The organism is Halopenitus salinus (assembly GCF_042662125.1).
Classification (GTDB): Archaea; Halobacteriota; Halobacteria; order Halobacteriales; family Haloferacaceae; genus Halopenitus; species Halopenitus salinus.
Window position 1 is genome coordinate 279,570 of sequence record NZ_JBHSXL010000002.1, and the last position, 48,287, is coordinate 327,856.

General features: G+C 55.0%; 38 protein-coding genes and 7 pseudogenes. 9 read left to right on the forward strand and 36 right to left on the reverse strand.

What is annotated here, in order from left to right:
• The first annotated feature begins 71 nt into the window (after window positions 1–71).
• Window positions 72–857, forward strand: a complete 786-nt coding sequence (locus ACFQE9_RS02575; RefSeq protein ID WP_379739833.1) for a TrmB family transcriptional regulator — start codon at window positions 72–74, stop codon at window positions 855–857.
• 308 nt (window positions 858–1,165) lie between these two features.
• Here ACFQE9_RS02575 and ACFQE9_RS02580 read toward each other — a convergent pair whose 3' ends face one another.
• From ACFQE9_RS02580 to ACFQE9_RS02590, 3 genes and pseudogenes are all read right to left on the reverse strand, one after another.
• Window positions 1,166–2,437 (reverse strand): RNA-guided endonuclease InsQ/TnpB family protein, encoded by a 1,272-nt coding sequence (locus ACFQE9_RS02580; RefSeq protein WP_379739836.1) that lies wholly within the window; start codon window positions 2,435–2,437, stop codon window positions 1,166–1,168.
• Between the two features lie 155 nt (window positions 2,438–2,592).
• On the reverse strand, window positions 2,593–2,781 hold the full coding sequence (locus ACFQE9_RS02585; protein ID WP_379739839.1) for a hypothetical protein: 189 nt from the start codon (window positions 2,779–2,781) through the stop codon (window positions 2,593–2,595).
• A gap of 111 nt (window positions 2,782–2,892) precedes the next feature.
• Window positions 2,893–3,777: pseudogene (locus tag ACFQE9_RS02590) on the reverse strand (biosurfactant protein 1); the annotation flags it as partial.
• 148 nt (window positions 3,778–3,925) lie between these two features.
• On the opposite strand from ACFQE9_RS02590, the gene ACFQE9_RS02595 reads away from it, so the two are divergent.
• Window positions 3,926–4,477 carry a DUF7342 family protein gene (locus ACFQE9_RS02595; protein ID WP_379739959.1) on the forward strand — a complete coding sequence of 184 codons (552 nt, stop codon included), beginning with the start codon at window positions 3,926–3,928 and terminating at the stop codon, window positions 4,475–4,477.
• A gap of 42 nt (window positions 4,478–4,519) precedes the next feature.
• Here the strand turns inward: ACFQE9_RS02595 and ACFQE9_RS02600 are convergent, their stop codons facing one another.
• From ACFQE9_RS02600 to ACFQE9_RS02615, 4 genes and pseudogenes are all read right to left on the reverse strand, one after another.
• The gene (locus ACFQE9_RS02600) at window positions 4,520–5,341 is read right to left on the reverse strand and encodes an SWIM zinc finger family protein (protein WP_379739842.1); all 822 of its coding nucleotides are present in this window, start codon (window positions 5,339–5,341) and stop codon (window positions 4,520–4,522) included.
• A 2-nt stretch (window positions 5,342–5,343) separates the two neighbouring features.
• On the reverse strand, window positions 5,344–5,796 hold the full coding sequence (locus ACFQE9_RS02605; protein WP_379739845.1) for a toxin-antitoxin system TumE family protein: 453 nt from the start codon (window positions 5,794–5,796) through the stop codon (window positions 5,344–5,346).
• On the reverse strand, window positions 5,793–6,305 hold the full coding sequence (locus ACFQE9_RS02610; RefSeq protein ID WP_379739848.1) for a winged helix-turn-helix domain-containing protein: 513 nt from the start codon (window positions 6,303–6,305) through the stop codon (window positions 5,793–5,795). The genes ACFQE9_RS02605 and ACFQE9_RS02610 overlap by 4 nt, the downstream gene beginning before the upstream one ends.
• 77 nt (window positions 6,306–6,382) lie before the next feature.
• Window positions 6,383–6,760: pseudogene (locus tag ACFQE9_RS02615) on the reverse strand (transcription initiation factor IIB family protein); the annotation flags it as partial.
• A 129-nt stretch (window positions 6,761–6,889) separates the two neighbouring features.
• On the opposite strand from ACFQE9_RS02615, the gene ACFQE9_RS02620 reads away from it, so the two are divergent.
• Complete coding sequence (locus tag ACFQE9_RS02620) at window positions 6,890–7,936, forward strand: RNA-guided endonuclease InsQ/TnpB family protein (protein ID WP_379739851.1); 1,047 nt, start codon at window positions 6,890–6,892, stop codon at window positions 7,934–7,936.
• A 251-nt stretch (window positions 7,937–8,187) separates the two neighbouring features.
• Here the strand turns inward: ACFQE9_RS02620 and ACFQE9_RS02625 are convergent.
• The 15 genes and pseudogenes from ACFQE9_RS02625 to ACFQE9_RS02685 all read right to left on the reverse strand — a co-directional run.
• Window positions 8,188–8,741: pseudogene (locus tag ACFQE9_RS02625) on the reverse strand (transcription initiation factor IIB); the annotation flags it as partial.
• 437 nt (window positions 8,742–9,178) lie between these two features.
• The gene (locus tag ACFQE9_RS02630; protein ID WP_379739854.1) at window positions 9,179–10,012 is read right to left on the reverse strand and encodes a hypothetical protein; all 834 of its coding nucleotides are present in this window, start codon (window positions 10,010–10,012) and stop codon (window positions 9,179–9,181) included.
• Window positions 9,997–11,076 (reverse strand): hypothetical protein, encoded by a 1,080-nt coding sequence (locus ACFQE9_RS02635; RefSeq protein ID WP_379739857.1) that lies wholly within the window; start codon window positions 11,074–11,076, stop codon window positions 9,997–9,999. Before ACFQE9_RS02635 ends, ACFQE9_RS02630 begins: the two co-directional genes overlap by 16 nt.
• Complete coding sequence (locus ACFQE9_RS02640) at window positions 11,073–13,325, reverse strand: sensor histidine kinase (protein ID WP_379739860.1); 2,253 nt, start codon at window positions 13,323–13,325, stop codon at window positions 11,073–11,075. Before ACFQE9_RS02640 ends, ACFQE9_RS02635 begins: the two co-directional genes overlap by 4 nt.
• 82 nt (window positions 13,326–13,407) lie before the next feature.
• Entirely contained in the window at window positions 13,408–15,516 is a 2,109-nt protein-coding gene (locus tag ACFQE9_RS02645) for an N-6 DNA methylase (protein ID WP_379739864.1), read from the reverse strand.
• Entirely contained in the window at window positions 15,513–15,809 is a 297-nt protein-coding gene (locus ACFQE9_RS02650) for a hypothetical protein (RefSeq protein ID WP_379739867.1), read from the reverse strand. The genes ACFQE9_RS02645 and ACFQE9_RS02650 overlap by 4 nt, the downstream gene beginning before the upstream one ends.
• A gap of 735 nt (window positions 15,810–16,544) precedes the next feature.
• Window positions 16,545–17,405, reverse strand: coding sequence for a DNA-binding protein (locus ACFQE9_RS02655; protein ID WP_379739870.1), 861 nt, complete (start codon window positions 17,403–17,405; stop codon window positions 16,545–16,547).
• Between the two features lie 602 nt (window positions 17,406–18,007).
• Entirely contained in the window at window positions 18,008–18,577 is a 570-nt protein-coding gene (locus ACFQE9_RS02660) for a hypothetical protein (RefSeq protein WP_379739873.1), read from the reverse strand.
• The gene (locus ACFQE9_RS02665; protein ID WP_379739876.1) at window positions 18,574–18,942 is read right to left on the reverse strand and encodes a hypothetical protein; all 369 of its coding nucleotides are present in this window, start codon (window positions 18,940–18,942) and stop codon (window positions 18,574–18,576) included. The genes ACFQE9_RS02660 and ACFQE9_RS02665 overlap by 4 nt, the downstream gene beginning before the upstream one ends.
• Before the next feature lie 451 nt (window positions 18,943–19,393).
• Window positions 19,394–20,563 (reverse strand): FRG domain-containing protein, encoded by a 1,170-nt coding sequence (locus tag ACFQE9_RS02670; RefSeq protein WP_379739879.1) that lies wholly within the window; start codon window positions 20,561–20,563, stop codon window positions 19,394–19,396.
• 332 nt (window positions 20,564–20,895) lie between these two features.
• A pseudogene (locus ACFQE9_RS15220) lies at window positions 20,896–21,021 on the reverse strand (DUF7558 family protein); the annotation flags it as partial.
• Window positions 21,021–21,116: pseudogene (locus ACFQE9_RS15225) on the reverse strand (DUF8069 family protein); the annotation flags it as partial. The pseudogenes ACFQE9_RS15220 and ACFQE9_RS15225, both read right to left, overlap by 1 nt.
• Window positions 21,117–21,219: 103 nt before the next feature.
• Window positions 21,220–22,164, reverse strand: a complete 945-nt coding sequence (locus ACFQE9_RS02675; protein WP_379739962.1) for an ImmA/IrrE family metallo-endopeptidase — start codon at window positions 22,162–22,164, stop codon at window positions 21,220–21,222.
• A gap of 464 nt (window positions 22,165–22,628) precedes the next feature.
• Complete coding sequence (locus tag ACFQE9_RS02680; RefSeq protein WP_464384444.1) at window positions 22,629–23,510, reverse strand: biosurfactant protein 1; 882 nt, start codon at window positions 23,508–23,510, stop codon at window positions 22,629–22,631.
• Between the two features lie 82 nt (window positions 23,511–23,592).
• On the reverse strand, window positions 23,593–24,024 hold the full coding sequence (locus tag ACFQE9_RS02685; protein WP_379739885.1) for an SWIM zinc finger family protein: 432 nt from the start codon (window positions 24,022–24,024) through the stop codon (window positions 23,593–23,595).
• A gap of 180 nt (window positions 24,025–24,204) precedes the next feature.
• Here ACFQE9_RS02685 and ACFQE9_RS02690 point away from each other — a divergent pair, with 180 nt between their 5' ends.
• Window positions 24,205–25,716 carry a lamin tail domain-containing protein gene (locus tag ACFQE9_RS02690; protein WP_379739888.1) on the forward strand — a complete coding sequence of 504 codons (1,512 nt, stop codon included), beginning with the start codon at window positions 24,205–24,207 and terminating at the stop codon, window positions 25,714–25,716.
• A complete protein-coding gene (locus ACFQE9_RS02695) occupies window positions 25,713–26,003 on the forward strand; it encodes a DUF3006 domain-containing protein (RefSeq protein ID WP_379739891.1) in 291 nt (96 codons plus the stop codon). Before ACFQE9_RS02690 ends, ACFQE9_RS02695 begins: the two co-directional genes overlap by 4 nt.
• A 252-nt stretch (window positions 26,004–26,255) precedes the next feature.
• Here ACFQE9_RS02695 and ACFQE9_RS02700 read toward each other — a convergent pair whose 3' ends face one another.
• From ACFQE9_RS02700 to ACFQE9_RS02750, 11 genes and pseudogenes are all read right to left on the reverse strand, one after another.
• Window positions 26,256–26,870 (reverse strand): IS6 family transposase, encoded by a 615-nt coding sequence (locus ACFQE9_RS02700; protein ID WP_379739894.1) that lies wholly within the window; start codon window positions 26,868–26,870, stop codon window positions 26,256–26,258.
• A 73-nt stretch (window positions 26,871–26,943) separates the two neighbouring features.
• Complete coding sequence (locus ACFQE9_RS02705) at window positions 26,944–28,035, reverse strand: M24 family metallopeptidase (RefSeq protein ID WP_379739897.1); 1,092 nt, start codon at window positions 28,033–28,035, stop codon at window positions 26,944–26,946.
• Between the two features lie 96 nt (window positions 28,036–28,131).
• Window positions 28,132–29,004 (reverse strand): carbohydrate ABC transporter permease, encoded by an 873-nt coding sequence (locus tag ACFQE9_RS02710; protein WP_379739900.1) that lies wholly within the window; start codon window positions 29,002–29,004, stop codon window positions 28,132–28,134.
• Window positions 29,004–29,921: a carbohydrate ABC transporter permease gene (locus ACFQE9_RS02715; protein WP_379739903.1), complete on the reverse strand. Its 918-nt coding sequence runs from the start codon at window positions 29,919–29,921 to the stop codon at window positions 29,004–29,006. Before ACFQE9_RS02715 ends, ACFQE9_RS02710 begins: the two co-directional genes overlap by 1 nt.
• Before the next feature lie 25 nt (window positions 29,922–29,946).
• Window positions 29,947–31,311: an ABC transporter substrate-binding protein gene (locus ACFQE9_RS02720; protein WP_379739906.1), complete on the reverse strand. Its 1,365-nt coding sequence runs from the start codon at window positions 31,309–31,311 to the stop codon at window positions 29,947–29,949.
• Between the two features lie 149 nt (window positions 31,312–31,460).
• Window positions 31,461–32,588, reverse strand: coding sequence for an ABC transporter ATP-binding protein (locus ACFQE9_RS02725; RefSeq protein ID WP_379739909.1), 1,128 nt, complete (start codon window positions 32,586–32,588; stop codon window positions 31,461–31,463).
• 295 nt (window positions 32,589–32,883) lie between these two features.
• Window positions 32,884–33,696: an IclR family transcriptional regulator gene (locus tag ACFQE9_RS02730; RefSeq protein ID WP_379739912.1), complete on the reverse strand. Its 813-nt coding sequence runs from the start codon at window positions 33,694–33,696 to the stop codon at window positions 32,884–32,886.
• Window positions 33,697–34,074: 378 nt separating this feature from the next.
• Window positions 34,075–35,424, reverse strand: a complete 1,350-nt coding sequence (gene melA, locus ACFQE9_RS02735; protein ID WP_379739915.1) for an alpha-glucosidase/alpha-galactosidase — start codon at window positions 35,422–35,424, stop codon at window positions 34,075–34,077.
• A 609-nt stretch (window positions 35,425–36,033) separates the two neighbouring features.
• Window positions 36,034–36,613: pseudogene (locus ACFQE9_RS02740) on the reverse strand (IS6 family transposase).
• Window positions 36,614–37,344: 731 nt separating this feature from the next.
• Window positions 37,345–38,274 carry a transcription initiation factor IIB gene (locus tag ACFQE9_RS02745; RefSeq protein WP_379739917.1) on the reverse strand — a complete coding sequence of 310 codons (930 nt, stop codon included), beginning with the start codon at window positions 38,272–38,274 and terminating at the stop codon, window positions 37,345–37,347.
• A gap of 305 nt (window positions 38,275–38,579) precedes the next feature.
• A complete protein-coding gene (locus tag ACFQE9_RS02750) occupies window positions 38,580–38,816 on the reverse strand; it encodes a DUF8066 domain-containing protein (RefSeq protein WP_379739919.1) in 237 nt (78 codons plus the stop codon).
• Between the two features lie 1,018 nt (window positions 38,817–39,834).
• Between ACFQE9_RS02750 and ACFQE9_RS02755 the strand changes: the two genes are divergently transcribed.
• The 4 genes from ACFQE9_RS02755 (at window position 39,835) to ACFQE9_RS02770 (ending at window position 44,803) form a co-directional block, all read left to right on the forward strand.
• Window positions 39,835–41,181 (forward strand): sugar ABC transporter substrate-binding protein, encoded by a 1,347-nt coding sequence (locus ACFQE9_RS02755; RefSeq protein WP_379739922.1) that lies wholly within the window; start codon window positions 39,835–39,837, stop codon window positions 41,179–41,181.
• A gap of 51 nt (window positions 41,182–41,232) precedes the next feature.
• A complete protein-coding gene (locus ACFQE9_RS02760) occupies window positions 41,233–42,819 on the forward strand; it encodes a sugar ABC transporter ATP-binding protein (RefSeq protein ID WP_379739925.1) in 1,587 nt (528 codons plus the stop codon).
• A gap of 104 nt (window positions 42,820–42,923) precedes the next feature.
• Window positions 42,924–43,829, forward strand: coding sequence for an ABC transporter permease (locus tag ACFQE9_RS02765; protein ID WP_379739965.1), 906 nt, complete (start codon window positions 42,924–42,926; stop codon window positions 43,827–43,829).
• A gap of 260 nt (window positions 43,830–44,089) precedes the next feature.
• Complete coding sequence (locus ACFQE9_RS02770) at window positions 44,090–44,803, forward strand: cyclase family protein (protein WP_379739928.1); 714 nt, start codon at window positions 44,090–44,092, stop codon at window positions 44,801–44,803.
• A gap of 42 nt (window positions 44,804–44,845) precedes the next feature.
• Here the strand turns inward: ACFQE9_RS02770 and ACFQE9_RS02775 are convergent.
• The 3 genes and pseudogenes from ACFQE9_RS02775 to ACFQE9_RS02785 form a co-directional block, all read right to left on the reverse strand.
• Window positions 44,846–45,675, reverse strand: a pseudogene (locus ACFQE9_RS02775) (IS5 family transposase).
• Between the two features lie 205 nt (window positions 45,676–45,880).
• Window positions 45,881–46,843, reverse strand: a complete 963-nt coding sequence (locus ACFQE9_RS02780; RefSeq protein WP_379739931.1) for a homing endonuclease associated repeat-containing protein — start codon at window positions 46,841–46,843, stop codon at window positions 45,881–45,883.
• Between the two features lie 199 nt (window positions 46,844–47,042).
• Window positions 47,043–47,939, reverse strand: coding sequence for an SOSS complex subunit B family protein (locus ACFQE9_RS02785; RefSeq protein ID WP_379739934.1), 897 nt, complete (start codon window positions 47,937–47,939; stop codon window positions 47,043–47,045).
• Window positions 47,940–48,287: the final 348 nt, after the last annotated feature.

A 48,287-nucleotide genomic window follows, 5' to 3' on the forward strand; every position in this document is an offset into this window, starting at 1 on the left:
TCCGCCGACATCGTATGACAACAGGAAACAGAACAGCACATACAATTCGTTTGGGCATCTAACGGAGTACTATGTCAGAGCTGGCAGAATTGGGACTCTCAAGTTATGAAGAGAAGGTATATCGGTCACTCTTAGTGACAGGTGCGGTCACTGCGACTGAACTCTCCGATATTAGCGGCGTTCCGAAAGGCCGTATTTACGATGTGCTCAACAACCTCAAAGCTCGCAAGCTGATTGAGATCCAGTCAAATGATCCAAAACAGTACGTTGCAGTACAACCCGAGACTGCCGTTGATATCCTTCTAGCTGAGAAGACGCATGAGATGGCTCAAGAGTGGAACCACCATTTGGAGGCTGCTAAAACGGTCCGTTCGAACCTTTTGCCGACACCACCTACAAAGAGTAGTTTCTGGTGCGGGTCGCTTGGGAGCGATGAAATGAGTACGGCTCTCCAGCAACATATGCGGTCTGCGGAGAATTCCGTTCATGCAGTCATGGGAACGCCCTATGAGAATTCCACGTGGGAGACATTCCAAACTGAAATTGAGGCCTTTTTTGAAGGGGCTAATTCAGGCCTCACAGTCGATTTACTGTTGAGTGAGAAGGTCGTTACCGTACTTCCGGATAGGTTTCCGAGTTTAATCGACGAACGTTCCGTCGATGTGACTGTAAGAACTATTTCTGATGTCGCTCTCTCTTTCGATGTAATCGATCAGGTAGAGACGACAATTGACCTCCCACATCCAGTAACTGGTGGCGATCGGATTGGAGTAGTCGGGATTAAAGATTCGAAGGTGGTCGAAGAGTTTGAGAAATGCTTCCAACAACTGTGGACCAATGCAGACCCTCTCATTTAGTAAACTCTAGATCCCTCTGAACCGATGATTTGCTTGAAGTGGGGGCAGACCAAGATGTAATGTCGCCTAATCGATTTGTTCCCCTCAGCGGTGAGTATATCCTCTGTACTGCCCGGCTGTTTTAGCTCGCTCTGAATATAAACCCGTATCGGCGACCACTGCTACTCGTCGATCGGGTCGGGGGAACTGAGGTCCGCGTGGAGGACTTGGCCGTCGCGAACGACGTACTTGGTTTGGCAGTATGGGAAAGCGGCACTTCGTCAACCGTCTCCGGGTCAAGCCCAAAGACTTGTCAGTGGACTCCCGCTCTATCCGCGCAAGGCGGAAGGCGTGTATTCACCATTCACGTTCAGCATCCCTGACTTCAGGGCCAGTTGACTGGTGGCCCATCCACCGCGAGACTTCTGCCCGCGATGGATATACTCGCAGTATCGGTTTGCAATGTTCTTCGCCGCGTTGTAATCAGCGTTCACCTCATACCCACATGACTGGCACTCGAACTGCTTGTCGTCGCGATTATCTTCGTGGGTACACCCACAATATGAGCACCGCTGGCTCGTGTACGCTGGGTTCACGGAATCGACGAACAACTCTGTGGATTCGACCCTGTACTCAACGAGTTCCACGAACTTCGCGTAGGCCCACTGCTGGAACTTGCTGCCGTTCGCAATGTTCCCGCGGATGTGAGTGAGGTCCTCGAAAATAATCCCGTCTACATCCGCATCATCGGCTTCCTCGATGAGGTCGTTGGCTCGGTTGTGGAGCCAGTCTAATGACCACTCGCTGAACTGACTACCAATAGATTGAATCGTGAGGTGGGCCGACCGAGTACCCGTCTGGTGTAGGCACCCCCGGCGTTGCTCGTATTGCTCGCGTTTGTGGGTGAGGAAGTCTGCACTGCCAATAAACTCGCCTGTGGAGGTGACGGCGAACGCGCCAGTCACGTTCAAGTCCACGCCGAGAACCACTCCGTTCTCGGGGAGATCATCACATGACTCGCTTTCTTGGCGTTCCGGTCCGTCACTCTCATAATCGGGATTTTTCAGCGTAACGTGCAGGTAGAACGTGTCCTCGTTCTCGTCATATTGGAGCGTGGCACTTGACGTATTCCAGTTGTCACTCTCGTAGTACCGTCCGAACGGCGTGTTCTCTCGCTGATTTTCAGGTGGGAGGACGTATTCGGCGGTGACTCTTCCGTTCGGTGTCGAGAGGGTGGCGTGGTCGTCGTTGAACGTCGCGGAGCGTTTGTCGTACACGATGCTCCACGAGTCGAACTTTGGTTGGCTGGTCTTCTCACCCTGCGTCAATTTCTCGACGCCGGCCCTGACGGCTGCGATAGCGCGACGAATACCTTTCTGAACGAGATTAGCGGTGAGCTCGGTTTCCTCCCGTAACCCGTCATACAGGGCCTCTTCGGCCCTGCTCTTGCTGGTGATACAGTCGTCGTCGTACCGCCAGGCCCACTCGCTCGTTCGGTTAGCACAGTGGAGGAATTGAGTCTTGGTCTGATGTAGATCGCCACGACGTTCTCTGGGTACGTCGAGTTTGATTCGCACCGTGCGTCGTAGCGTGTCGTCCATCTGTGATTCACCTTTGTTGTCTCTCTTCGGGAATGGGGAATTGTTCAGCCAGGTGGGTCATTGGTCGCTCCCGGGGATCGCTCCCCCGCACCCCTTCTGGGGGGCAATAAACAGCTTCTGGAACGAGACACCCGAATTCCGGCCTGCGACGTCGATCAGGACTTGATCTGTGTATCGGCGTCTCCGCTGTGTTGCGGTTGGGTGAGCAGACTCACGTCCTGCAGGAGAGCTCTCGCTGCCTCTATCCGCTCCTGATCTGCGTCGTCGAGCCCGGCCGTCTCGATGCGCTTGAGATTGGTGAGTGAGCAATGCAGTCGATATCCCGGTGTGTTGCGTGGGTCCATTTGAAGCGCCTCGCCGATTCACGGCGCAGAGAAACCTCTCCGGCTGCGGGTAGCTGTGGAACTGAGTGCGTCTATTAACCAACATTGAGAATCATATAGCCATTTTGTTGGTTAAGACGAACGGTGCGTCGATGGACTCGGCCCGTAGCGAGCCGAGCCACACACCCGGCACTCCCAGATCGGTTGGCCCGTCCACGCCGCATCCGGGACCGACTCGTGGGTCTTGAACCGATGGTCGGTCGCCTGTTCACAGGTTTGACAGTCGAGTTCCTGCGTCGTCGGTACCGACGACGCCTGGCGATCAGCCGCAGCTTCGCCAGTAGATTCGGTCAGTGCCATCGCTGGGACTATCCACACCGCGTCATCGGCGTCGTCGAGGACCGTTCCAAGACGCGACTCGTCGCGGATGCCGTCCCCACGCTGGTCGTAGAGCCGCGTCGGGGCCTGCTCCTGCCGCTCCGACGCTTCCTGCCCGTGCCACCCAGTCCGGTCACGGGCGACGCTGAGAAGGCGCTCTCCCTCCGCTGACGACACCTGTACCGCGTCGGGGAGTGAGGGCCATTGCTCGGCCAGCTGGCGCGCCGGCGCCTCGTCGAGATCGTAGATGAGCGTGTAGCCGTCGACGGCCGACTCCTCGTCGTTGGCGGAGAGGAGGTTCGCCGCGGCGCCGCCCTTCGCCACGGCGCCGTAGAACGTGGTTGACTCGACGACCAGGTGGACGATGCCGAGGCACGTCGTTGACGCTGTCTCGTCCGTGCTGGTCGCGTCACTCCCGAGATGGTTGGTGAGACAGAACCGGCATTTCGTCTGGCCGTCTGGGACTGACACCCCACAGGACCGGCACTCGCCATCGGTTATCGTCGGCGCATCAGGGTAGCCACCAGAGCTCGTCGCGACGCGTTGCCGCCGGGGGGCACCCTTACACCCGTCGTCCAGCCTCGTGTCCGGAGTGTGGGACGCTTCGCCGGTCGGCCGCAGTTCTGCAAAGTCAGTATATCAGTTGTGCATCGGTTGGCTCATAGTTTCCGTCGGTTTCGTATTTCAACGTCCGGACCATCTCGTTCGCAATATCCTCTTGATTATGCGAGACAGTACAAACATATATGGGAGTTCAGCGCCAACACTGTCGCAAGAGGTGCCACACATGTCCGAATCCTCGCGAGATGGGGTCCAGTCGTGGAGTGAGTCGATGAGCGCCCGTGACCGTATTCGAGCAGTCGCCGAGACGCTTCGCGAACCGCGGTCGGTCAACTGGATCAGCGAGCAGGCCGACGCCGCCTGGAGCACGACCAACGAGGAACTCCAGGATCTCGTCGACCAGGGACAGCTGCGTCGCGTCGAGGCTGGCGAGACCACGCGTTATCAGCCGAACTACACGCGCTTGCTCTTCGAGGAAATCCGGACGCTCATCGAGGAGAACACTCGCGAGGAGCTACGCAACGAACTGGCCGCGATTACCGAGGAGATTGAGGAGTGGCAGGCGACCTACGACGTCGAGACGTGGGAGGACCTCGAACAGTCGCTCGCCGACGGCGATCTCGCAAGTGCGGAGCTCCGGGACCGCCGCGACGTCATCGCGTTCTGGCGCGAGAACGAGGAGGATCGCCGCCTCATCAAGCACGCACTGGAACTCTACTCCGACGTCGAAGCCGCCCGCGAGCAGATGACCGACGTGGCTGACCGCGCCACAAACTAATTCTCGTGATCTTCGAACTTGCGGGCGTCATCGAGGGCGACACTATTCGTCGGACTGCTCGCCCAGCTTCTCTCGAAGCTCGACTGCTGCCTTCTCGAAGTGTTCCGAGAGGAAGGGCGTTCCCGACGTCACCCGCCCCTCAAGGAACGCAACGGCGTCAGTGACCGCATCAGCGTCGCGTTCCGCGGTCGCAACACAGTCGACATACCCGTCGAGTGCCCGATTGAACGCACGCAAGAAGTGGTCGTAGGCGCCGTCGACGCGCTCCATATTGTCGTCGAGCGACTCGACGAGTGCCCGGTAGACGGTCGCCGCCGACGCGTACCGCTCCTGCTCGCGGTACTCATTTGCGAGATCGAACCACTGCGTGAAGTCGATAGGCTCGAAGACGACGTGGTACTCGGGGTTTGTCTCTTCGAACCGCCGGTCGATCGAGGCGCGAAGCTCGTCAACCGACTGCCTCGTCGGCTCGCCGACTCGGGCGAGAAACTGGGCGCGGAGATCCGCATCGGTCGCGAGTGCGTCACGCAGGAACGCGCGGAGTTCGTCGGCGTCGGCGCCGTCAAGTGCGGCGTCGAGTTGCTCACCTACGTCTGGCGGTGGGTCGTCAACACACCGAAGCAACACGGCGACGACGTGCTTGCACGCTCCCAGCCCGTTGTACGGACAATCGCACCACGGGGCAAACCCGTCAGTGGCGAGGTCAACACGAACATCGTACTGACGGCTGCCACTCACGACGGCGGTTACGGTGGTATCGACGCGGTGTATTTCGTGGATACGGCTCTCAGTAAGATATCGTTCGCCGCGTTCGAAGACTGCGTCCGTGCAGATGTCTCGAACCGCGTCCTCGGTTACGTCCATCCTTACGGTGGGTTTGACGCACTATTCAGCCGATCCAGTGCATCATTCTCGTACGCTGCCCGCCACATCGTATGGACGGCACGCGTCACGAGTGACACCTCGGTCACGTCGATACAGGACGGTTCGGCGTCCGTCGTCGCGGCCTCAGGCGGCCGGTGGAAATGAATCTCGGGGGAGTGTGTGTTCGGGTGGCGATCGAAGCGCCAGTTGACGTCGTCGCTATCGACGTAGTGGAATGAATACATCCCCAGTTCGCTCCACTGGATATCGAGCCGAGCGCTCTCGGCGTCTCCCAACCCATCGCTGAGACTGATCTGCAGTTCCGTGGGGGCGACGACGTCATCGTACCCCGCTGCATCGACGAGCGGCTCGAGGTCGAGCCAGAGATCACGAATCCGCTGGAGGGCCGTCAGATAGATCGGTCCGAACTCGCCGGCCCGGTCGTCGTCGCTCATACGGCGAGTTGGTGGCTGGCCTCGTCGTAGGCGAGTGCGGCTTGCGCGACGGCAAGATTCTGCCGCGTCGTGCGCCACGCCGTGAGGTCGTCCCAGCCCTCCGTCTCGCCGGCGTCGAGTTGCTGGGCGAGTTCTTCCGGCGATACCACGTCGTAGCGGTCCTCGTAGCGGCGGATTTCGGTCTTCATCTCCTTGATGCTGTCGAGCAACTCCGGCCGATCGACTTCCTCACGCAGCTCACGGATCCGGGACATCAACACCCGGTCGCTGTTGCGCTTGTACAGCGTTGCTTGCCCGTCCTGTTCCGTCTCGGCGAACCCGGTGTTCACGAGCGTTTTGCAGTGGCGGCGCGCCGTCGGCTCGCTCACGAGGGCGCGATCGGCGATCTCGGCGGCCGACTGCCCGTCGTGGGTCTGTTCGACGATTTCGTACACTCGCTCGAACGGCGTCGTCTCCTCTTTCCAGTCCGCTTTGACCCGCTCGTTGACGTCGTCCCACGTCTCGGTCATACTGGGTGCTACGCAGTCGAGAGACAAATAATTTCCTGAGAAAATTATCTGATAGTAGTAGTCGTGCAGGTGCGGTGTCAGGCTACCTGCTCCGCTACCGTCTCGTAATGTGCCCGGACAGTCGTTGGCGTGACGTTCCCGGCTTCGGCGACAGCACGCTGCGTCACCCACTGCCCCTGTTCCTGCCCCGCTTTGTAGAGACAGGCGGCGGGATGGACGCCGCTCGTCACGTCGACGTCCCCAGCCGCCTCGGCAAGTGCTCGCGCTCGACGTCGAATCCGCTCCGGACAGTCGAGGTCGGATGCCAGCCGCGGAATATACATCGTCGGCGTCGAGGGTTTGGCCGGAAGTCCCAGTTCCTCGTTGAGTGTCTTGTAGGCGTTCGTGACACGCGATTCCCCGACCTTTGCGACCCCCACGATGTCGTCGAGGAGCTGCGACCGGCCGTTACAGCGGTAGCGAGTCGAAAGCCCACCTCTTCAGGGGTGGGATGGAGTCGACAACTGACGAGCAAACCCCGGGTGTCGGCCGACCCGATATTCTTACGTTTTAACACTTTCCAGACTTATATTACAATTGTAACCGTGGTCGCGACGGCCGTCACCACGACGTTCCACAACCCATCTCGCGAGCGCCGTAGGGAGTGGCAACGCGCCACCCACCAGTACCGCGATACCAAGCAGTTCTGCATCGACGGGTGGGAGAACGGCGAGTTTGGGATGGCCGTGACCACGGCCAACATCGACAACCCGCTCTACTCGGCCATCCAGAATCAGGCCATCCGCGAAGCCAAGTCCGACTACAAGAAGGACGGCATCGTGGAATACCACGCCAGCCAGCCGTTCGCGGTCAACAACCAAAACTGGGAGATTGACCGCACCGAGAACGGATCCGTCGTCGTCGGCTTCCCCTGTATTTCCGGCTGGTGGTACACCCCCATCGACGTGTACGACGGCATAGCCGACGACGTACACCGGCTCATAGCCGGTGACGCCGACAAGTCCCGGTTGCAGGTGTACCGCCGGGGAGATGACTGGTTCTGTACGTTCACCGTCGAGTACGACGCCGAGACGGGGGAGGAGACGGCAATCGGCGTGGACATCGGCCACAACCACCTGCTGGCGGCAGACGCCGAGACGGGCGAGTCGATGCTGGTGTCCGGTCGTGAGGCAAAATACGTCCGGCGCAAATATCGTTCCCTGCGCGAGTCGCTTCAGCAGGCGGGTGCGCTTCGCGCACGCAACCGCGTGGGTAACAAAGAGCAGTGCCGGATTCGTGACCTCAACCACAACGCCTCCCGTCGCCTCATCGACTGGTCACAACAGTTCGAGAGTCCCGTACTGAAAATCGAGGACTTGGACGGTATCAGAGAAGGTAGTGACTGGCGCGGCGTCCACTCGTGGCACTTCCGCCAGTTGCAGGAGTTCATCGTCTACAAGGCAGAGCAGGCCGGGATTCGCGTCGAGAAAGTTGACCCGTTCGAGACGAGTCAACGCTGTTCGGCCTGCGGTGCCGAAGGCTCGCGTGACGTTGACCACTTCGTGTGCTCTGAGTGTGATCGTGGCCGCCACGCCGACCTGAACGCCGCTGAGAACATCCGTCAACGGGAGGGTGAACCATGCACGGCCTAACAGTTCGGCTGAGGCGAACCGTGCGGCCTCGTGGACTGAATACTCCACCGGCTGCTTCGCAGCCGCCCGGCGTGACCGGGGAGGAAGGCCGCTTTGACCCGGCTGTACGCGCTGGAAAGCACGTCCGAGGTGGTAACCGGACGGCGACCGCTGACGCGGGACGCGAAAGCGTACCTCGCCGCCGAGGAAACGCGCAACCTGAATATCCCCTTCGGGGAATCCTAGCCCTTTAGAGGTGGGAGGAGGTCAAATCGGCAGGTTCCGTAGATGCTCGCTGCACCGATAGACTCGATGGATCTGCCACGGAGCAGATCCTCGTTCTGAGCACTCCGGTAGAGCTGGCAGGCCTGGTCGCGAAGCGTGTCGGAGAGGTCGAGTGCGCTCGCGAGACGTCGCACCTCGCCGAGTCCGTGGGCGAGGTTCTGTTCGGCCTTCGACCGCCACCGGCCACGGGTCTGTTCACGTCGCATCCGGGCCAGCCGCCGGCGCTTCTGTGCGGAGAGCTCGTTCCCGTTTGCGTCGGTTCCACGCCCGATCTCGGTCGAGAGCCCTCGGTCGAGAGCCCTCGGTCGTGACGGGCTGCTGTCAGCGGAGCGCCCGTCCGTTCCCGCTCGTCCTCATCGTACGCCCGCCACTCCGGCCCGTGATCGAGCCGTTGCTCTTCGATGACGAGGCCACAGTCCTCGCAGACGGTTTCTTTGACGTTCGTGGTGACGTGACCGTCGCACTCGGGGCACTGGTTCCCGCTTGACTCCGTTTGGATGTCTTCGTCGAAGCCAGTCTCGTAGATGTCTCTCGTTGCCATTGTTCTCACCGATTTCAGGAACTCACCAGTACGGCGAACCCCTCACCCATTGGGGGGAAAATAGACGCTACGGGTACGAACCGCGGTTCAACTTGATTGATACTCAGGCGATAGTGCTTGACTCACTCTTGTGTCCCCGTCTCCAACGTAGTGCAATCTACCTGAACCCGTTCCAAGCGCTCACGGGCCAGTTCATTTCAGGACACCGACGGCAGCCGCTGTTCGTCGTTAGAGTGAACGGCCGCCGGCTGACCCACCGAGAGCATAAGGCGCTGCTCGCCGGCGTTGAGGCCGTAGCCGGGTCGTTTGCCGATCACGAAACCCTACCGGCCACCATATCGAAGTACTACCATGGTGACATCCGCGAAATCCGTGTCGACATCGCGACTGCGACGCCGCTGCCCCGAGGATGTAGGCCGGTTTAACGAGAAATAGCCTTATATTCCCCTACCTTCAACAATCTCTTCGGGAAATTGTGTTTGATTTCGGGCAGCAAAGTACCACCATTCAGGTACAAGCGCGCCATCACACATCGGGTTGGGTCTAAAACACCAAGGTGGAAATGTAGGAAGCCGTTTTACCGCGTTGAGTGTGCCGTTCGGCCATGCAGAATCAAACTCCTCAACGTGTTCGTGAATCAGCATACAGAGGACACCAGTAAAATCGAGTGGCGCCGTTGGAATTCGGGGATGATTTGGAACCGAATTGGTCACCTGAGACTGATTAGTGATATCGTAGTCTTCGGCCAATATACCGAGTTCGATTGAGGATGGTTCGTATTGTGTGTGGAAAATTGGATGCCGCTCCTTTGTATCCATCTCGAAATCGTAGTGGAATGCACTCAGCACCTTCGCTGGTTGTCTGTTACTCTCAGATTGATACTCAATATCTGCGCGACCTCGTTCATCCACCTTTAGATACGTTACAGCAGTCGCGGATGATTCAATCACCGGGAACCGACGGCCATCGAACTCAACACCTGTTATCGTCAAATCCGGCTTGAAACAGATATCAATCGGACCCGCCGATTGTCCAGCTTCGAAGCCGACACCCTTGATTTTGAACACAGAATCGCTTTTGACAGTCACGGTGTCATCAGGTGGGTGTGAAATATCGAGATCGTCATCACTTCCCTTGATTTCTAAACCACCAATTCCTACTAATAGGTTCCAGAGAAAAATATACGATTCTCGGATGTTGCCATATGCCTCACTATCTAAACCATATATTTCGGCGGCATCCGGGATGGACATCGTCACATCATGACCCATGGCTTGAGCTGGTCGTAGTCCTCTTCACTCACTCGCGATCGCGTCGCTCCTTTCGGGATCCACCCGTCGGGGGAGACAGAGTGTTCCTCACAAACCGGTCTTTCCTTGATTATACAGTAGTACCGAGCTGGACCACAACTGTTCGCAAGTTCGCTGTGACACTCTGCCTCGCCGATCGGAGGTACCTCAAACCGTTCAAACAGCTCAGGCCCAATCGGCCCCTTCGATTCGTCTTCACGCTTCTCTTGGATAGAGATATTGTCGATACTTGGTGTCCACCACCAGTTCTCTAATCCAGCGAAAGGACCGGTATAGGCTGCATCAGTGAATGGTTGTTTATATTCGTCGTTTCCACAGAATTGTTCGTGGTCGACATTGAGATAGGCAGCCAGCGCTACCTCGTTCAGCAATGCCCCCGGAAACTCTAGCAGTTCGTTGAGAATCCAATAGCCTTGGTTAGTAGTGGCTCGCTTGATGATATCGTCTTGGGAGAGGTCTGCTTGTCCGCTTTTGATTACTCCCGGATTCCCCCAGGAGTACTGATCGAGTTTTCCACGAACGCTGAATGGTGCATCCAACAACTCTGGAATTGCTCGTGTGTCACTGTCTTCGAAGACCGTATGTAGCGTCTCCCTAATCTCGTTGAATCCGTCAGCAATATACGCAGACTGAGCACCGATTTCTTCCCAAGTCAGATCTGGTTCAAGCTTGATTTTGTTTTCGTCGTAGTCCTCCACCTTCTCAATATCAGACTCTCCTGTATTCGTTGCATGATATAGACATATTGGAAGGTGGTTGTTCTCACAGTAGGTGATAACATTATCACGCGACACCGCACCTGTTCCTTGTGTGAGGTCCCAATCTAGAACGGTCAATATCGGTGTCCCGTACCCCTCCATTATTTCTTCGACTGCTTGTCTTGGATTAGAGCCGAGTTCTTGATTGATGTCTGCCCGGTGTACCTCCAAGTCGCTCGACAATGTCTCCCGCAACGCTGAAACGACGATTTCGAAATTATCTGTTTGATCCTCGAATATCACTATGTTATCAGTAAATGCGGTCATCGTGGGAAGCGTACCTCAAAGGCGGTTTCGTATCCATCTGGCGCGTCGACGAGCGACACGCCCCCATCAATTTCATTGACAACCTTCCGAACAATGTACAGCCCTAGACCATGCCCGACGCCCATCGGTCCCTCAACTTCTGATGTCGAGTACCACGGTTCAAACATTCGCGTTTGTTCTTCCTCTGAGATTCCGGGACCATTGTCAATTACCCGTACCTTATGCCACTCTTCAGTGTTCTCTGCCTCGAACCGAATCTTACGGCCACCATCACTGACAGGAGTCTCCACAACCGCTTTCATCGCATTACTGTAGAGGTTGGCGAGTACCCCCGTGTACATTCCCACGTTTAACTCCGGTGTCTTGATGTCTCTTGAGATGTCGTTAATTGGTTCGATATGGCGACTCTCGGTATAGTTCTTGAATGTATCAATGAGTTGTGCTACTTGGGCATACGATTTGAATGAACTCAGCTCCTGACTCTCAAGCTGGTTCATCACCATCTGTGCATAACTTTGGTAGGCACGGAAATCTTCCAAAGCTTGTTCAGTAGTCTGGATCGCTTCTTGGAACGATTGGCTACGTTGCTCCTCTGGGACATCTTCCCACCGATCAATCATTTGCTCGGCTGAGTCGACAATAAGCGATGTTTCGTGACTCATAAATGCCGAGAAGACGCCCAAAACGTTCATCGATTCGACAGCCTCACGCGCTTCTTGCTCTGCCTCTTGCTTTTCTTCGATATTCTTTTCGGCCTCGTCGAGCTGATCTAAGAGGTTTGTCTCCGTTTCTCCCGAGATGTCGTCAGAGTCCTTTACGTAGCTTTTAGCACTCGATACTGAGGCTTTCGCATCTTCGGTTGTTTCCTCAACTTTCTCTTCTTTCTCTTCTTGCTCTTGCTTGCGCTGTTCAAGCACGTCGATGATGCCGAGTATTTCGAGACTTCCACGAACAATATCCACCAACTGATCATACGCCTCGTTTTCTACGAACCCTTGGCGGTTCATGCCGGGGACGAGGCGGTCATCTGGAACTGCCCCTACTCGCTCCCCGGGGCGATATGTAGTGACATGAACCGCTCCCAAAACCTGGATTTTTCTCGGGAGCATTAGCATAGCATCGTTCTCAGTGACCTCACGCTCCCCCTCTGGAAAGAGCGACTCTGTAATTGAGGATGCCCAATTCCGCGATCGTCGGGCTTGAGACTCAGATAGACCCAACCAATCGTTTCCTTTGTCACCATATGGGGGCATTCTGAAGTTGCCGTCAATCACTCTGACACCCCCGTTTTCAGTCAGCCAACTTCTAGCATCTCGACCATCGAAAGTCTCCATTCCAGCCAATACGCCTTTCCTGTTAGGAATAAACCGGATCTCCCCGTTCAGTTCACCAACTAAATTTTCCCCGTACTTACCCTCCTCTGCAAGATCGTACTGATATTCACGTTCATCAGCGTCTTCATACTCGTATCGATAAATCAGCGTGTTTCCTTCTGTTGCAATATCTACTTTTGCGACGTAACGCTCGTAGATTTCTCTAGCGATGCTCTTTGCCGGCGACCCCTCACCGGGCGGTGCAAAGTAGACACTGAAGCCGGGGTCTTCGTCGTCTGTACCCTCAATCGCTGCTGGATCGGGTTCATACGGGGCAGAAACAATATCAAGAACCTCGCTTGAGACATCCTCAAGACTCTCCGCTGACCACTCGTCTCGTAACTCGGAGATTCGCAGTCTCGTCCCCTCTTCCTCTGGCCTTGCATCCCGAGAAATCTGATACTCCACTTCCATCTCGCGGAGTCCGGCGCCGCTTTCAAATTCCTTCCAATCGAAATCAGCAGTCAACCGTAGATATTCTCCACTTTCGGGATCTTTAGCTACTGTGTCGAGTTCGAGATACAACCCAAGATTACGGACTGCGAAACGTCCTACACCTTTCGACCCCTGAACCTCACGATTATATCGCTTTGAGGTTGGGTTCTCCCCTCGGTTTGAGGTGGCAATCGTCATCCAGAAATCGTCGAACTCGCGTTCAGTCATTCCGTGGCCATCATCGTCGACGATGAGCGTGTTACCATCGTCCTCAAGCCAGATATTACACCGCGTTGCGTCGGCGTCGTAGGCGTTCTTGATCAATTCAGCAAGTGCGACTTGCTCTGTCGCAATAAGCCGCTCCCCGAGCTCTGAGAGAATTTGGCTGTCACTAGTGAACGTAGTCGACCCCTCATCTACAATGAGCTCTTCCTGCGACACAATTTATAATATATAGCCCACTAAGACATAAAAATCCCAGTGGGTGAAGAATTAACAAGCAATAGCGGCTCGATTGATTCTGCTACTCTGGTTCGGTTCCAAGATCAAGTACGTCTCGAACAGTCTCGTTTAGCATGTCTGTTGTCGAGTCAATGTCTTCACCCCCTGCTCTAATCGCGTCCCGCAGTGCCCGATATACCGTTGCCAGCCGTTCAATATCAGTATTCGGCAAATCTCTTGTGTCGATGACCGGTACATCTTTCAATTCGTTGGGCTCAATTTTGTGGAGTCCGCGAGAGTATTTGCGACCACTTCGTTTTGTAATCTCATCGGCGACACTACTGTTTAGATACGCGAGCAGTGCATCTATTTCATCATCCTCAAATCCGGGCAGCAAGATGTTGTGGAGGTTGTTTAGCGTCCGAATAGAGGCTCGATTGCGGATGAACCGGAATCCATCTTTGCTCATGTAGGTCGCAATAATGTCAGGTGGATCTCGCTCGTCAACGGCGTACCAAGGGTTGCGATTAGACGCCAGGTAGCTCTCGTCGGCACCCACCTCGCGGCCGTATTGATGGTATGCCTCCAGCGCATCGTCATCCACTGTTTCGATGGCCTCTCCATCTTCGTAACAGTAGAGGAGCCATACTTCGTCACCGCGGTCCCGCCAGGCCTCCCAATTAGCTGTCGTAATTTCGAGCTCATTGAAGCCGGCAGTCCGCCGCAAAATCTTTGCGAGGTGCTCTTCGTTTAGTCCCCATTCTTCGACTTCGGCTTGAGTAAGACAAAAGTAATCGTTCTTTCCGGTTGCGATTCCACGTTTGATTGTGGCGAGTTCACTAAACTGGGTTAGTCCTGAGACAGCGTCAATTTCTGCGTGATCTACGTACCTCCGCCAATTTTGATCCGGGTCCAGTCCTCCTTGACGAATTTGGTTGACGAATCCAAAGTTGGTCTCGCCAAGCTTCCCATTTTCAATAGCCTCAATCAGCTCCGCAGAATTGTCGGGCCACTCATCGACGCGGACAAACGCTGTATTTTGATCGGTATTCGTTGAGCCTTTCTCCAATAGTGTTATACAGGGGGTGACATCGGTTCCTTCGAATACCGCCTCCTCGAGCTCTAAGAAGAGGAAGGCTCGAATCGCGAATCGGTCTAAGAGGAAGTTCCGAAGATCTTCGCCATAGACCGTGTCAAAAAAGCGTGAGGAAGTAATGAACGCTAATCGTCCGCCATCAGATAAGAACTGCGCCGAGTGGACAAAGAAGTATGCGAATAGTGGAGCCTGCCCCCACATCGACACTCCAGCCTCAGCATCGACGATATTATTATATTGGTTCCGCTTCTCTTCGAGTGCAGCGCTTCGAGAGTAAGGCGGGTTAGAAACAATCGCATCAACTGTTGGCACTACTATCGTATTCTGGCCGTCGATTCGAACGTTGCTCCCCTCAACGAGCGTATTCATAAAGTCGTGATGGCGGAAGTTGGGGGAGCCACCCCCGTTCTCCAACTTCAGCCCCGTTGATGCCATGACAATTGCGAGTTCGCTAATATCAACACCCCACATTTCCTCGACACGACTCTTTTCAGATGCAGCTGTTTTGACATCGTACATCTGCGCGGTTAGAACACCCGCTCCGATACCAGGGTCGAGGACAACATCGTCGCCGGAGGTGATCGCCCACTCAGCCATAAATCGTCCAACAAATGGTGGTGTACGGAACTGCCCGCATTTTCGACGAACTGGTTGTTCAACGATGGCCTCAAATATTTCACCGATACCATCAGTAGGCGTCTGATGTTCCTCTATAACAGATCTGGCTTCTAGGAGCGGCTCAAAGAGGTCTTGATTGGATTCGTCGACGAGCGTATCAAGAGGATTTTCACGAAACGCCTCGTCGCCAGTTTCTTTCCAGGCTTCAGTGAATTTAGCCCCAATATTGGCGTCTTTGGAGAGCACTTGCAGTGTGGCTCCCTCTTTACGGTAAGCCCGATACAGCGTTGCTTTCAGGAGAAAATTGAATGCTGCCAAATTGCAGACCGTTTTCTCTGGGTTAGACGCGGCATCCAGCCCGAAATCCACCATCCAAGTTCTGAGATTCTTGGATATCGCCGTTTCTGATTCGATTCGTTCAGCAACCGCATTACCAACATCCTCAATTAGGGTAACGAGAGTGCGCTGATGGCTCATAGTTTATTATCCTCCAGACGGTCACGGCCAGCCTCAGTGATGGAGTAGTAGGCTCGGCGCGCATCATCCCCAACTATTTCTTCGATCTGTCCGTCCTCGCGGAGCCGGTTTGTGTTGACTCGCTTTACCAAACCCTGATCCAATAGATCCGACAGGGCGTTCTGGACCGTTCGATACCCGAATGTAATGTCCTCGTGGCGTTTGAGTCCGGCATAAATCGCGGTCGGAGGGAGCGCCATATCGTGCGTGGCGAGAAAGGCCAGTACCTTGTCGCGACGCTCCGAGGAAGGCATACTTTCGCCAATTAGCGCAGATTTCATATAATTAACGGAATGATCGGGCATCCGCACCCTTATTCTCAATCCGTACGTCAGAGCGAAAGGCGTAAACGAAGTTACTACAGGAACACTAGTAACCTGCATATGAAGCGTGTGGGTAGTTTAAATATCCACAAGCTCGCGCAGCCGCCACAGCGTGGACAGCGTGTTTGTAGAGAAACTTGAAATCCGTTGAAGTGACAACACCTGAGGCGCCTGTTTATCGCTAACTGACCGAAACCAAACTGGCGAATTGGCAGAAACGAAAGTACTCTATGTTTTCGACCCACATCAGTATCTCTGAATCCGCTCTTGGAGTCTGACTTTCCCACAGACGGGTCACTCCCACAGGGGTGTCGGCGGCAGGTCGTCCTAACCCTCCAGCGCGGCGTCTAACTGTGATTCCACGATCGGGGAGTCGGTTCCTGCGGCGGGCTTCGCGGAGGTGAATGCGAAGCCGCTCTCGGGCCGTGAGAGTACGTCCTTCGGACATTGGTGCTCGGGGACACGGTCTGGTGTGCCCTCCGCCCCTTCAGGGGACAAATAAACGGACTCCGTCGCGACAGCGGCCTTGCCTCTCGGTGTACCACTCCTGAAAGCTGTGACCCCGGTTGTGGCTGCCGGCCGACCGCAGGGAGGCCGGGAGCGGAGGGTGGGGCGGTGGGGCTTGGGCTGGTCCGGCACTCATCAAAAAAGAAGGGGGCGTTGCCCCTACTCTTCCCACCAGCGGTCGTCGCGATCTGGGAAGACGATCATACTGTCGTAGGTGACTGCGAGAGAGCACCGGCCTTGGTACCAGTTCTTTTTGAGATGCCGCATCCGCACCCGTTCACCTTCCTGGACGAAGGCGGGCTCGCTGGCCTTCCACGACGTCCACTTGATTTTGTCCGTGTCATCGGCTATCAAGCCGACCTGGGCTATGGCTGGGTCGGAGGGATCCCAGAGGGTTTCGATGGTTCCCTCAATGCTCACCTCGTCGGTCGGCACGTCCGGGACGTCCTCGATCGGGCAGATGGCGCCGGGGGCGGCCTTGAGTGCGTCCATCGTGTCGAACACTGCTTTGGTGATGTCCTGCCCCTTGGCGACCCGCTTTGCGAGCGCCCGCGAGACGGCCGCCCGACTGTGACCGGTGCGAAGCCGCTGTGCCATCCGGTCTGCTTCCTGATTCACTTTCGCCAGCTCCATCCGGGAGAGGCGTTCGCGCGGATCCGTCCGCTCGGGGGTGCGTTCCTCCCGCTTGCGCTGCCGCCGTTCGGTGACGACCTCGCGAGTCCGCTTCGCCCGGCCCTCCTGGGTGCCCAGTTCCGCCTGGGCGCTGATGTGGGCCAGTTCGGCTTCCCGGGCGCGAATCTTCTCTTCCTGGGCGAGGGGCAGGTGCGAGAAGTCCTGGACGATGCCGTCGGGGTGGTTGGAATCCACCTTCGCCTGCGTTTCCTGCTGGACCGTCGCCCGGAACTCCGGCTGGTCGTCGACGACCTCGAAGCCGTCCTCGTCGACGCCGGCGTCTTCGGTTCGTTCGAATGCCTGTTCATCGACCGTAACGACCTTGCGACTCGAGTTGTTACTAGACATTGGATCTCACTGATCCGAAGGCGCTCGCGCGCCGCCACCGCGATGCCCCTAACATCGCGGTTTTCCGACGACGTCGACGTCCGATAGCACCGACTGCGCGCTCTCGCTCGCGCCTTCGCGAGCGCCCTACCGGGCGCGAGCGAGAGCGCGCCCGAGTGCGGCGACCCCAACCAGCACCGCGCGCCGACCCGCCCGGAGCAAGCGGCCAGCGGAGAAAGCGTGGGGGGTGAGCAGCCACGCCGCGCAACCCCCCGCGCTTTCCCGCTGGCGTCGAGGGCACATTCATTTTAGCCCGGAACGGCGACCGAGCGCACGCGAGGGAGCCGCACGCCCGGAATGGTCGGTCGCGAGCGACGCGGAGGGCGGCAGCGGCGAGCGGGGCGGGCCGTGACGTACACACCTGTCCAGCCGGCTGCGACACTCGGCGATCCAGCTACCGTCCTGGCGGACTTAGAAAGGGCGAGGCCGCCTCGGTCGTCCCCCGACCCCGCAAGCACCGCAGGCACGAGGAGCGCAGCGGTGGTCGCGGGACGTCGAGCGGCCGAGGGCTTTCGGGTGTCGTCGCCGGCGCTGGGTATTCGGCGTCGCCACTCGGTGGCCGGTTACTCGTCGAGACGGTGGAGCAATTGCGTGACGTAGGGACTATTCTCCCAGCTCCGATGCGGGCTAATCGTCGTGATCAGCGTCCGCGCCTCTTCGGGGCTCAGATGTCCGTTCCGGGCGTATTCGACGATGAGCCGCGGCGTCGGGACGATCCGCGGCCCCTGCAGCACGGCGTGGATGAGTGGGAAGTTCGTCCCGCCGAACTCGTCGGTGAGAAACCCATCGACCCCGAGCGCGTTCGCAAGGACGATCCCGTCGGTTTCGCCGTCGTCGAGCCCGAACGTCGGTCGGGAGTCCGGTGTATCCTCACGCTTGTAGGGGTCGTCAACCGTGTAGTGGCTACGGGCCGCGAGGACGTTGTTCGCAGCCGCGGCGTGGATGTCTTGATACTGCGTGATGTCACCGAGTTCCGCGACCACTTCTGGTGGTACGAATACGTCACACGACGTGAGCAGATACTGGAAAGGGTCCGGAGTGTTAGTGTCGACGGCCGCGTCAGCGCGGGGAACCGCGAGACTGACGAGCGCACTAGTGTCGGCGACGACCGTACGCAGTCGCCGGCCGCTCATCGCTCGTCGTCGGCTGCGGTCTCGACCGCCGTCGCGTCGCCATCGTAGACGTCCACGTCGTCGGGAGCAGCGAGATCGAGTGGCTCGTCCTCGAGATCCGTTTTGAGAAGCCGGAGGCGCTGGGCAGTCTCAGCGCCGACCAACTGCTTGACCGTCTCGAACTCAAGCTGGCCGTCGTAGTACTTCGTCGCGACGAGTTCCTGAAACGTCTCGCTGTCGGCCGTCTCTTCGATGTACTCGCGAATCGCCTCGACGAGCAGATCCGTTCGATCCGTGTCGAAGAGCTCCGCGATCGCATCCAGCCGGTCGACTAGATACTCCGGCGACTGAAAATGGACCCGTCGTGGATCGTCGCTTGCGCTCATTCTATGTGCAAGTTCCACACATACATTGATAACCGTTTCGACTCATGTGCAAAGATTGCACAGATAGATCAGACTGGAAAGGGCAAGCAGTGGCACTTGAGAATTTCTTCAGTGCTCGTTGTCTAGCTCGCCGGCCAGCACGCCGCCCTCTTCAACTTCGGAGAGACAGAAAAACACGGGTTTGTGTTTCTGTGAACCGAATTCCTCGGTCAGCGCCGGGATACTAAATCTTCGGCCGTCAGCGGGGGACACCTTGGCCGAATTCGCGAGCAATCACGTAAGTTAGCGCCGTCTCGAAGCCGTCGTCGTCGTGCCAGTCGAGGTAGGTATCGATGAGGATGATTGCTTTGCACCTGTCGATCAGATGGGTTCACATCAACGTAATCGGTGGACGAATCGAGGCGACTGGTTCTTCGAGAAGGGCTTGTACAACGGTATCGGTCTCCGGTATCTATCTCTTCTCGAATGTTTCGATCAGAGCGGTAAAATCGACGTGATCACCGAGTTTATTTTCATAACCCTCTCTCAGAGCTGACTCGACAGAGTCCTCTTGTCCTGGGTCAAATGCCCCGACAGCATCTTGGAGCCTATTAATGCTAGTCGCCAACGTAGCCCGCTCTTCCGGGAATTCTCGCTGGAGAAATCCATGAAAGCGCCCAATGTAGTGGAGCCCATCTTTTGCTGCCTCATCCAGTTCGGAAGGATCACGCCTCGTATCAGCATAAATTTGCTCGACGAGACGCTCGTATGTAGACGCTGGATCCAGAAAGAGGTCAAACGGAGGTACTACATCCGACATGGGTGGTTCGTCTACCGCTTCGAACTCCAGATCCTTGATATCTGAAATGCGAATTGAAGGCCCTAATCGCTCTGTCTCGAGGCTTTGTCGAATCCGATCCTGTTCAGGGAACACCCGGCTTGCCGTTATCCCCAAATACGGATCCTCGAACACGAGGCAAGGGTGCTGTTTAAACCGAATTCGATCCCCAACAAATTGATTCAGGAACTCAGGATGCATCTCTAGGAAAGTGCCTTCTTGGCGGACGGTACGTGGAATTCCAGCTGGGACGACCGGTCGAAACCCAGCGTCACTCGAAAGCTCCTGGTCAAGCCAGTCGAGATTGAAGTGGTAGACGACTCCTGTCTCCCCGCACGACTTTTTCTCAGAATATGTCCCGAACAGGAGGGCTGTAAACGGATTTGACGTCACATCGAGGAGCCAGGTCCTGACGTCCGGGGCGTCATCAGAGAGCTCCCACCGGTAATGCTGGGCGATTGCGACCAAGTCTGCATCCGTATAAGTCTCGGATGGGAGGTCATGATTCTCTTTGAGGCGATCGATAAATCGTCGAAGAGTGTGGAGTCGTTCCTCGATCAGTTCTCTATCCGATGGTTCGGGATCAAGATAATCGACTCCGTGGTAGAGAGACGGACGCAGTGCTCGGCCATCCAGCCGTTCGCCCCGATAGTAGTCGTTGATATCTTCGGACTTGTGATGTGAAGTTGCGATGGATAGCCCCGCGTGATAGGCATCCTCGAAGACATTCGGCCTATCGTACCGGATACCCTCCGAAATCAACTCGTTAATCTCGACGGCCCGCTGAACGTCCTTGTCACTCACATTATCTAATGCACCCGATTCAGTAAGGCCAATTCGCTTTTTCCCGGGCTTCGGCTTCGTAATGATCTCGTGGAGCGCCCATCGCTCAGTATGATCGTATATTCGATCCCAGCGACGCTCGTGAACCCGATAGATGTAATATCGCCACTCCCATTTGGTGTGACATTCCCTTTGTGAGATTGATGGGGAGAGCAATGAATTCTTGTCCATATTCACGTCTGTTCGAAGAGTAGTCTCAATTAAGTAACGGATACCGGCCTAGAATGAGAGATGACCCTGTCCGGTAGTGTTAGAAGTCAGAGTGAGTCCGGGTGGTCGTGATAGATCCACTACTGAATGGTATGGCCGATACAGATCGAATGGGTGACCCATTCGTCCTGTCCCCCGGTGTGCGCCTCGCCAGTCACGGTACCGGGCGGGGCGTCGCAGAAGGCACAGCCAGTGAGCGTTTGCTGCATCACTCGTTCTCCTCGCCGGCGTCGCGTGCGGCCGTCCAGCCACGGTGGAAGATGGCCAGCTGCGTCGTCGAATCGAACGCGACGCCGCTGGACTCCCACCAGTAGGAGGCACTTCACTAGGCTTGACTCCGCCCGACGTGAGCCATTCCTCGTCTATCATCTCCACAAAGCAAGATGATTCGGATGGGCCGGCTCCCGCTACGACTCAATAAGTTGCTTCTGGGGAAGGTACTCTATGATCTCTTCTGCCGTCCGGCTGATCCGTCCAAGCCGTTCACGAACGATCTCGGGATCGTCCGACTCCCACGCAGCCAGGTAGAACGCCGACCCACTGGTGTCGAGTCCACAGTACCGCCCGACGACGTACGCGACGGCTTCGGCCTCGATCTCTCGTTTCGATCGCTCGGTGTCGTCGTCGACGTCGAAGTGGAGTAGGGCGTGGGCGTACTCGTGAATCAACGTCCCTGCAACACCCGTCTGATTCGGTCGATCGAGAACCTCGACGAGCGGCTGCGCGTCGTAGAGAGACATTTTCTCACAGACGCCTTTCGCATCACCGTGAGACCACTCCGTTTCAGGAACAATTCGTACGGTGACGCCCAGTTCTGTAGCGGCGTCGAGTAGCGCTGGAACGAGGTCGTCGGCGTCGCCTGTCGCGGCCGTTTCCAACGTTGGAAGTGGCTCGCCCTCCGTCTGAGAGACGTCAAATACGGACGCAGGCCGGAACCCGACGAGACCTTTCGACCATTCGTCGGCTGGCGTCTCATCGTAGTCACACTCGATGTTTGCGTGGTAACTTGGTGCGTTCCCACATTCGGGACATTGTTTCGCGATGATCGGTGCCCAGATCCAGATCGCCTGTTCGCCTTCCTGGACGTGCCGATCGAACTCTTCTTGCCACGATCGATATCCCGCTACTCGAGTTGCCTCGGGACACTGCTGTTTGATGAGGAGCGTGTTCCGGTAGGAGTAGTCGTGAAACCGACTCTGGACGTCGAGCCACTCTTGGAACTCCTCGCTAGCCTGCGCGTCGTCGATGCCGGCGACGAGGTCGTCGATCCATGATTCGATCGTGCTGTGCATCTCGCTCTTTCGGGTGTCAGTCTCGTCGAACGAAACTGACGAATCACTAGTTGTAGCCATTGGAACACCACGACGCTTCTCGTCATCTCGAGGAGCGCCGCGCCCATCAGGCGCACAAAAAATTCTCCGTCGCCGCGCTCCCGGATTATCTCTTCGAGGAGTCAGAGACGTGAGCACATGCTGTATGCTTGAGCACATCGTCCGATTTCGATATGCACACCGATACTTCATGATCCCTCGTCTGAGGAGCCTATACCGTAACGTGGGCTGACTCGAACTCGGACACTTGTTCGCGGACCGTTTCATTCTCCACCGCGATCTTCTGTGGGTCGTCGACGTCGTTCGTGCGCAGACGGTCGGCCGGATCGACGATATCGACCGTCGTGTTGGTCAGCAGTGGCGATTCCGTGGGTGCATCCGTAGAGCCGTCACTGCTGCGATACCGTCCGTAGAGAGGGCAAACAACGCGACGACCGCCCGTCAGGGTGTTCAATAGTAGAATCTAGATTAAGATAAAGACTGATTCACGCTTGCGGTCCGTAACGGACCGATCTACAGACTTGGCACGTCCAGATCGGAGGACCATCCCACTCCGTTACAACTGACGTTTCATTCATGTCTACCCTATGCTCGGTTGTCTTCTCACAGCCTCGACACTCGAGAAATTCGCGTGTTGGGATATCGATGTACGAATTGGCTGAGTCCGTGGATTCGCGATCCCTCTCGAGAGCCAGGACTGGGACGAGCCACACATCGTCGTCGACGTCACGCAGTAGATCGATTACAGACTGCTCTGTACGCATACCGCTGCCGGTTTCGTCGTAGAGATGCGTCTCGAGTGCCCGACCGTCGATCGCCTCTGACTGTTCGAACGAGCGACTCCGGAATTGCGCCATCTCGAGGAGTTCTTGTCCGCCGGATGTCGAAACGGGAGCCGCCGGCGGCAGGCTGGGCCAGCGTCTGGTGAGTTGGGGTGAGAGGTCTTCGCGGAGATCGTAGATGAGCGTGCAGTCGTCGACGGTTGGTTCAGCGTGGTTCGAGGCGAGCAGACTGGCCGCTGCCCCGCCCTTCGCGATGGCGCCGAGAAACGATCTGGACTCTACGAGCATGTGGACAACGCCGACGAGGCTCCACGTCGTCGACGGCGTCTCCGTGTCCGCTGCATCCTCCTCGAGGTGTTCTGTGAGACAGAGACGACACTTCTTCTGTCTCGGTGGAATCGGTATTCCACAGGATCGGCATTTACTTCGAGTATCGCTCGCAGGGTCGGGATACCCGTATGGATCGTCCATCTCGTCTCCATACCGTCGATCGGCATCGGTGAGTCGATCGAGTTGATGGTCGGGTACCTGGCTGGCCTCCCCGAGGGGACGGAGATCCTCGTAGTCTGAGTGTCGGTGAGTCATTGGTTCGAACAGGGATCCCTTCGTTTCCGTATATAAACGTTCGTCAGCGAGTACAAGCCGGTGACTCGTGTGATGGAGGGTCCTACTCCGGGAGTTCCTTCTGACAGGTTCGGAAGCACTCCCAACAAGGAAAGTCGTTGTCGACGTCCTCACAGTCACACTGATGGGCTTTTGTCTCGTCGATGCGATCGGAACGGAAATAGCTCCGATGGGTTACGACTCCACCGTCGGCGACAAGTCCCATCTGCATCGCGACGTCGAGGATGCACGGGCGAATCGCAATGGCGACCCGATGCTTGCAGGGTCCGTCGTACATGGTGTCCGCGGGACACTCACAATGAGTCGGGATGCCGTCGACGACCGTGACTCGGTACTCGTGCTCGGACGGGTTTGCGTGGCTCTCGTTGCGAACTAGGACATCGCCGTCGAGGAGCGAGAACACGAACGCCTCATACTGGGCACGTTTCAGGATACGGTTCGATGGGTCGAGTTCCTCGAGAGGTGTACGAGTCATGTGGTGAATGCGACGTGATTCAGCGCGCCGCACCCTTCAGGCGCGAAAAAATTCTGTGGCGGCGATCGATTTGGGGATTATCGTTCCGGCTTCCATCAGTAGACAAACGCACGTTGTGGATAGTACGACAATCCGGTCGCCGGTACATCTATCCGGGTGTACTGCTTCACGTGCCGTAAGATGGATCGCCGCCGCTTCAGCATCTTTGCGATCGTCGTCCTCGTCTTCCTGGCTGGCTGTGGAGGCATCGTCAGTGATGCAACACCAACGCCTGACCAACCTACCGAGGGCACTCAAACCACCACTGAGCCCACTCCACCGCCATCGTCGCCAGATGAGCCGAATGAGTCGAACGGAACGACACCAGCAAGCCCGAACGGAACGCTAGCTGTCCACTTCATCAATGTCGGGCAGGGGTCAAGCACACTGATCGTCGGTCCAACCGGAGAGACGATCCTCATCGATTCCGGGGATTGGTCGGATGACGGCGAGGACGTTCTCGCGTATCTTGAACGGCATGACGTCGATCGAATCGACCATCTCGTGACGACCCATGCCGATGCCGACCACATTGGTGGTCACGCAGCGATCATCGAATACTACGAGACACAAGCAGATGGAATCGGTGCGGTATACGATCCGGGAATCACGTCCAGTTCACAGACGTACGATCGGTATTTGGACGCCATCGAGGAACACGACGTCACGCTGTATGAAATCCGTGCCGGCGATCAGATCCTGATCGACAACGTCGATGCACAGGTGCTCGCACCGCCGGAGGGATACATTGCGAATGACGATCGAAACGAGAACAGCATCGTCATCAAGTTGGACTTCGGGCAATCGAGTTTCCTGCTTCCGGGAGATGGAGAGTCCGAAAGCGAGGAGTACCTCGTTAACGAGTATGGATCGTCGCTGAATGCGACCGTGTTGAGCGCCGGCCATCACGGGAGTCAGTCGAGCTCGAGTGCGGAGTTTCTCGACACGACGTCTCCACGTGTCACCGTTATCTCTAGCGCATACGACTCCCAATATGGCCACCCACACGAGGAAGTCCTCCAGCGGCTCGACCAACGGTCCATCCGTACCTACTGGACTGGAACCCATGGGAACGTCCGGCTGGTGAGTAACGGATCGGCGATCACGGTCTCGACCCAGCAGGAGGGACCAACAACTGCGAGTGACCTTCGCGACGGGGCTGCGATCGACCCTGGAGCCGACGCCGAACTGGAAACTCGAACCGTTATTACTGCAACCGGGACGGCGACAGCACTCCCAGATAGTGGATCGTCGACTCCTGAAACTCGAACACCGACGTCGACGGACGAATCTACCACAACTCCAAGTGCGGATCCAGACCATGGCTTGTCGATCGTCGAGATACACGAGGATGCCGAGGGCAACGACCACGAAAATCTGAATGACGAGTACATCGTGTTCGAGAACACTGGCGACCAGACGATCGATCTGGGTGGTTGGACAGTGAGCGACGATGCAGGCTACACCTACACGTTCGCGGATGGATACTCACTCGAGGCGGATGCCGACGTGACCCTACACACTGGGAGTGGGACGGATTCGGACGATCAGTTGTACTGGGGACGTGACAGGGCCGTATGGAACAACGGTGGAGATACAGTAATTGTGCGGGACGAGGAGGGCGACGTCGTCCTCGAGGAGGTATACGAATGATTGAAGACGGAACGTACATCGCGGTCGTCGATCGGTTTGAGGACGATACAGCGGTTCTGCTACTCGAACAGGACGGGGACACCGTGGACGAGCTGCTCCTTCCGAAAACGCAGCTGCCAGAGGGCGGAACGCACGTCGACGCCGTAGTGACTGTCACGATCGCCGATGGAACGGTAAACGACATCACGTACGAACCCGACGAAACGGCGGCGCGATCGACGCGTGCACAACGCCGGTTCGACGATCTCTCTGAGCGACCTCCATCGAGGGAGGACGAGTCGGACTAAAGGGCAATTTCGGGTTTAACCAACACCCGCGGGGTTCGGGACTGTGTGTTGGTTAAAGCACAGATAGGAGGCTTTGTTGAAAGCCTCATCAGTTGATATGGTTCTACACTCCAATCACTCAGTCTAGGTGAATCGCGGATCGCACTATCCGTCGAATCACCCACGATCTGTCAAGAGTACCGTGCGAGATGCAGAACGTGAAGTCTCCGTTCTCTGTGGAAGGTCATATGACTCATGAGCCACCGGTTGTGTTCAGATAAGTTGATTCCATTCGAAGACGAACGGTTGGAGCCAATTTTCGGCGATGCTTGCTTCGGTGTGGCTGAAACAGTTTGAGAACTGGTTGGTTCGCTGTTTTAGTTCTCTGAAGATACGTTCGACACTGTTCTGATCACCGTGTATTTCGTATCTGTAATCAAGATCGTGTCGGTGAAGTGCTGCTTGCAGCCATGGTGCAGAATCGACGAGATGTTCCTCGCGGAATTCGGCGAGAAACATCTCAGTAATCGCATAATTTCTCGTCGTAAAGAGCTGGACGTGCAGCAAGCGGTTTGTGTCGGGAACGACCGCTGCATCCAGCCAGAACCGTTCGTTATTCAGCTGGGTCACGGTTTCGTCAACCGCGACGTGATCCGGATCGGCACCATCAATCGGCTGTAAATCGACCTTCTGTACCCAGTTGTGAACAGTCGAGCGACAGCGATCGACACCCAACCTATCGAGAATAGTAATGGTATCCGAAAGTGATATTTCTGCCAAATGGAGTCGGATACCGAGCTTCGTCGCGGGCTCGGGTGTCCCCTCTCGCTCCACAAAATCTAACTCGATGCAATCGATACCTCCGTTGAGGCGTGCGATTTCGAACATAGAGCACTCAAAGATCGCACCGCCTCACTCTTCATCCTTATCTGAACACTGCCACTGTGTTGGGTTGTGTAGCTTACATCTTGAGTATATCCGGTAGCGTTAGTTCGGTGTCGATCCCGATCGCTTCGGCTGTGAATGTTGGGAATTCGCCGGTAGTGGAGAGCACCTCGATACCGTCTTTGGTTGCGAGGATGGTGTCCTCGGTCTTGACACCCTTGACGGTCGGATTCCAACCATATGTCATCGGTAGTTCGACGGGCGCATCGTGGCCCGGAGTTGCTATCCACTCTCGTGACGCGTAACCGAGCGCGCCCCCTTGGTGGTGGTTCTGCCACTCGTTTCTGTAGCCGAGTTTATCGTACGCGACCTGGATCGTTTCGAACACGTCGCCGGCGCTGCCTCCATGGATACCTTCTCGCCATGTCGCAGCAGCCATGGTTGCTGCTACTCTACTGAGATCTTCGTATCGATCTTCGAGCCAGTAAGGTGCATCGTCAAACTCGACCGTCCGTGTGACTGCAGCGTTGAGCCCGTAGCGAGTACCGACGACAGTCAAGACGGCGTACCCGCCGACTTTGGTGTCCGTTGGGGTGAAGTGGCGGTACTGCTGGACGCGCTTTTCTCCGCCAACGAGAACAACGGGCGACTCGATCTTCCGTTGATGGAGGGCGTGTGAGAGCTGGGCCGCTAGGTCCACTTCCGTATCAGTCGGCGTGGCATCTAAAGCCACTTCTTCAACTGCTTCGGCCGTCTCTCGACAAACCGTTCGATATCGCTTGACGTCACTGTCGGTTAGCGGTTGAGTCAAGACTGATCGATCGACCCGGGACAAGTTTCCACACTCGAAATCAGCAGCTGCAGGTGTGGCCGTGTTCTCCGTAACCGCCTCTTCTAAGCTCCGCTCATGCCAGGGGTATTCAACGAGACGAACATTGTGGTCGATCTCCTCTTTGAGAAGCCGTTGTCCCTCTATATTTGTGGTGATGACTGTGATGTGCTCTCCGTCGTAGCCGGCGGCGGCGATACCTGTTGCGCCTTCACGTACGATTAGATTACTACCGCCGGTAAGCCAGGCGAACATAGGCGGCGTCGCGAACCATACTGTTTCAAGGTCATTCGTCGCGAGATACGAGTCTAACCGGTCCAGTTTAGTCTGTTCGATCATATATTTATTTTCTTATCGATATCCTCCTGTCTCTTCAAAGCTGATTGGGAATGATGTGATCATATGACGGCAATAGAGCACAAAAGGCTAGTGTGCTTAGTATCCTTTCATGCCGCCGCTGGTGAGACCTTCAACAAGATAGCTCTGGATAATCGCGAACAGTATAACGACGGGGAGCATTGTGATCGTTGCTGCCGTAAGGACTGCACCCCAGTCTACGGTATTCTGTGACTGAAAAAGCTGTAGAGCGAACGGAAGCGTACGTGTTCCTTGAGAACGTGAGATGATGGAGACAAACAGATAGTCGTTCCAAGAGACGATAAACGTATAAAATGCGGAAACGGCGATTCCCGGCAATGCGAGTGGAAGGATGATGTGGAACAACGTCTGAATATCTGAACAGCCATCCATTTTAGCTGCATCATCAAGTGCCGTTGGAATGTCGTCGAAATAGCCCTTCAATAGCCACGTGACGAAGGGAAGTGCGATAACGGTGTGTGCAATAATGATTCCAACGTATGTGTCAATAATATCTAAATTATACATAATAACGAAAAACGGTATCAGGATGAGGACTCGTGGAAGCATTTCCGTTCCCAGATAGCCGAGAATTAGACTCCTACGTCCCGGGTAGTCCATTCGACTGATGGAATAACTGGCGAACGTTCCTGCACCTACTGAGAGGATCGTCGTTCCGGTCGCCACGATAGTGGAATTTAAGAAATACGTTCGGAACTCCCCTCGAGTGATCACCTGTATCCAATGTTCCAAAGTGAATGATTCGATAGGAATCAAGATCAGCTGTTGACTTCTGATTACCTCGGAACCCTTGAACGTTGAAAGCACGAAGTATAGAATTGGGAGCAGTAGGATGCTGTAATATAGAGCTAACGCCGCGTAGATGATCACGCCGCGTTTTGGTCCGACTTCATCTCCGAGCCATCTGTCGAATTTGTTTACTAGGGTCATTATTCGCTAGTCTCCAGTTTAACGTAGACGACGGTAAATACGAACATGATCACGAGCATAACAGTCCCTACTGATGCCGCGTATCCCAACGCATACGATTGGAATGCTTCCTTATACACGTACGTTGGGAGTACCTCTGTGCTTTGGTATGGACCACCTCCAGTGGAGAGATAAACGAAATCGAAGTTATTGAATGTGAATATGACGTGAATCACGATCATTATCATTGATGTGTAAGAGATGTGTGGGAGCGTGATATATCGAAATTTCTGAAGTGTACTAGCACCGTCGATACTAGCAGCCTCATAGTAACTCTCTGGGATGGCTTGCATACTTGCCATGAGGGCGATGGCGAAGAATGGTGCATTTCGCCATACATGCATGAAGATTATGAGTCCGAATCCTGTCCCCGGTTGACCAAACCAGTAGGTGGTTGGGAGTCCAAACTGTTCGAAGATTACGTTAACAACTCCAAACGGATATTGAACTAGAAAATTAAATATTATAACGGTAACGATAATGGGAAGAACCCACGTAACCATCGTTACGCTCCTGAAGAATTTGATTCCTGGCACCTTCTGTTTTAGTACGAGTGCTAGTCCCAGCCCTGCTAGATATTCAAGTGAAACGGCAACGGAAGTCAGGATAACAGAATTTCGTAGCGATTGCCAGAATAATGGGTCGCCGTACATTTGGCTGTAGTTTTGGAGGCCGATCCAAACCGCGTCTTCGGGATTCAGAAACGATTTGGTGTAGAAACTCATCCAAATCGCCTCAAGTGTTGGATAGACCATTATTACTCCCAGCAGTACGGTCGCTGGAAGGACGAGTGCGTATCCCAACCACGTCTCTCGAAGAAATTCCAAAAACTGATCTTTGTATCCGGTCTCTTCAGGTTTTCCTGTTACAATGGACATATTAGATAGTTAGTTCCGGTGGGGGCTAGACTTCGAATTCGTTCTGTGCAATATCCTGTAGTGTAGAGTGGAACTGCTCCGCTTCGTTATAGGGATCGGACTCACCGTAAGCGACGCGCTGCATGGAGTTGTAGAGTGCCTCCCTCGTTGAGCCCCAACTGACGAACGCGAGAGCTGTCCCGGTCTCGATGATCTCGGTGAAGGGTAACCAGTCTTCGTCGTCCATGGTGCTTTCTATGTCCTCGTGAATCGGCGTTACCCAGTTCCCAGGATCGTTCTCGGCAAATAGTTGGAATGATTCCGTACTCGTGTAGATATCCAGGGCCTCCCACGCTGTATCCATATGCTCCGAATGGCTATTGAGTCCTGCCCATTCAACTTCGAGATATGTTCCTCTCTCAGCACCTTCTGCGTGTGGAAGATGTGTTACTGCCGTATGTTCGTTGAGGATCGTCTCGGAGTTCGGGCCTGCATCAGCCTGCGATGACCGCACCCATGGCCCATTTGGACACATTGCGAAATTACCTCGTGCATACGCTGAGTCCAGTTGTTCGTACCCCGTCCCGATACTGTTCGGATCCGCGACCGGATTATCAACGGCCCATATCTGATAGTACCAGTTATCGAAGATCTGCCCCAGAGTATCCGCACTTGGGACGACTGTCCACGAGTCGCCGTCAACTTCATAGAGAGCATCGGCATGTTGATAGACGTGTGAGATCCATTCCTGAAATCCACGAATGTCACCGGCTGCGGTAACATTCTTGTATCCGGCCATGTCCTCCTCTCCTTGATTGATCTCTCGACCGATCTCGTGGAGCTCCTGTGCCGTCTCTGGTGGTTCGAAACCATACTCTTCAAGGATGTCCTTCCGATACAGAAGCCCGCGACCGTTCCCATCCAACGGTAGTCCATAGAGTTGGTCCTGATAGCGAAGGGCATCTATGGAGGAGTCAATAAATCCATCGTAATTATCCTTATTCTGAACAGATTCGTCAAGTGGTTCCAGCAGGTCAGCCTTAGTATAGTCACTGACGTGGGAGAGAACCCCCTCGATCAAATCAGGAGTTCCGGTCCGTGCACCGGTAAGATAATTTTGTCGTAAATCTTGATACTGGAAGGGGACTAGGTCTATCGAAACGTTCAGTTCCTCTTCAACCGTCTGAACGTACCATTCGTTCCACGGGTCCAGTATTTCGTCATCAAAGAATGCACTCCAGTATGTGAGGGTTGTTCCACCTTCGGGTGTACTACCATTACCTGTTTCAGTACCGTCGCTAGGAGTACTATCATCGCCGTTGCCACCACCACCGGCACAACCAGCGAAAGCCGCTGCTAATCCTGTACCTGCTAATCGAAGATAATCACGCCGATCGGTATCGTATGGCATGTAATCACCAATTATCCCGGGTGTATATAAATTCACTTGTTAGATTCGAACACATGATTAATATATCTAATGTATGATGCTATCTGGTTCATCCCCCAGATTCGTTTATCAAGAACTTGTGGAAGTGGAAGGAAACGTTCTATAGGGAATCAACTGGTGAGAGGGACCTCGTCGCCGGGAGACTGCCTACGATTATAAACCGCCTTGCCAGTTTGAGCATCGAAGAGGTGTAGTTGCTCCTCAGGAAATAGAATATTCACTTCCGTGTTCTCCTGTATCTGTATTTCACCGGAGACACTAGCTGTGACGTGATTATCTCCGATATCAAAATAGATATACGAAATATCCCCCATCGGCTCGATCACGTTAACTGAGATCGGAATGGAGTTTTCCGTTGATTGTGAGGTGAGTTTAATGTCCTCCGGACGAATTCCGAGCGTAAATTCATTCCCTTCTTGTAACTCCGTGAATAGTGAGTCTGAGATCTGGTATTTGAACTCCGGATGTACGAGCGTCCGACCATCCAATTTCACGTTGAAAAAATTCATACTAGGTGACCCTATAAATCCAGCAACAAATCGATTTGTGGGCTCATGGTAGCACTCTAGGGGTGTCCCAACCTGCTGTACTTTTCCTTTATTGAGGATGACGATACGGTCGCTCATCGTCATCGCTTCGGTCTGATCGTGAGTGACATAAATTGTAGTAACGTCCAGAGTTTGCTGTAGATTTTGGAGTTCAGTACGCATTTCCGTCCGAAGTTTCGCATCAAGATTACTGAGTGGTTCATCCATCAGGAATACCTCGGGTTCGCGAACGATTGCCCGTCCTAGTGCGACACGTTGTTGCTGTCCTCCCGAAATATCGCTTGGTTTTTTTCCAAGTAGATCTTTAATCCCCATCATCTCGGCTACCTCAATGACCTTCTGATCGATTGCCTCATCGGAGAGCTCGGTTGTCATCTTCAGTCCAAAGGACATGTTCTCACGGGCAGTCATGTGAGGATACAGCGCATAATTCTGGAATACCATCGCCATATCCCTGTCCATCGGGGGACTATCGACGACCGATCTATCATTTAGTTGGATGTCGCCTTCGGTGGGAGACTCTAGTCCTGCAAGGCATCGGAGGGTAGTTGATTTCCCGCAGCCAGACGGCCCTACGAGTACAATGAATTCTCCTTTTTCAATCGACAAGTTCATCTCCTCAACTGCCACGATCGGACCATCTTCCCCCTGAAACTCCTTGGAAAGATCGATCACATCAAGATGTGCCATGGGTTCTCTTGTCAGTATACATTCCCCATATAAATAAGTTATTTACCCGTCAGAAGGAGAGGTCTCAATCTTAGTATACCGTACTATCACAGTAAATGTGAACAGTATAGGTATCTCGGTACACCATGTTCATAATTCCAGACAAAACATCCATTGACTCGTTAAGGTCGTTGCAGCACGCCATCTCTAGTACATGATGGAAATGATCAACCGCATCGCTGATCTCGTCTGTGACGCGGAAAACACCCGCTTTCGAAATATGTGGTCTAAAGTTCCGTCTCAGTCGATATATCCCTCACTGTGATAGCGTCCGGGAAATACACGGTAGTTCATGGCGGAACCGATACTCCTCGACACGATTAATTTCTTCAGTAACACTCTGTAATTGTCTCGGTAGCTCAGATCTAAACCGATGATGGCTCATACGCTCAGTAGGCGCGGAGATACTGACTGCGCCGAGGAGATCGTCGGATTCTCCGATCAGAGTGGTTGCGATACAGCGTACCCCCTCAAATTGTTCCTCGTTATCGAACGAGATACCACGAGATCGGATACGTTCTAGTTCCTTGTAGAGTTCGTCCGGGGACGTGATCGTGTTGGTAGTTAACCGTTCTAGGCCCCGTTCATCAATAATGGCCTCGGCTTCCGCCTGCGGGAGGGCCGCTAGGAATGCCTTTCCAGCGGCGGTACTATGCAGGTACTCCATCATTCCCATATGCGTGTGTGGCTCCGTCACATTCTCTCCGAGCGACTGGTACAGCGTGAGGCCATAGCCGGAATTCTCGACGATCAAACGAACCGTCTCGCCGGTCTTGTGAGCCAGTTCATCCACGTCTGCCCGTCCCATCTCAAAGACATCTTCGCACTTGCGCGCGCGTCCGCCATAGGTCAGAAAGCGGACTCCGAGCCGATACTGACCGTCAATTTTAGCTAAAAAGTTCCGCTGTGCTAATGTCGTCACGTGGTGATGAGCCGCACTCTTGGAAATGTCTAGTGCATTGGCGATCTCGGTGACTCCAATTTGGCCGTGTGTATGTATCACCTCTAATACGTCGAACGCAGTTTCAACTGATTTGATCGTACGTGGTCCCTCGTTCTCGGTGCTCATACCCCACTTGTCGTCTTTCCAAAGGCATAATCCTTTTGTTGATAACAAACACGGAGAGAATATCAATCCAAAAGCTGAGAAGAATGGGGATGTACGTCGGAGAATACTAGCGAGATCGGTCGACGATACTATCGGTCCGTAAACACCGAGAATCGTGGACAGCGCTTTCTCTGGCCAGGAAACACAAAATAGATTCAGATTGACATGAGACGAGGATAACGTCTCGAGTGTAGCTGACTATCGTTGAGTGAAGTCTTATCGAAGATCTCTCATCGGAAGTATTGACACAGATGACCGACGTTTCGGTCGTTATAGTAGGTATCCTTCTCAGCCGCCTACTGACTATAACCCCGATACGGATGTTGTGTGACCAAGTGATCAGTTCGTCGCTATGGACTGAGCGGATTCCTCAACTAGTTGATCAGGGAGATAGTCGGCGTTGGCAGCGAGTAGATCGTCGACCATGTCGTCGATCTCCTCGAGGGAACAAGTGGCAGCCGTGAGTGGATCGAGTTTGACTGCCTGTCGGAGTGCGTCCTCGTCATGTTCGAGTGCAGCTCTAACAGCCAAACGTTGGACGTCGATGTTTGATCGATTGAGTGCAGCCAGTTGTGGGGGCAGTTTGCCAACTGTACAGGGATTGATGCCACGGTCATCGACCAGACAGGGGACTTCGACACAGGCGTCAGACGCCAGATTCGCAATCGCGCCCTCGTCGTTACGTACGTTGATATTCATACGGCGGGGCTCCCCCGTCTCGATCGAGTGAATGATCCGTGAGCCGTATTCCTCCGATCGCTCAATTTCTGGTTCGATCTCGGAAGTATCCATCTCGGCGGCCTCTTGCTGGTACTCGCACCAGTGCTCGAAGTACTGTCCGGTTGGCATCCAGTCGACGAAGTACTCCTCGTAGTTCTCCTCAACGATAAACTGCTCAAGCGTCGCCTCGTCGGTACGAAAGTATGGGATGTACTCGCTCATATGGTGGCTGGATTCGGTGACGAACGCGTCGAAATGACGCAGAATCTCGAAGCGAACGTTGTCCCGATTGTAGATATCCCGCTCATTTATCGCTGCTCGTAGCGTCGGATAGACGCTCTTTCCGTTGTGTTCTGCCTCTAGGAACCATGCCATGTGGTTGATGCCCGCCACCTTGTACTCTAGTTCTTCTTTAGGAACCTCGACATAATTAGCGATGGCCTCAGCAGTATGCTGAACGCTATGACATAGACCAACGATATCGATTTCGGTGGCTTCGTCGACAGCCCAGCATACCATCGCCATGGGGTTGGTGTAGTTCAGCAAAAGTGCATTGGGGCACAGTTCTTCCATATCATGGGCGAGATCAAGCATCACGGGTGCGGTGCGCAACAGACGAAAGATACCACCGGGGCCGAGAGTATCTCCAACCGCCTGTCCGACACCGTACTTCGCAGGGATCTGGATCTCATTTTCGAACGGTTCACGACCTCCGACGTGGATCATGTTAAGCACGTAATCCGCGTCTTCTAATGCTTCTTCGCGTTCTGTTGTGGATTCAATCACCGCTTCGACGTCGTTGTGTTCAACTACTGCGTTCGCTGCAGTAACAGTCCGATCAAGGCGGTTCTGGTTAATGTCCATCAGGGACACTGTACATCCCTGTAGTTCTGGATACGATAGGATGTCACCCAGTAAGTTACGAGCAAAAATGACACTCCCCGCACCGATAAATGCAATCTTTGTCATGCGTCTCCCTAGTTTTATCCGGTCGTAATAAATAACAGTTTATAGTAAATTATTGCCGGTATTTGCTGTGCCCATGAACCTCGTGAATATTGTAACGTGTCTACACCGTGTTTGTTAATAGCGAACTCTACTGTTGTGAGGTTTGTTAACGGAAAACGAACTGGGCCGAGTCGGTTGAGCCGTCCGTAGAGTTCAAAAATCAAAGATATCAGGTATGTTGCGTCTCGTACGACCGATCATCATCTGAGTACTACAGTTCTTTCAAGTCGTTAACCCGGAGATGTGCTAACTCGGCAGTAAAGAGTGGGTCCTCGCACCATGGTCGGCATTAGCGGCGTAATTGATCGTGTCTACATAGTTTCTCTCAACAATACTACTTGTTGTTGGTTGTTTGTTTACTGCAAACTCACTTGACAAGCGTGCCAACTGTAGTGAACGATATCGCCGAGTAGGACACTGGTAACTTCAGAATGCTTGACCGGATTAGGCGGCCCAGATTATTACTATTGTAGCTCTGTAATGGCAAATGTTGGGCCAAAATCATGGTGGTGTTCAGATAAGCTGGTTCCATGCGAAGGCGTACGTTTGAAGCAGATTTTCGATGGTATCTTATTCGGCGTGGCTGAAACAGTTTGAGAACTGGTTGGTTCTCTGTTTTAGTTCTCTAAAGACACGTTCGACACTGTTCCGATTACCGTGTATTTCGTATCTGTAATCGAGATCGTGTCGATGAAGTGCTGCTTGCAGCGACGGTGCGGAATCGACGAAAAAGAGCGCTTCGTAGACGAGATGTTTCTCGCGGAGTTCGGCGAGAAACATCTCAGTAATCGCCTGAATTCTCGTCGTTAAGAGCTTGACGTGCAGCAAGTTGTTTGTGTCGGGATCGACGACGACGCACAGCGAGAAGCATTCGTCATTCAGCTGGATCACGGTTTCGGCAACTGCGACATGATCCAGATTAGTGCCAATGAGCGGCTGTAGATCAGCCTTCTGCACCCAGTTGTGAATGGTCGTTCGACAGCAATTGACACTCAATATATAGAAGATTGATATAGTATATGAAAGTGATAATACAGCCAAATGGAGTCGGATGCTGAGCTTCATCACGGGCTCGAGTGTCGCCTCTCGCTCTAGAAAATTTTAACTCGAAGCTGTCGGAACCTCTGATAAGGCGGGCGATCTCGAGCATAGGGAACTCAAAGATAGTTCCGCCTCACGTTTCATCCTTATCTGAACACCGCTGGAATGACGATGCAAATACATGAGTTCAGGGACATGGATGGTGACTTGTGGGACTACGATGGCGCACCTCCAAACCCCCCCACCCAGATGACGATGAAGATCCAGATATTGGGGTTGAGGCTGGTGAGAATGCTGAGCGTTTCGTAACGGGCTTTAATTGGGTTTTCTTGTGGTGGTACTATCTACCCAAGCGGTACTTTTCAGTTACTCTTAATGACAAGACCTAATCCATCAACCTCAGGCCGAGGCGGCAGTATATGTTATTGCTAGTCTGTCTGTTTGCATGGCGTAATCGGAGTTAGATATCCGTGATTCGACAGTTGACGACCTAGATAATTTGATAGATGATCGAGTGACGTGGGCAGTGGTGAGTATCGTCGTCGGATTCGCCGACAGCACGTCGACGAATTGGGAACGCATATGGAACTCACTTCAGTAGCAGGGGCAACACGGGAGACGAGTGTCGTCGGCTAAACACACACGATATCCGCATAGGTTGCGATACTGAATTTGCACCTTGCCACTCGCACGTCTATCGGAACATCCTTCTTTGCTGGTGGAAGACTCAACGATCAATTCGCAGTCGTCAGCGAATGGTCGTTTCACGCAATTTGGGTCTGTTGAATGAGTGTTCAACAGAGACACGATTCTCTCCTTCGCTAGAAACCCGTCGCCTATCTACGCGGTCTCGACGATCTCGTTCAATTCGTAGTATCGCGCTCGAAGCGTTATCGCGTTCACATTCGCCGCACCGGCGATCGCCTCCTGTGTCCGCAGGTCACCGAACTCCTCACAGGCCTTGTAGACACACCCAGCGGCGACGCCAGCAGGACTCCGACCGTTCGCGATTGCTGCCTCATCTGCGAGTGACGCAAGCTCTTGAGCTCGATGCCGAACGACGTCGTCGATAGCGAGTTCGGAGGTGATCTTCGGAACGTGTGACCGAGCGGTGACGATCGACGTCGGGAGTCCGAGTTCCGTATTCAACGTCTTGTACGCGGTCACCACTCGGGAGCGACTGACGCGCGCCACACTGACGACTTCATCCAACGTGATCGAATAATCGGCACATCGACAGGCGCCGTAGACACTCGCTGAGGCGATCGACTCCACCGACCGTCCACACAGCAGGTCCGCCGACTGGGCGCTACAGAAGAGCCGGCAGGCCTGATCACGGAGCGTCTCCGGGATGTCGAAGCCGCCAGAGATACGTCTTACCTCCTGGAGGCCACGCATCTGGTTCCGTTCCGCTTTCGATCCGAATTTGCCACGTCGATGTTCACGACGCAACCGGTTGAGCTGGCGACGCTTCTTCGAGGAGAGTTTCGTTCCAGTCGCATCAGTTCGGAACCCGATTTCCGTTGACAGCCCACGATCGTGGCGAGCCATCGTCCGTGGCGCCCCCGTCCGTTTGCGTTCCTCCCGGTTACAATACCGCCATTCCGGACCGCGATCGATGATCGTCTCCTCGAGGATGAGTCCACAGTCGTCACAGACGGTTTCGATCGACGTCGTCGAGACGCGACCACCGCACTCGGGGCATCGGTCCGTTTCTTGGTCGAACTGTCCATCCTCATCGGTCGTCGCAAAGATGTGTCTCGTTGCCATCTCAATCACTGATCGAGGGAGGTCACCATCTCGATGCTCCCCTCACCCCCATTTGGGGAGAAAAAATTCTCTGCGGGGCGATTCGGATCGGAGATCTGTGGGTGGAGCGGCGGCGTCTTGGACTACGTGACTCCGTCGGGAGTTACGATTCGACGGTATAGACCTCAGTCCGCAGATACACGACTCCAATACCCGTATAGATGAGGCCCAAGATCAGCGGGAACCACTCCTGTTGGAGGGCAAACATAGCTGCTTGTACAACTCCTACTCCAACCATCGTAAGTCCAATCCACGTCTTGAGACGATTACTCGCCATTTCCCTCGTCATCGTAGCCGGCCATCCGCTGTTGGGCGTCAGCGATCGCCTCGATAGCGACGACGAGCCGCCAGAAAAGGTAGATCACGATAAGGACGAGTCCAGGAAGCACTCCGAGTACCAGTTGGCCGACGATAACTATCGCATACGCCAGGATCAACGCGTACAGTACCACTATCGTGCCGAGCCAGGATCGCGAGAGGGCTGGCGAGGACCAGTGAGCCATAGAACAGCAAATAGACACGAAGAACTTTAGAATTACTTATACAGGCAGGTTAGGAACGAATGCACTCGCGATGAATGTGTCTGCGAGAAACAGCACATACGCAAAGCCGCCACTGAATTCGTGATCTTCGGTTCGGATCGGTGCATAGAGGTATGCAGTTAAGTTCAGTACCATTGGTGGATGACGTTCATTTCTCTTTGATTTTGGAGATCTTGGCCTTGTTTGGACGCGGAACAACAGTCTATTTCGTTCACCGGGCTCTGTAGAAATCCTCTTCTTCAGACAGATTCTTGCCTGAAACAGCCGGTCGATGAGCACACCTCAGCTAATGGCTGTTTCAGCCGATTTATATCTGAAGAATAGAATTTCTATATACTCTGATCCTATTATTTAGGCACTACACAGTTTGAACCGACGGAACAGCAGGTATTAGAGGAGTGTCATGTTGGTGTCTCGTACCGGAATATCAACCATTCGTGGATTGTTGCTACAAGGCTATCAGAGACTGGTTTCACCAGTGTGAGCACTTGTTCGACCCTGACTGCCAGATCGACAAGAGGTGGCGTCGACGAGACGAAAATCAACATTGACGGCTAGACTCTCTATGTCTGGACGGCAGTCAATTATCACACACTCGAAGTGTTGCACACCGATGTCTCTCCCGGCCGATCCAGTACCGATGCGTTGTTTTTTCTCCAAAAAGTGCTCAAGCGGTGCCACGTTCACCCCCTGATGCGGGCCGACCGTGGCTTCAAGCACCACTAGCCGCTGGAGCTGTTAGACTGCGACGCTGAGCGGGAAACGGGAGAAAATCGATCGCTCTCTGAAGCCTGGTTCGGTCTGTGAAATACCAAACTAGGCGCTTCAGGTACTGATTCCGGATGGTAGCTCCGCTGAATCAACCAGTTCGTAGATATGAGCCTTTGGCACTCTTCACAACACTCCCCTCTAAAGTTCACACCTATTAAACATAATTTTTCCAAAGGGTTAATATAGGTTTAGTTAGAAGTCCTATTACATGCCAATAGATGGCAATAAACTCGGGATAAGTGATCGAAGATCATACCTCAAGACACTTGGTAGTACTACCGCTGCAGCTTCACTCGGCCTGATAGCCGGCTGTACGGGCAACGGCGGTAATGGCAACGGCGGTAATGGTTCAACACCCGACGAGGAGCCGATCGATCAGGCGTTTTTATCCCCTGACAGTCTCGAGATCGATCTCTGGAGGGCGTTCCGAAACGGCATGCAAGAGGCGGCCGAAGACTTTGGTCTAACGAGCGACGCACAGGATCACGGTGGCCAACTCAGCGATCAGATCTCGCAAATCGAAGGCGCGATTACCAGCGGTGCGGACATGGTCGCCGCGACCGCTCCGAGCGACTCCGGCGTTCAGTCTCTCGCGGAGACCGCGGCGTCGGAAGGTGTGCCATTTTTCGAGTACTGGTCGATGGGTAAGTGGCTGCTGCCGTCGTCGATCGGACCGGAATTCGTCCAGTATCAGATACCAGAGACGTTTCACGCTGGAGCGATCCCTGCTCAAATCCTTTTCGAGGAAATGGGAGGGGAAGGCAACTACGTTATGATTTTGGGCCCTGAAGGCCACATCGGGTCGTACCGGAATCAGGGCGCCCGCCAAGCCCAAGAGGATTATCCCGATATTGACCTACTTGACGCAATTTACTCCGGCGGGTGGACCCGTAGACACGGCCGGGAGGTGATGTCATCATTCGTCTCAAACTACGGTGACGATATCGACGGCGTGTATGCTAACAATGGTACGCTCGGACTCGGTGCAGCCTCAGTTCTCTCAGAGAACGACATGGCGATCCCGTTCACCGGATTTGACGGTGCGAGTCCGAACATCGAGCACCTTCAGAACAACGGTCCTGACTCCGGCGAGCCGTATCAACTCCAAGAACAAGCTGCACCACCGTTCTGGCAGGGCGGCTGGTTCGTCGCGAAAGCCTGGGACTGGCTTCACGGATGGCGTCCTCGAATCCCAGAGCGGATGATGTGGGTCCGGACGACGACGGTTCTCAATCCCGGACTCGATCAATCGTCGTTTAGCGACATTGAAACCAGGTTCGCCACACCAGAAGAGTATCTCTCCGTCGCGTACAGCGACGGGCACTCCCCGTACGACTGGAAAGCAGCGTCAATCGAAGAGAGTGGTGACGACTGGGACCCGCAGCACGAACTCGTTCCGATCCGACAGTCCGAGTGGGAACAGCTCCAGTGGACCGAGGACAACCGACCGAGCGGACTCACGATCCCCGACGATTACGACAACGAACAGCTCTTCGACGAGGTCGAGGAGGACTACCGGTCCCGGAACGAAAACGGTATGAACCCATACCTGTAGTTGCTACTCCTCCAATAAGATGTCAATATAACAGAAAATTAAAAAAATCACATGAGTGCGAAGCCTGAAGCGGACGAACAGGAGAGGATACAGGACTCCGAGGTTCGGTTCCGTGTCGAGAACGTTCGGAAAGAGTTCAACAATGTCGTTGCTCTCGACGACATCGACTTCGAACTTCGTCGCGGCGAAGTCGTCGGTCTCGTCGGTGAGAATGGTGCCGGAAAGAGTACGCTTCTTAACATCCTTAGTGGGATTTACCAGCAGAATCGTGGAAACATCTACGTCGATGATGAAGAGGTCATCATTGAAAACCCGCGTGACGCTAGTCATGAGGGGATTGCTATTGTCCATCAAGAACAGAACGTGATTCCGAACCTCACGGGATACGAGAATCTGTTTCTGGAGCAATATCCTGATTATGCAACCATGGGTATCCTCGACTCCGGCGAATTGAAGCGGGAGGGAAAGGAGGTTCTCGATACGCTCGGTATCGAACTTGATCTGGAGAAGCGTGTCTCGGAATACTCGTTCAGCGACCGGCAGATGCTGGGTATCGCGAGAGCATTCACCGAAACGGTCGACAGCGACCATCCGATCATTCTGCTTGATGAGCCTACCGCCGGACTCGAGGAGGACGGTCGTGACCTGCTTTTTGACCGGATCAATGACCTCCGGGATCGGGCCTCGTTCGTGTTTGTTTCCCACGAACTCGATGAGGTTCTCGAGATCAGCGATCGCATCTATGTCCTTCGAGACGGGAAAGTAGTCGACCATCTGTGGCAAGAGGAGGCAACCGAGGACAAACTCCAGCACAGTATGGTCGGTCGGGAGATTGCTGAAGAATACTATCAGGTTTCGAAACAGCGTGAACTCACGGATGAGGGGGCGGTGTTGTCGGTGTCCGACCTAGGGAACGAAAATAGCTTCGAGTCGGTCTCTTTCGACCTTCGGCGCGGGGAGATCTTCGGCATCTGTGGTGTGATGGGCAGCGGGAAGAGCGCCCTCGGTCGTGTCCTGAGCGGTGTCGATGCCGCCGATACAGGGACGATAACCGTCGAGGGTGATGAGGTTACCACCGGCTCGGTTTCAAGGATGGTGAATGAGGGTGTTGGGTATGTTCCCAAGGACCGCCAATCAGAAGGGGCCCTTCTCTACCAGCCGCTTCGGGTCAACGTATCGCTTCCAAGTCTCGGGACGGACCTCGTAGCCGACAAGCTACCCGGGATGGGGACAATCAAGTGGCTCATCGACTTCGAGAAGGAACAAACCATGGCAAGGGACGTGATCGACGATCTCAACGTCAAAACGCCGGGTATCGAGTCCTCTCTCGTCCAGTTAAGTGGCGGAAATCAACAGAAGGTCGTCCTTGGAAAGAACCTCGAGCGTGAAGTGTCGCTGCTCATCATGGATAATGTGACTCGCGGTATCGATGTGGGAGCTAAAGAAGAAGTCTACCGGATCCTCCGTGGGCTAGCCGACAGTGGAGTCTCGATGGTGTTTATCGCTGATGAACTCCCTGAGCTCATCAGTATGAGCAATCGTATCGGTGTAATGAAGGACGGACAGATGGTCGACGTGATCGATGCACCACGTGATGACAAACCGACTGAATCGGAGATAATCAAACAAATGATCTAACCATGGCAGGAAACAATTCCGGAACCCCGGTCCTCAGCTGGATCGAAGAATATCGAAGAACTCGTTCTATCGTAGACATACTTGTCGATCTTGGTCCGTTCCTAATGTTGATTATCTTGATGATAGCTTTCACAGTTTCCACGGACGTCTTTCTCACCTACGACAATCTCGTCGGGAACGTGTTAATGAATAGCACGATCCTGTTGCTCGTTGCGCTGGCCGGAACGTTCCCCATCCTTCAACAGAGTATCGACCTATCCGTGGCTTCTATCGTTTCGTTTAGCGGTGTACTCACGGCGCTTCTTATCACCGACTACAACCTTGGGTTGCTCGCTTTGGTCTTAGGAACGCTCGCCGGAACAGGCGTCGGTCTGCTGAATGGCGTGGTATTTGCGAAGGGGAAGATCCCTTCGTTCCTCGTCACGCTCGGGTCGCTCTCGATATTCAGCGGATCGGCGTTGCTATTGACCGGCGGCAGATCAGTCCCCTTCAATGCGCCCGAGATTCGACAGATAGCCATCGGGAATCTCATCCCGACCGTACCGAACCTCGTCATATGGGGAATAATACTATACGTGTTGGTTTCCCTGCTCGCCTGGAAGACGACGTTCGGACGCTATACGTACGCGCTCGGCGAAAACGAGCGCGTGGCGGATTACTCCGGTGTGAAGGTCGACCGCTACAAGATCGGCGCGTTCGTTGTCTCCGGAACGCTATGTGGGCTTGGAGGCGTGCTCTTGGCCGCCCGTATCACGTCCGCGAGCCCGAGCATGGGTGACGGGCTACTGTTAGAAAGTATCGCAGCCATCGTCATGGGAGGGACTGCCCTTACCGGCGGTGTCGGTGGACCTCACCGGACTATCCTCGGTGTGATGGTCATCGGTGTGTTGACAAACGGGATGAACCTCCTGAGTATTCAGTCGTTCGTCCAGGAGATCATCCTCGGATTCGTGGTTATCTTCGCCGTGGCTATGTCGATCGATCGTGATAAGATCGACGTTATCAAATAGAGTCACGGCATCCCCTCCGCGTTTTGTTCTCCCCTTTGGGTGAAACTAAAAAACCCACCCTCCCGGGGTGGGATGGGATCTCACTGCGACTACCCGTGGCCGCCGGCGTTATTTAGAAATTAAACGTTCCATATTCCCATAATATTGATAAGAGTGGGCGTACTATCAATTTGCGTTATGTTACCCGTCGAATTCTCGTCCCGACGATCAATGAACTACGGAAACGTTCCGGCCATTAGACGCGAACAGGGATCACGAGCATGACGGACAGCGTTGAGGAAGCTGTGGCAACGCTGACTGACGCTGAATGGGTTGATCTCACGCATACGCTTGAAGAGGATATCCCCGCTGTACCGACTCACGCCCGCTTTGGACATACTCTCTATGAGTCGTATGAGTGGGGAGATGAGGCGTGCCACTACCGGATCACAATGGGCGAACATAGCGGCACCCACATTGATGCGCCGCTTCACTTCATCGCCGAAGGGGACGCACACTATGATGTCGCATCGATCCCGCTCGAATGTCTCGTCGGGCGTGCCGCCACAATTGATGCGACTGACGTAGAAGGAGGTAAAACCGTGACTCGCGAGCGGATCGAGACGTGGGAACAAGAACACGGATCTCTGCGAAACGGCGATCGGGTTCTCTTTTGGTTCGGATGGGACCGATACTGGGACACGGGCGAGACAGGTCAAGAATACTTGGACTCGTGGCCGGGACTGTCGGCTAAAGCAGCCGCATACCTCACCGACATCGGGATCGATCTTGTTGGATGCGATACCGCAGCCGTTGATGCCTCCGGAAACGACGAGTTTCCTGCACACTATGAGCTTCTCGGGGAGGAGACGTACATCGTGGAAAACCTGACTAACTTGGATCAATTACCGGCGTTTTCCGCTTTATTTACCTTCCCACTGAAGATCGACTCAGGATCCGGTTCACCGATCCGGGCAGTCGCAATGATCGATTGAATGGTCGATTCTGCTTTGTTGAATTCGATGACGGCGTCGGGGTCACTGTTTGAGCGCTTGTTCGAGATTGTAGACTGTGGGGATCACCACGAGCTCGCGGAACTCGCGGTACCATGCGTGAGGGTGGACAGCGGGGCCGAACCGACGCTTGATGGCCGAAAAGGCGGTCTCGGCCATCCAGCGCTGGCCGTATAATTCGCTGTCCAACCGGGCGTTGTGTGCGTGATCGTACGCAGCAAACAGCCGATGACGAAGCAAGGGCCGGACGCCCTCTGACCGGAGAGCGTCCCGGAGAGATTGGTTGTCATAGCCTTTGTCGCCGGCGATACTTTCTATTTTCTCGGTGTTACGAAGGGCGACTCGACGGCCAGTTTGGGTGTCGTGAGGCCAGTGTGCCGAGCAGTGAATATCGAGGATGGCACACGAGTCTGTATCGACGAGCGCCGTCGTTTTCAGCGTGCGTATATGGCGATCCGAGCGGTGTTGGTAGTGTCTCGATGCCGTTTCGCGGTCGAAGAATGTGGCATCGATGGCACCGTGCGAGCCCGGATCGCAGATGGTCGCGGACTCCCGGAGGAAGCCGCGCCACACCGACATGGGCACCCTCTCAAACGACCGGTACAGCGTTGAGGGTGCGGGAAATGCCGTCGCGCGAGCTGTAACAGACCACGAACGCGATCCATCTCGCTCGCCCAATCGACGATCTCGCGGTGCGTCGCGTCCATCTGAACCCGAAAAAAGTGGAGCGTGACATGCTTCCAGCCGGAAAACCCGTGGCCAGTCGGATCACTCACCGCCGTTGGACTGGCGGCAGAGCGCTTTTGAGCCAGCGACACGGCTTGCTTACCGAAGCGGAAGAGGAGTTTAGGCACATTCGGCTCTTCCGCTTCGCTTCCGTCTTCAGAGCGACGCTATCCTGCCGCATTCTGCGGATTCAACAGAACACCTTGGACATACTTCGGTGAGGGCACGCTATTGCTGTGCCCTCCGCCCTTCGAGGGGCAATAAAATCTACACGTACAAAGAGCAGTCTTGGAATTCGGTTCAACGAAGAGCTTCTATAGACACACTCGACCGTTATTGGATATCAGGGCGTAATGGGGAGAGCTCTTCCCACTGTGCATGATGTTCGACGCAAAGCGTCACAAGGTTTTCGAGCATATTTGCTCGTTCGTAGTCAATTTCTCCATCATCATGGAACGAGCGTAGTGGGATGACGTGATGCACATGCAGGCTTTTGCTGAACTGATCCCGATGAGTTTCACTGGAGATTTGACATCCAGGATGTTGACACTCGTAAGAATCACGCTCTAACGCTCGTGTTCGTATTGTCTTCCAATTCGGCCCGTACCAGAGTCGTTCCCGCTTTTCTGCCCCGGCCCACAATGGATGGTCAGGGCCGGTGAATGGGGTGAATGGTTCGTATCCTGCGGTCTTGATTGCTTCATTCCAACTCCCGAACTTTCGGATGTAGCCGCGGAGTGAGTATCGGCTATCGCTATTCAAATCGGAGATGAAGGGAGCACGACCGAGTTTCTCGGCTAATCGGTGAATCTCCTCGATAAGTTCCTCACGTGGGATTTCCTCGTGATTGGGCTCGAAGCCAACACTCCGTAGTGCGTTATTCCAGCTTCCGAAATGCTTGGTGGCCGCTTTTCTCGAATATTGCCCGTACTCGTTCATCTCCTCGACCGTTGGTGGATGACCGAGCTGCTCGCTGAGTGATTGAATGGCTTCGACAACCTCCGCTTTCGAGACGGTCGCTGGTTTGTTGATTTCAAGCCCCGCCTCCCGGAGTGCATCGTTCCAGGTTCCAAATTCGGTGATGTACGCTTTCTGCGTATACCGCCCCTTTTCGTCCATTTCGCTCATAGCCGGTGAATGGCCGAGTTCCGTGGCGAGTCGCTGTAGCGCGTGTATGAATTCATCTCGCTGCTGGTCTTCTCGGTGGTTCTGCGAGATGTGGCCTGCTTTCTTTGGACCTGATTCGAACTCGGTGCCGCAGTACTCGCGTTCGTAGCTGCCTGTTTCGTTGGACATAGTGATTCAGCGAACGCGAATTGAAGGCGCTCGCACCCCTCGGTGCGCCAATAAACTCTCAGTGGCCCGCGGGTTGGCCTGTTGTCAAGGTCGTGGCTGCGCGCGCAGCGACCGGAGGGAGCGAGCACGGAGCGGTGGGTGGGGAGGTGGGGTTTGGGTCGGCGCCGGCATCAGCAAAAAGGGGATCGCGACGATCTGGCTACTCCCACCACCGACCGCGCTCGGGGAAATGGACCGTGCTCCACCCGGTCAACGCGAGTGAGACGCGCCCCTCGTACCAGTTTCGCGCCGCCCCGTAGATGCGCACCCGTTCGCCCTCGCGCATCCACGGTTGCTTGGACGCCTTCCACACGGTCACTCGAGTCGTTCCACTGTCGTCACTGATGAGTCCGACCTGCGCGATCTTCCGACTCGACGGCTCCCACAACGTCTCGATGCGCCCTTCAACCGCCACCTCTCGTCGATCGACGTCCTCGAGTTTCTCGATCGGCACGATCCGTCCCGGCCCCAGCTGGAGTTCTTCGAAGGTCTTGATGACCGCAGCCATCTTACTCGTTCCACGCACCAACTCTCCGGCCACCCGCCGACTGATCGCCGCTCGCGTCCAGCCGCCGAGCTGCTTCGCTAATCGCCGCGCCTGCCTGTTCACGAACGCCAACTCGTCCTGGGGAAGTTCTTCCCGAGGATCCGGCCGATCCGGGTCAGCTAACGGGTCCACGCTCGCACGTCGACGTTCGAAGTCCACTCGTCGGGCCGCGCTCCCCCGCGCCGCCGCGCTCCGCGTTCGCTCCTCGCGACCCTCCTGGGTCCCGAATGCCGCCCGGGCACTGATGCGCGCCAACTCGTCCTCCCGCGCCCGAATGCACTCTTCCTGTTTCAGGGTCACACCGTGGATCCGTTCCTGGCTCGTGTCGACCATCCCGTCCGGGTGATTGGCGTCCACTTTCGCTTGCACCTCCATCTGCACCGTCGCCCGTAGCTCCGGCGTTTCGTCGACGACTTCGAACCCGTCCTCGTCGACCTCCGGCTCATCCACGTGTTCGTACGCCTGCTCATCAACCGAAACCTCATTACCAAAGACGTTCTTACTAGACATTGGAGTTACTTGCTCCAAAGGCGCTCACGACGCGCCACCACCCGCGCTCTATCGCGGGTTTTTCACGACAGTTACCGACAGGAGTCATCTGCGCTCTCGCTCGCGCCTTCGCGCACGCCTTTGGCGGGCGCGAGCGAGAGCGCCCGACACGACGGGCCACAACCAGCCCCGCGCGGCGATCCGCCCGGCGCGAGCGTCCAGCGGAGTAAGCGTAGGGGGCGAGCAGCCACGCAGCGCAGCCCCCTGCGGTTACCCGCTGGCGTCGAGGGCACATGCACTTTAGCCCGGAACGGGCGCTCGCTGTGCGGAGAGCGCCCGCACGCCCGGAATGGTCGGTCGCGAGCGAAG

What these genes read in the sequence shown, in the direction of transcription:
- ACFQE9_RS02605 (WP_379739845.1), bottom strand. Translation starts at nt 5,796, where the DNA reads ATGAGCGACGACGACCGGGCCGGCGAGTTCGGACCGATCTATCTGACG.
- ACFQE9_RS02745 (WP_379739917.1), bottom strand. Translation starts at nt 38,274, where the DNA reads ATGGCAACGAGACACATCTTTGCGACGACCGATGAGGATGGACAGTTC.
- ACFQE9_RS02710 (WP_379739900.1), bottom strand. Translation starts at nt 29,004, where the DNA reads ATGACCCTAGTAAACAAATTCGACAGATGGCTCGGAGATGAAGTCGGA.
- ACFQE9_RS02765 (WP_379739965.1), top strand. Translation starts at nt 42,924, where the DNA reads ATGTTGATTATCTTGATGATAGCTTTCACAGTTTCCACGGACGTCTTT.
- ACFQE9_RS02585 (WP_379739839.1), bottom strand. Translation starts at nt 2,781, where the DNA reads ATGGACCCACGCAACACACCGGGATATCGACTGCATTGCTCACTCACC.
- ACFQE9_RS02715 (WP_379739903.1), bottom strand. Translation starts at nt 29,921, where the DNA reads ATGTCCATTGTAACAGGAAAACCTGAAGAGACCGGATACAAAGATCAG.
- ACFQE9_RS02580 (WP_379739836.1), bottom strand. Translation starts at nt 2,437, where the DNA reads ATGGACGACACGCTACGACGCACGGTGCGAATCAAACTCGACGTACCC.
- ACFQE9_RS02725 (WP_379739909.1), bottom strand. Translation starts at nt 32,588, where the DNA reads ATGGCACATCTTGATGTGATCGATCTTTCCAAGGAGTTTCAGGGGGAA.
- ACFQE9_RS02575 (WP_379739833.1), top strand. Translation starts at nt 72, where the DNA reads ATGTCAGAGCTGGCAGAATTGGGACTCTCAAGTTATGAAGAGAAGGTA.
- ACFQE9_RS02705 (WP_379739897.1), bottom strand. Translation starts at nt 28,035, where the DNA reads ATGATCGAACAGACTAAACTGGACCGGTTAGACTCGTATCTCGCGACG.
- ACFQE9_RS02645 (WP_379739864.1), bottom strand. Translation starts at nt 15,516, where the DNA reads ATGAGCCATCAGCGCACTCTCGTTACCCTAATTGAGGATGTTGGTAAT.
- ACFQE9_RS02700 (WP_379739894.1), bottom strand. Translation starts at nt 26,870, where the DNA reads ATGTTCGAAATCGCACGCCTCAACGGAGGTATCGATTGCATCGAGTTA.
- ACFQE9_RS02720 (WP_379739906.1), bottom strand. Translation starts at nt 31,311, where the DNA reads ATGCCATACGATACCGATCGGCGTGATTATCTTCGATTAGCAGGTACA.
- ACFQE9_RS02630 (WP_379739854.1), bottom strand. Translation starts at nt 10,012, where the DNA reads ATGGGTCATGATGTGACGATGTCCATCCCGGATGCCGCCGAAATATAT.
- ACFQE9_RS02675 (WP_379739962.1), bottom strand. Translation starts at nt 22,164, where the DNA reads ATGGCTACAACTAGTGATTCGTCAGTTTCGTTCGACGAGACTGACACC.
- melA (WP_379739915.1), bottom strand. Translation starts at nt 35,424, where the DNA reads ATGACAAAGATTGCATTTATCGGTGCGGGGAGTGTCATTTTTGCTCGT.
- ACFQE9_RS02785 (WP_379739934.1), bottom strand. Translation starts at nt 47,939, where the DNA reads ATGTCTAGTAAGAACGTCTTTGGTAATGAGGTTTCGGTTGATGAGCAG.
- ACFQE9_RS02685 (WP_379739885.1), bottom strand. Translation starts at nt 24,024, where the DNA reads ATGACTCGTACACCTCTCGAGGAACTCGACCCATCGAACCGTATCCTG.
- ACFQE9_RS02770 (WP_379739928.1), top strand. Translation starts at nt 44,090, where the DNA reads ATGACGGACAGCGTTGAGGAAGCTGTGGCAACGCTGACTGACGCTGAA.
- ACFQE9_RS02750 (WP_379739919.1), bottom strand. Translation starts at nt 38,816, where the DNA reads ATGGCTCACTGGTCCTCGCCAGCCCTCTCGCGATCCTGGCTCGGCACG.
- ACFQE9_RS02595 (WP_379739959.1), top strand. Translation starts at nt 3,926, where the DNA reads ATGTCCGAATCCTCGCGAGATGGGGTCCAGTCGTGGAGTGAGTCGATG.
- ACFQE9_RS02655 (WP_379739870.1), bottom strand. Translation starts at nt 17,405, where the DNA reads ATGTCTAGTAACAACTCGAGTCGCAAGGTCGTTACGGTCGATGAACAG.
- ACFQE9_RS02660 (WP_379739873.1), bottom strand. Translation starts at nt 18,577, where the DNA reads ATGAGCGGCCGGCGACTGCGTACGGTCGTCGCCGACACTAGTGCGCTC.
- ACFQE9_RS02695 (WP_379739891.1), top strand. Translation starts at nt 25,713, where the DNA reads ATGATTGAAGACGGAACGTACATCGCGGTCGTCGATCGGTTTGAGGAC.
- ACFQE9_RS02610 (WP_379739848.1), bottom strand. Translation starts at nt 6,305, where the DNA reads ATGACCGAGACGTGGGACGACGTCAACGAGCGGGTCAAAGCGGACTGG.
- ACFQE9_RS02600 (WP_379739842.1), bottom strand. Translation starts at nt 5,341, where the DNA reads ATGGACGTAACCGAGGACGCGGTTCGAGACATCTGCACGGACGCAGTC.
- ACFQE9_RS02650 (WP_379739867.1), bottom strand. Translation starts at nt 15,809, where the DNA reads ATGCCTTCCTCGGAGCGTCGCGACAAGGTACTGGCCTTTCTCGCCACG.
- ACFQE9_RS02780 (WP_379739931.1), bottom strand. Translation starts at nt 46,843, where the DNA reads ATGTCCAACGAAACAGGCAGCTACGAACGCGAGTACTGCGGCACCGAG.
- ACFQE9_RS02635 (WP_379739857.1), bottom strand. Translation starts at nt 11,076, where the DNA reads ATGACCGCATTTACTGATAACATAGTGATATTCGAGGATCAAACAGAT.
- ACFQE9_RS02680 (WP_464384444.1), bottom strand. Translation starts at nt 23,510, where the DNA reads ATGACTCACCGACACTCAGACTACGAGGATCTCCGTCCCCTCGGGGAG.
- ACFQE9_RS02730 (WP_379739912.1), bottom strand. Translation starts at nt 33,696, where the DNA reads ATGAGCACCGAGAACGAGGGACCACGTACGATCAAATCAGTTGAAACT.
- ACFQE9_RS02665 (WP_379739876.1), bottom strand. Translation starts at nt 18,942, where the DNA reads ATGAGCGCAAGCGACGATCCACGACGGGTCCATTTTCAGTCGCCGGAG.
- ACFQE9_RS02755 (WP_379739922.1), top strand. Translation starts at nt 39,835, where the DNA reads ATGCCAATAGATGGCAATAAACTCGGGATAAGTGATCGAAGATCATAC.
- ACFQE9_RS02760 (WP_379739925.1), top strand. Translation starts at nt 41,233, where the DNA reads ATGAGTGCGAAGCCTGAAGCGGACGAACAGGAGAGGATACAGGACTCC.
- ACFQE9_RS02690 (WP_379739888.1), top strand. Translation starts at nt 24,205, where the DNA reads ATGGATCGCCGCCGCTTCAGCATCTTTGCGATCGTCGTCCTCGTCTTC.